Annotated in this window: 44 protein-coding genes, 2 tRNA genes and 1 pseudogene; 24 read left to right on the top strand and 23 right to left on the bottom strand. The window is 62.8% G+C overall.

Annotated features, from left to right (window positions below):
• Positions 1-750 precede the first annotated feature (750 nt).
• On the bottom strand, positions 751-1,695 hold the full coding sequence (locus AC5ZGW_RS34105) for a DUF4365 domain-containing protein (protein ID WP_165435463.1): 945 nt from the start codon (positions 1,693-1,695) through the stop codon (positions 751-753).
• Positions 1,696-1,743: 48 nt separating this feature from the next.
• Positions 1,744-1,820, bottom strand: a tRNA-Arg gene (locus AC5ZGW_RS34110).
• A 293-nt stretch (positions 1,821-2,113) separates the two neighbouring features.
• Here AC5ZGW_RS34110 and AC5ZGW_RS34115 point away from each other — a divergent pair.
• Positions 2,114-3,046 carry an LLM class flavin-dependent oxidoreductase gene (locus AC5ZGW_RS34115; protein ID WP_207231106.1) on the top strand — a complete coding sequence of 311 codons (933 nt, stop codon included), beginning with the start codon at positions 2,114-2,116 and terminating at the stop codon, positions 3,044-3,046.
• Positions 3,047-3,055: 9 nt separating this feature from the next.
• Positions 3,056-3,193, top strand: coding sequence for a hypothetical protein (locus AC5ZGW_RS34120; RefSeq protein WP_207231107.1), 138 nt, complete (start codon positions 3,056-3,058; stop codon positions 3,191-3,193).
• Between the two features lie 4 nt (positions 3,194-3,197).
• Here the strand turns inward: AC5ZGW_RS34120 and AC5ZGW_RS34125 are convergent, their stop codons facing one another.
• The 4 genes from AC5ZGW_RS34125 to AC5ZGW_RS34140 all read right to left on the bottom strand — a co-directional run bounded on the left by AC5ZGW_RS34125 (position 3,198) and on the right by AC5ZGW_RS34140 (position 9,858).
• On the bottom strand, positions 3,198-3,602 hold the full coding sequence (locus AC5ZGW_RS34125) for a YccF domain-containing protein (protein WP_028162454.1): 405 nt from the start codon (positions 3,600-3,602) through the stop codon (positions 3,198-3,200).
• Between the two features lie 103 nt (positions 3,603-3,705).
• On the bottom strand, positions 3,706-6,807 hold the full coding sequence (locus tag AC5ZGW_RS34130; protein WP_130228834.1) for a bifunctional diguanylate cyclase/phosphodiesterase: 3,102 nt from the start codon (positions 6,805-6,807) through the stop codon (positions 3,706-3,708).
• Positions 6,808-6,932: 125 nt separating this feature from the next.
• On the bottom strand, positions 6,933-8,672 hold the full coding sequence (locus AC5ZGW_RS34135; protein WP_245474974.1) for a putative bifunctional diguanylate cyclase/phosphodiesterase: 1,740 nt from the start codon (positions 8,670-8,672) through the stop codon (positions 6,933-6,935).
• A gap of 223 nt (positions 8,673-8,895) precedes the next feature.
• Positions 8,896-9,858, bottom strand: coding sequence for a sensor histidine kinase (locus AC5ZGW_RS34140; RefSeq protein WP_130228836.1), 963 nt, complete (start codon positions 9,856-9,858; stop codon positions 8,896-8,898).
• Positions 9,859-10,053: 195 nt separating this feature from the next.
• On the opposite strand from AC5ZGW_RS34140, the gene AC5ZGW_RS34145 reads away from it, so the two are divergent.
• Positions 10,054-10,896 (top strand): SDR family NAD(P)-dependent oxidoreductase, encoded by an 843-nt coding sequence (locus AC5ZGW_RS34145; RefSeq protein ID WP_130228837.1) that lies wholly within the window; start codon positions 10,054-10,056, stop codon positions 10,894-10,896.
• Between the two features lie 858 nt (positions 10,897-11,754).
• On the opposite strand, the gene AC5ZGW_RS34150 is transcribed toward AC5ZGW_RS34145, so the two are convergent.
• The 4 genes from AC5ZGW_RS34150 to AC5ZGW_RS34165 all read right to left on the bottom strand — a co-directional run bounded on the left by AC5ZGW_RS34150 (position 11,755) and on the right by AC5ZGW_RS34165 (position 15,981).
• Complete coding sequence (locus AC5ZGW_RS34150) at positions 11,755-12,627, bottom strand: NmrA family NAD(P)-binding protein (protein WP_130231149.1); 873 nt, start codon at positions 12,625-12,627, stop codon at positions 11,755-11,757.
• A gap of 182 nt (positions 12,628-12,809) precedes the next feature.
• A complete protein-coding gene (locus AC5ZGW_RS34155) occupies positions 12,810-13,499 on the bottom strand; it encodes an SDR family NAD(P)-dependent oxidoreductase (RefSeq protein ID WP_130231151.1) in 690 nt (229 codons plus the stop codon).
• Between the two features lie 110 nt (positions 13,500-13,609).
• Positions 13,610-14,533, bottom strand: a complete 924-nt coding sequence (locus AC5ZGW_RS34160) for a LysR family transcriptional regulator (RefSeq protein WP_130231153.1) — start codon at positions 14,531-14,533, stop codon at positions 13,610-13,612.
• A gap of 209 nt (positions 14,534-14,742) precedes the next feature.
• Complete coding sequence (locus AC5ZGW_RS34165) at positions 14,743-15,981, bottom strand: LLM class flavin-dependent oxidoreductase (RefSeq protein ID WP_130231155.1); 1,239 nt, start codon at positions 15,979-15,981, stop codon at positions 14,743-14,745.
• Between the two features lie 334 nt (positions 15,982-16,315).
• On the opposite strand from AC5ZGW_RS34165, the gene AC5ZGW_RS34170 reads away from it, so the two are divergent.
• Positions 16,316-17,734 carry an MFS transporter gene (locus AC5ZGW_RS34170; RefSeq protein WP_130231157.1) on the top strand — a complete coding sequence of 473 codons (1,419 nt, stop codon included), beginning with the start codon at positions 16,316-16,318 and terminating at the stop codon, positions 17,732-17,734.
• Positions 17,735-17,875: 141 nt separating this feature from the next.
• Positions 17,876-19,081 carry an extracellular catalytic domain type 1 short-chain-length polyhydroxyalkanoate depolymerase gene (locus tag AC5ZGW_RS34175; protein WP_496114028.1) on the top strand — a complete coding sequence of 402 codons (1,206 nt, stop codon included), beginning with the start codon at positions 17,876-17,878 and terminating at the stop codon, positions 19,079-19,081.
• A gap of 159 nt (positions 19,082-19,240) precedes the next feature.
• On the opposite strand, the gene AC5ZGW_RS34180 is transcribed toward AC5ZGW_RS34175, so the two are convergent.
• Positions 19,241-19,909 (bottom strand): MBL fold metallo-hydrolase, encoded by a 669-nt coding sequence (locus AC5ZGW_RS34180; protein WP_130227969.1) that lies wholly within the window; start codon positions 19,907-19,909, stop codon positions 19,241-19,243.
• A 115-nt stretch (positions 19,910-20,024) separates the two neighbouring features.
• Between AC5ZGW_RS34180 and AC5ZGW_RS34185 the strand changes: the two genes are divergently transcribed.
• Positions 20,025-20,867 (top strand): RMD1 family protein, encoded by an 843-nt coding sequence (locus AC5ZGW_RS34185; protein ID WP_165435381.1) that lies wholly within the window; start codon positions 20,025-20,027, stop codon positions 20,865-20,867.
• A 156-nt stretch (positions 20,868-21,023) separates the two neighbouring features.
• Positions 21,024-22,715 (top strand): alpha-amylase family glycosyl hydrolase, encoded by a 1,692-nt coding sequence (locus AC5ZGW_RS34190; RefSeq protein WP_130227971.1) that lies wholly within the window; start codon positions 21,024-21,026, stop codon positions 22,713-22,715.
• Here the strand turns inward: AC5ZGW_RS34190 and AC5ZGW_RS34195 are convergent.
• Positions 22,703-24,397, bottom strand: coding sequence for an alpha-amylase family protein (locus AC5ZGW_RS34195; protein ID WP_130227972.1), 1,695 nt, complete (start codon positions 24,395-24,397; stop codon positions 22,703-22,705). The genes AC5ZGW_RS34190 and AC5ZGW_RS34195 overlap by 13 nt on opposite strands.
• Positions 24,398-24,517: 120 nt before the next feature.
• Here AC5ZGW_RS34195 and AC5ZGW_RS34200 point away from each other — a divergent pair, with 120 nt between their 5' ends.
• Entirely contained in the window at positions 24,518-25,003 is a 486-nt protein-coding gene (locus AC5ZGW_RS34200) for an MmcB family DNA repair protein (RefSeq protein WP_028162441.1), read from the top strand.
• A gap of 224 nt (positions 25,004-25,227) precedes the next feature.
• Here the strand turns inward: AC5ZGW_RS34200 and AC5ZGW_RS34205 are convergent, their stop codons facing one another.
• Both AC5ZGW_RS34205 and AC5ZGW_RS34210 read right to left on the bottom strand, forming a co-directional pair.
• Entirely contained in the window at positions 25,228-25,782 is a 555-nt protein-coding gene (locus tag AC5ZGW_RS34205; protein ID WP_130227973.1) for an ActR/PrrA/RegA family redox response regulator transcription factor, read from the bottom strand.
• 104 nt (positions 25,783-25,886) lie between these two features.
• Positions 25,887-27,209, bottom strand: coding sequence for an ActS/PrrB/RegB family redox-sensitive histidine kinase (locus AC5ZGW_RS34210; protein WP_130227974.1), 1,323 nt, complete (start codon positions 27,207-27,209; stop codon positions 25,887-25,889).
• A gap of 197 nt (positions 27,210-27,406) precedes the next feature.
• Between AC5ZGW_RS34210 and AC5ZGW_RS34215 the strand changes: the two genes are divergently transcribed.
• The 4 genes from AC5ZGW_RS34215 to AC5ZGW_RS34230 all read left to right on the top strand — a co-directional run bounded on the left by AC5ZGW_RS34215 (position 27,407) and on the right by AC5ZGW_RS34230 (position 31,509).
• Positions 27,407-28,201, top strand: a complete 795-nt coding sequence (locus AC5ZGW_RS34215) for an ABC transporter ATP-binding protein (protein WP_130227975.1) — start codon at positions 27,407-27,409, stop codon at positions 28,199-28,201.
• Positions 28,198-29,016: an ABC transporter permease gene (locus AC5ZGW_RS34220; RefSeq protein WP_130227976.1), complete on the top strand. Its 819-nt coding sequence runs from the start codon at positions 28,198-28,200 to the stop codon at positions 29,014-29,016. The genes AC5ZGW_RS34215 and AC5ZGW_RS34220 overlap by 4 nt, the downstream gene beginning before the upstream one ends.
• A 126-nt stretch (positions 29,017-29,142) precedes the next feature.
• Positions 29,143-30,471, top strand: a complete 1,329-nt coding sequence (locus AC5ZGW_RS34225) for a polyhydroxyalkanoate depolymerase (RefSeq protein ID WP_130227977.1) — start codon at positions 29,143-29,145, stop codon at positions 30,469-30,471.
• Positions 30,472-30,669: 198 nt separating this feature from the next.
• Positions 30,670-31,509: a M48 family metallopeptidase gene (locus AC5ZGW_RS34230; protein ID WP_130227978.1), complete on the top strand. Its 840-nt coding sequence runs from the start codon at positions 30,670-30,672 to the stop codon at positions 31,507-31,509.
• A 256-nt stretch (positions 31,510-31,765) separates the two neighbouring features.
• On the opposite strand, the gene AC5ZGW_RS34235 is transcribed toward AC5ZGW_RS34230, so the two are convergent.
• Positions 31,766-34,009 carry a transglycosylase domain-containing protein gene (locus AC5ZGW_RS34235; protein WP_130227979.1) on the bottom strand — a complete coding sequence of 748 codons (2,244 nt, stop codon included), beginning with the start codon at positions 34,007-34,009 and terminating at the stop codon, positions 31,766-31,768.
• Positions 34,010-34,169: 160 nt separating this feature from the next.
• Here AC5ZGW_RS34235 and AC5ZGW_RS34240 point away from each other — a divergent pair, with 160 nt between their 5' ends.
• Positions 34,170-34,595 carry a DUF1330 domain-containing protein gene (locus AC5ZGW_RS34240; protein WP_130227980.1) on the top strand — a complete coding sequence of 142 codons (426 nt, stop codon included), beginning with the start codon at positions 34,170-34,172 and terminating at the stop codon, positions 34,593-34,595.
• Positions 34,596-34,903: 308 nt separating this feature from the next.
• On the opposite strand, the gene AC5ZGW_RS34245 is transcribed toward AC5ZGW_RS34240, so the two are convergent.
• Positions 34,904-36,130: an ABC transporter substrate-binding protein gene (locus AC5ZGW_RS34245; protein ID WP_165435382.1), complete on the bottom strand. Its 1,227-nt coding sequence runs from the start codon at positions 36,128-36,130 to the stop codon at positions 34,904-34,906.
• Positions 36,131-36,423: 293 nt separating this feature from the next.
• Complete coding sequence (locus tag AC5ZGW_RS34250; RefSeq protein ID WP_130227982.1) at positions 36,424-36,786, bottom strand: DUF1304 domain-containing protein; 363 nt, start codon at positions 36,784-36,786, stop codon at positions 36,424-36,426.
• Positions 36,787-36,870: 84 nt separating this feature from the next.
• Between AC5ZGW_RS34250 and AC5ZGW_RS34255 the strand changes: the two genes are divergently transcribed.
• Entirely contained in the window at positions 36,871-37,407 is a 537-nt protein-coding gene (locus AC5ZGW_RS34255; protein WP_130227983.1) for a methylated-DNA--[protein]-cysteine S-methyltransferase, read from the top strand.
• Here the strand turns inward: AC5ZGW_RS34255 and AC5ZGW_RS34260 are convergent.
• Positions 37,404-37,883, bottom strand: coding sequence for a MaoC family dehydratase (locus tag AC5ZGW_RS34260; RefSeq protein WP_028162430.1), 480 nt, complete (start codon positions 37,881-37,883; stop codon positions 37,404-37,406). The two genes, AC5ZGW_RS34255 and AC5ZGW_RS34260, sit on opposite strands and share 4 nt — an antisense overlap.
• Positions 37,884-38,096: 213 nt before the next feature.
• On the opposite strand from AC5ZGW_RS34260, the gene AC5ZGW_RS34265 reads away from it, so the two are divergent.
• Entirely contained in the window at positions 38,097-39,011 is a 915-nt protein-coding gene (locus AC5ZGW_RS34265; RefSeq protein ID WP_130227984.1) for a DMT family transporter, read from the top strand.
• A 122-nt stretch (positions 39,012-39,133) separates the two neighbouring features.
• Here the strand turns inward: AC5ZGW_RS34265 and AC5ZGW_RS34270 are convergent, their stop codons facing one another.
• The 4 genes from AC5ZGW_RS34270 to AC5ZGW_RS34285 form a co-directional block, all read right to left on the bottom strand.
• Entirely contained in the window at positions 39,134-39,730 is a 597-nt protein-coding gene (locus AC5ZGW_RS34270; RefSeq protein WP_130227985.1) for a GNAT family N-acetyltransferase, read from the bottom strand.
• 167 nt (positions 39,731-39,897) lie between these two features.
• Positions 39,898-40,170 carry a 50S ribosomal protein L27 gene (gene rpmA / locus AC5ZGW_RS34275; RefSeq protein WP_027583052.1) on the bottom strand — a complete coding sequence of 91 codons (273 nt, stop codon included), beginning with the start codon at positions 40,168-40,170 and terminating at the stop codon, positions 39,898-39,900.
• Between the two features lie 123 nt (positions 40,171-40,293).
• Positions 40,294-40,677: a 50S ribosomal protein L21 gene (gene rplU, locus AC5ZGW_RS34280; RefSeq protein ID WP_130227986.1), complete on the bottom strand. Its 384-nt coding sequence runs from the start codon at positions 40,675-40,677 to the stop codon at positions 40,294-40,296.
• A 348-nt stretch (positions 40,678-41,025) separates the two neighbouring features.
• On the bottom strand, positions 41,026-41,541 hold the full coding sequence (locus AC5ZGW_RS34285; RefSeq protein ID WP_028162425.1) for a winged helix-turn-helix transcriptional regulator: 516 nt from the start codon (positions 41,539-41,541) through the stop codon (positions 41,026-41,028).
• 192 nt (positions 41,542-41,733) lie between these two features.
• On the opposite strand from AC5ZGW_RS34285, the gene AC5ZGW_RS34290 reads away from it, so the two are divergent.
• The 6 genes from AC5ZGW_RS34290 to AC5ZGW_RS34315 all read left to right on the top strand — a co-directional run bounded on the left by AC5ZGW_RS34290 (position 41,734) and on the right by AC5ZGW_RS34315 (position 48,044).
• On the top strand, positions 41,734-42,384 hold the full coding sequence (locus AC5ZGW_RS34290; RefSeq protein WP_130227987.1) for a 2-hydroxychromene-2-carboxylate isomerase: 651 nt from the start codon (positions 41,734-41,736) through the stop codon (positions 42,382-42,384).
• Positions 42,385-42,439: 55 nt separating this feature from the next.
• Positions 42,440-43,996, top strand: coding sequence for a class I adenylate-forming enzyme family protein (locus AC5ZGW_RS34295; RefSeq protein ID WP_245474891.1), 1,557 nt, complete (start codon positions 42,440-42,442; stop codon positions 43,994-43,996).
• Positions 43,997-44,044: 48 nt separating this feature from the next.
• Positions 44,045-44,782 (top strand): SDR family oxidoreductase, encoded by a 738-nt coding sequence (locus tag AC5ZGW_RS34300; protein WP_130227988.1) that lies wholly within the window; start codon positions 44,045-44,047, stop codon positions 44,780-44,782.
• A gap of 21 nt (positions 44,783-44,803) precedes the next feature.
• Positions 44,804-45,580: an enoyl-CoA hydratase-related protein gene (locus AC5ZGW_RS34305; protein WP_130227989.1), complete on the top strand. Its 777-nt coding sequence runs from the start codon at positions 44,804-44,806 to the stop codon at positions 45,578-45,580.
• A gap of 31 nt (positions 45,581-45,611) precedes the next feature.
• Positions 45,612-46,772, top strand: coding sequence for an iron-containing alcohol dehydrogenase (locus AC5ZGW_RS34310; protein WP_130227990.1), 1,161 nt, complete (start codon positions 45,612-45,614; stop codon positions 46,770-46,772).
• 138 nt (positions 46,773-46,910) lie between these two features.
• Entirely contained in the window at positions 46,911-48,044 is a 1,134-nt protein-coding gene (locus AC5ZGW_RS34315; RefSeq protein ID WP_130227991.1) for an ROK family protein, read from the top strand.
• 274 nt (positions 48,045-48,318) lie between these two features.
• Here AC5ZGW_RS34315 and AC5ZGW_RS34320 read toward each other — a convergent pair whose 3' ends face one another.
• A complete protein-coding gene (locus AC5ZGW_RS34320; RefSeq protein WP_130227992.1) occupies positions 48,319-49,182 on the bottom strand; it encodes an alpha/beta fold hydrolase in 864 nt (287 codons plus the stop codon).
• Between the two features lie 122 nt (positions 49,183-49,304).
• On the opposite strand from AC5ZGW_RS34320, the gene AC5ZGW_RS34325 reads away from it, so the two are divergent.
• From AC5ZGW_RS34325 to AC5ZGW_RS34335, 3 genes and pseudogenes are all read left to right on the top strand, one after another.
• A tRNA-Ser gene (locus tag AC5ZGW_RS34325) sits at positions 49,305-49,394 on the top strand.
• Between the two features lie 576 nt (positions 49,395-49,970).
• Positions 49,971-50,363, top strand: a complete 393-nt coding sequence (locus tag AC5ZGW_RS34330) for a site-specific integrase (RefSeq protein ID WP_463327090.1) — start codon at positions 49,971-49,973, stop codon at positions 50,361-50,363.
• Positions 50,360-51,003: pseudogene (locus tag AC5ZGW_RS34335) on the top strand (hypothetical protein); the annotation flags it as partial. The gene AC5ZGW_RS34330 and the pseudogene AC5ZGW_RS34335, both read left to right, overlap by 4 nt.

Genomic DNA, 51,003 nt, shown 5'->3' on the forward strand with positions numbered 1-51,003 from the left:
ATTCATGGGATTTACAGGACCGGAAGTGAAGGAAGGCCTTGCGGCTCTCGTGGAAAAGAGACCGCCGGCATTTCAACTGGATTGTCCGCTCTAAGAAGACACTATCGCATTCTGGCGCTCCCCCTGAGCCTACGCCCATCTCATGAAATGCACCGGCGTCATCAAGAACGACGTCGGCGGTGGTCGAACTGCGTTGTACCTATGATTGCGCGACCCGCGGCGGCAACGCCGGGCGGACGCAAGGTCAAGGCCACCATGCATTGGCTGCCGGGCCCCAGTCGCGCCTAGCCGAAATCTATCGGCAAAACAGGCTTTTGCTGGCGGCGAATTCCATCTCGGGCCGTGGCTCAAACGGTAGGTTTCGGCCTAGGAAGGTAGAAAATGCCTTATCTTTCAAGGGGGATTGACTGACACTCTCTCCGCCGCACGGCTTCTCCATTGTTATCCATCCGTTGGAAGGAATAGCACGGCCTGAAAATGGCGCGACAACGGCTGTCGCAGTTAGTTCTGCGATGTCACCGGTAGTCACCGCGCAAACCGTAGGTTGGGAACGTGGGGTCGGAGGACGGATTTCACATTCAAGAATATGGTGCCGAAAGCTCGATGCGCTCGACGAAAGGAAAAGCCGTCGATCGGATCCCCGAACTGAATGTCGGTATCGGTAATTCCGTCTACACGATCTGACCTTGCTTTCGTCTTACTCGAGCAGACGAAATGGCACGTCAGCTTGTGATGATGTATTCGTCGCCATCATTTGAGGGCTGGAGCCGCGTCCGATTTCGAGCGTTCTCGAACGACGGTGCTCAGGGGCCCGGATCTATTCCAAATATCTTCGAAGCGATGGATGCCGTTCCGCACTGTCTTTCCGTCTGTGGAGGCATGCAACACTTCAAGCGCCTTCATAATGCCGCGCCAAGTGAGATTGGCGGAGCCAACCCAGACAACCTTTCTGTCTACAATGATCAACTTCTCATGAAGCATTCCGGACTGGCGAGCAAAGCACCTGAGCGCGAGTTGCGACCGGTCAGCGAGAATGGACGCCGCCTCAAGTGAGATTGGTGTTTCGGCCACAACACCGCGCACTGGCACCCGCGTGCTGAGGAAATCCAAAATCGCAATGAACTCAGACGAGATGTAAGGACTTACAAAAAGGAGCTCTCGCCTTGCCGAATGAAGCACGTCGGAGATCGAGGCGAAATCCGCGATGCCAGGGCGGAGAGGCTTCACGGCTCCGATCTTCACCCTCTGCTCAGCCGTAACTACTTGAGCGATCTCTTCGAGAGAGACTCGCGCCTGCTCGCCGACTCGTTGATCCCGCGGCACGCTTAGCGTCCAACCCTTGTCGGTTCGCCGAGTCGTCTCCTCGGAAACGTGCTGCCACCAAGCTTCTCTGTTCTTCGGATGGTACAAGACCACGAGTACAGGAAGCGAGTGCGCTAGGTAGTAGTCCAGATGCTTGTCGTCGCGATAGGTCCACCCGTCTACGGTTGGCTCGGTGAAATAAGATTCGCCCGCTTTGATTTGTAAGGCCAGGAGACGAGAAGTGACAAACCCGTCTCGGCAGATTTCGACTTGCGCATCTATGCCGACATCACGCTTAGAATACTCTCTGAAAATCCACCCCAGCCGGTTGAACAGCATACTAACCGCCGCCACACCTTCATCTGCCAGGGCGTCGGATTTGCTGAATCGCATCAGTCGATTTTCGGAAGGTGTGCCCCAATGCGGCACCATTCAAAGATGTGGCGCACCCGACACGATTCGAACGTGTGGCCTTCGCCTTCGGAGGGCGACGCTCTATCCAGCTGAGCTACGGGTGCCTACTGCTTACGCAGTGCTTACGCGAAATTCTTGCGAGAGTGAAGCGACGAACGTCAGTCTCGCAAGCCTTTGTATTCCAATCCTCTTTCCGCTCCCACTTCTGCAAGAACTGGCTTGACACCTGCCTTCGGAGGGCAACGCTCTATCCAGCTGAGCTACGGGTGCCTGACGGTTCATTTAGCCGATTGGTCCCCCATCGGCAACGGTCTTGAGAGCGATTGTCTGGCGAGATGCAGGCTGTAAACTGCCGGTAGAACCGCGCGAAAAGCGCCATCTGCTTGGGGAGATCGTCATGCGTCCGCTCGAATTTGGCTGGTATTTGCCGACGCATGGCGACACCACCGCCTATGGGCTGATGGAAGCCCAGGTGGCGGGCTCGCCGGAACTCTGCGAGCGGGTGGTGCAGGCCGCCGAAGCGGCGGGGTTTGAATATTTGCTGATCCCGGTTGGCTCGGTGTGCTGGGAGGCCTGGATCACGGGCGCCTTCATGGCGGCGCGGTCGTCGACGATCAAGCCGCTGATCGCGGCGCGTCCCGGCCACATCAATCCGGTGCTGCTTGCCAAGATGATCTCGACCTTCGACCAGATGTCGGGCGGGCGCATCTGTATCAACCTGATCGCGGGCCAGAACGAGAGCGAGGTCGAAGCCGAGGGTATCCGTTACGCCAAGGAAGAACGCTACGCGCTGATGGACGAGGAGGTCTCGATCCTGAAGGCGCTGTGGACCACGCGCGGGCCGGTGCATTTCAATGGCAGGTTCCACTCGCTGTCGGGCGCGCATATCTGGCCGCGGCCGCTGCAGCAGCCGTTTCCGAAATTCTATCTCGGCGGCGGCTCGCGGCAGGCGTGGGAATTATCGGCGAAACATTCCGATGTGCATCTGTTCTGGGGCGACCTGCCGGAGCGCATCGCGCAGAGCGTCGCCGAAATCAGGGCGCTGGCGCGCAGCCACGGCCGCGAGCAGGAGATCGGCTTCGGCATGCGACTGCAGGTGATCTGCCGCGAGAATGAAGCGGATGCGTGGGAGGCGGCCGACCGCCTGGTGCGTCACGCTACCGAACGGCAGAAACAGGAGATGAAGACGCTCTACAACAATTCAGCGGCCAATCAACGGGTGCAGCAGCTTGCGCGCGAGCATGGCGATTTCCTGTTGCCGCATCTGTGGACCGGCATCACCAAGGTCCGGCCCGGCGCCGGCATTGCCGTGGTCGGCAATCCCCTCTAATGCGCCGACATGCTGCAGCAATTCATCGATGCCGGCTGCCATTCCTTCTGCCTGTCCGGCTATCTGCATGACGAAGAGGCCGAGCGTTTCGGGCGGCTGATCCGCCCGATCTTTGCCCAGAACAATCGCGGCCGCTTGGCTGCGTAACGGATCAAGCGGGTACGATCGTCTTGCCGATCGGCCACAGCGCGATGCCGGCAAGCTTGAGGTGCGCCCAGGCGAAGGGCAAGCCGATGATGGTGACCGCCCAGATGATCGCCGTGACGAGGTGACCGAGCGCAAGCCACCAGCCCGCGAGCACGAACCAGATCAGGTTGCCGATCAGCCCGAGCGGGCCGGTCCCGACGTCGCTCACGCCGGTGATTTCGTCGCGGCGCGCGGCTCGCGAACCGAACGGCAACAGGGTATAGACAGCGATATTGAAGGCCGCGCGTGCCCAGGGCAGGCCGATGATCGTGATCGCCATGATGATCGCGGCGACAAGCCAGCCAAACGCCATCCACGCGCCGCCGATCAGGATCCAGAGCACATTGAGGAGGATGGAAAGAGGGGACATGGGTTCGCTCGCCATTGCCTTATGGCCAGATTGCCTCGTGGTCGGGCTCGCACCCCATATTTGTACGCCATCGCCGTCGCGCAAGATAGCCGCCCGATCGACTCTAGGCCAAAACCCGCGCCGCCATCTGGTCCATGTCGAGCAATCGCCTGATCTCCGATGCCGGCTTCGGTGCGCTGAACAGGAAGCCTTGCATCTGCGTGCAGCCCAGCTCGCGCAATAGTTTTCGCTGCTGCTCGGTTTCGACGCCTTCGGCCGCCGTGGTCATGTTGCGCGACGCAGCGATATTCACCACCGCCTGCACGATGGTTGAGGAACCGTCGACCTCGATGTCGCTGACGAAGCATCGGTCGATCTTGATCTTATCAAACGGAAACCGCTTCAGATAGCTTAAGGAGGAATAGCCGGTGCCGAAATCGTCGAGCGCGATGCGCACGCCGATGGCGCGGAGCTGATGCAGGATCGCGAGCGCGGCTTCATCGTCCCTGATCAGCACCGCCTCCGTGATCTCGATCTCCAGCCGACCGGGCGCGAGGCCGGAGGCGGTGAGCGCGCCCGTGATCCGCAACGCCAGTGTTTCGCATTTGAGCTGAACCGGCGAGACGTTGACGGCGAGCCGAATGTGGGATGGCCAGGCGGCCGCTTCCGTGCAGGCCGTGCGTAGCACCCAGTCGCCGAGCTCGTTGATCAGTCCGGTGTCTTCGGCCACCGGAATGAACTCGGCAGGAGAGATCATGCCGCGCTCCGGATGACGCCAGCGCAACAGGGCCTCGCAGCCCGCGACCTGATTGGTCCTCAAGTCCAAGAGCGGCTGGTAGTGGATTTCGAAACCGCCTTCCACCATGGCTTGCCGCAGGTCCTGCTCCATGGCGAGGCGGGCCTGGGCGCTTTCATCCATTGCCGGCTCGAAGAAGCGATGGGTCCGGCGCCCGCCCGCTTTGGCGGCATACATCGCCAGATCCGCGTGCTTGATGAGCTGGTCGAGCTCCGTGCCGTCCTGCGGCGCCAGCGCGATGCCAATGCTGGCGTCGGTGGAAAGATGATGCCCGAGGCAATCGCAAGGTTGCCGGATCGCGCCATGGATCCGCGTCACGAATTCCGCGACATCAGGCGTTGCATCAACGGCGGTCTGGATCACCGCGAATTCGTCGCCGCCAAGCCGGGCGATCAGGTCGCCGGGTTTGAGGCAGGCCTTGATCCGTGCAGCCACCGTCTTCAGCAACTCGTCGCCGACATGATGGCCGAGCGAGTCGTTGATCGCCTTGAACTCGTCGATATCGATGTAAAGCAATGCGAACCGTTCTCCGCGCATTGCCCTTTCGAGCTCGCGTGCGATCTGCGCACGGAACAGCACGCGGTTCGGCAGATCGGTCAGCGCATCGTAATGCGCAAGATAGGTGATCCTTTCGTTCGCGAGCTTGCGTTCGGTCACGTCCTCGACGACGTTGATGATATAGCGCGTCGCGCCGGCCTGATCGCGGATGCCGATACGTTTCGAGGTGATGTAGCGTTCGCCCTTGGCCTGGGTCTTCCAGAGGTGTTCGTCCCTGTAGAAGCCGTCGGTGGATCCCAGCAACCTTTCGTCGTCCGAGGTGATTATTCGCGCGGAGGCGGCCGGAAAGACATCGAATGCGGTCCTGCCGAAGATCAGCTCGCGCGAAATGCCGAACTGCTCCTCGGCAACTCGGTTGACCAGGAGATAGCGCCGGTCCTGCGCATCCTTGACGGTGATCTGCGAGGGGATGTGGTCGATGATCTCGCGCAGGAACGCGAAGTTCCGGTCACGCTCCTGCTCGAGCCTGCAGCGCTCGGTGATGTCCTCGACGGTGGTGATCCACCCGCCGTGCTGGAGCGGCGTGCTGATGGCCGAAAACCAGCGGCCGTCCGCGCAACCGATCAGCCGGCGATCAACCTGGGCTTGGGCGATATTGTCCATGACCGAGGTGCAGAATTCGTCGACATCGCCGTCGAACAATCCCTTCGCCTGGCGGTGGAGCATCAGGTCGCGGAAATGGCATCCCGGCTTCGCGACGTCGGTCGAGAGCTGGAACATGTCCAGATAGCGCCGGTTGAAGGCGACGATGCGCCCAGTGGCGTCGTACTGCACCAGCCCTTGGATCATGTTGTTAAGCGCCGTATCGAGCCGCTGCCGCTCCGCCTTCAGCCGTTGCCGCGCCTGGCGGTTTTGCTTGTTGATCTCGCGGATGATCAGGAACAGCACGCCTGCGATCACCAGGGCGCCGAGCGCCGCGGCGACGATCAGGAATTTGGTCTGCGCACGCCAGTCGGCGAGCGCTGCGTCGATGGAATTGGTTGCGACCACGACCGCCGGAAAATGGCCGAGCCGCGCCGCCGAGCCCAGCCGGTTCATTCCATCGACCGGGCTTTCGATGCGCAGGGTATGCTGGCCTCCCTTCGCCAGCACCTCTCGCATCAGCGGGGCGGAAGCGAAATTCCGTCCGATCATCTCATCGATGCGCGGATGACGGGCGAGCAAGGTCCCGTCGGCGTGAAACATGGCGATGGTGGCGCTCTCGCCTGGAGCGACGGAAGCAAAGAACTTCTCATAGTTCGCGGGATCGATGCGTCGTGTCATGATCCCGAGAAAGATTCCGTTGTGCCCGGTCAGGCGGTGGGCAATCACGGTACTGAGTTTGCCGTTGCGATAGCTGCGGACTGCTTCGGCGAGAACGGTCTCCGTGGTCGGGTTGGATTTGAAGCTCTTGAAGTAGGCGCGCTCGGATATGTCGAGCTTCGGCGCCGGCAGCGGTCCGGACCAGTTGATGATGTGCCCGTCGGTATCGAACAGCGAGACGTCGCCGAGATAGGACAGGCCCTTCGATCTCAGCACATGGTGCACTTCGGCGGTCGACATCCGTTCTTTGAACGCTTCCGACGAGGCGAGCTCCGGAATCCGCAATTGTGAGATCAGGTCGGAAGCGATCGTCGCGGAGTCTTCGAACTGCTGGTCGAAATGGCGCGTCAGCATCAGCACGGTATTTTCCAGTTCGCGCTCGCTGTTGTGCAGAGCGCGCTCACGGAATTGGCCGACCATCAGGATGGTGCCGGCAAAGATCGCGGTCACCAGCAATCCGCCGCAGAGTGTCAGCCACAGCACCGGGCCGCGGATCGTCGCGGCGAAATGGCGGCGGAATACCTTCGCGCGAAGGATGATCCTATGGATGTGCTTTGAAGGATTGCGCATTCCCGAATTCCCGGGAGGCAGGGATACAACGGAAAATTGTCACAAGCGGTTAGGAAATCCGGTTACTCAACGCTTAATTGGGATCTCGCAGTATTTCCTCGCAATGGTTGTAGGGACGCCAGTGCTCAGCGCCGATACCTGCTTGTCCGGGTGTAAGCCGGACGCGCCTCCTCCATCGCCCGGCTCGCCAGGTGCGCCCGCGCTTCGCTCGTCAGCGGCATCGACGGCTTGAGGTCGTCCAGGAAGATCGGTCTCGAGAAATAGTAACCCTGGGCGTAGCGGATCTTGGTCGCGGCCTGCAGGTAGGCCAGTTCCTCGTAGGATTCGATGCCTTCCGCGATCACGGTCATGCCGAGCGCCTCGCTCAAGGACTCGATCGCCCGCAGGATGCCCTGGCTGCGCGGGCGCTTATGGATGTCGGTGATGAATGAGCGGTCGATCTTGATCTCGTCGGCGGTGATGTCGGCGAGCGCCGACAGCGACGAATAGCCGATGCCGAAATCATCGATCGAGATCCCGACGCCGATCCGGCGCAGTATCGGCAGGATCTCCTCCTGGAAATGCGACTTGGTGACGAAGGCGTCTTCCGTCACCTCGATCATGAAGCGCTTCGGGTATCCCGTCTCCTCGAGCGCGCGGGCGAACGGGCGCATGAATTCGGGATTGGCGGCCTGCTTGGCCGCGACATTGATGCTGATGGAAGCGTCGGGACCAAAGGTGTTGTTGATCAGGTCGATCGATCTCACGATCTCCGCCAGCACCAGATGGGTCAGTTCGTCGATCAGCCCGAGCTCGACGGCGAGGTTGACGAAAGTGCCGGGCGCCTGGATCACGCCCTCATTGTCGCGCAGCCGCACCAGCGCCTCGATGCCCCTGACCTCCTGCGTCCTGAGATCGACCTTGGCCTGGAAGGCGCAACAGAAGCGCTTCTCCAGGATCGCGAGCCGCAGCGACTGCTCGATCTTCATCCGCGCCATGGCCTCGACCTCCATGCTGGCGTCGAAGAAGGCCGCGGCACCCTTGCCGCCGTGCTTGACCCGATACATCGCGATGTCGGCGTTCTGGCGCAGCTCGTCGTAGCTTCGGCCATGCTCGGGATAAAGGCTCACGCCGATCGAGGTGGAGGCAAAGATCTCCGACTGGTCGATGAAGAACGGCGCCTTCAACCGCTGCAGCATGAATTCGATGTAGTCAGCGACCTCCTGCTCGGTCTGGATCGGATTGAGCAGCAGCAGGAATTCGTCGCCGGAGATGCGCGACAGGATGTCGGTCTCGCGCAAGGACAGGCTGAGCCGCCGGGTCATCTCGACCAGCAGCGCGTCGCCGATGGCGTGGCCGTAATAGTCGTTGATGTGCTTGAAATTGTCGATGTCGAGGAAGGCGAGCGCGAAATGGCCGTCTGCATCGTCACGGCGCAACAGGCTGTTGACGCGGTGCTCGATCACCCGGCGCGTCGGCAGGCCGGTCAGTTCGTCATAATAGGCGGAGCGGAATAGCTGATCCTCGAACGCCTTCTGCTCGGTGATGTCTGCGGAGGTCGACAGCAGGAGACTGCGGTCGGCGATCCGCACCGGCCGGTGCGCGGTGAGGAACACCTGCCTGGTCGCGCCGGAAGCAACCGCTTCCTCCAGCACGGCGGAGCGGCCGTTCCGTAGCAATTCGAGACAGGTCTCGCGGCGCTCGTCGAGTTGCGAGGCCATTGCATCGCTTGCCAATTGGAAGCGCGCCGCGGCGGCATCGTTAACGACCAGGAAGTCGCCGTGCTCGTCCTGGACCGTGACGCCCGCAGGCAACAGCCTGACGACATCGCGCAGAATCCGCAATTCGGAATGGAGTTCGCTCTCATTCGTGGCCGCCGTGGCCATCTGAAAGTCGTGCTTTGTGGGACTGTGCATGCGCGCGAACTTGGCAAAGTCCCTTGTAGTTTTGGTTAAGTGGAACTGAGAAAAACCGCGACATCTGTGTCGATAGGAGATTTCAACAGGCGCTGCCTCAATCGTTATTAACAGAGCGTCAACCCGATCATCGAGTGCTTGCGGCTGTGTTTCGTTTCACCTTCGCTTCGGCGCGGAGCGCGAAAAAGCGCGCTCAAGCCGTGGGAATCCGGCACTGCATGGTGCAGTGAATACCGGTCTTGAGATAGCTGACGTCGGTCTTGCCGTCGAATGGCCTGAGCGCCGATTTCAAAAGCCTGGTGCCGAAGCCCGGCTCGCCGATCTTCTCTACGGCCGGGCCCTCGGTCTCGTCCCAGGTGATGGTGAGGCGATCGTCGGATACCGACCATGATACCTGCAGGAAGCCGCGCGCGGAGGAAAACGCGCCATACTTGCCGGCGTTGGTGGCGAGTTCATGAAAGATCAAGGCCAGGCTCACCGCCAGCTTCGCCGGCAGGAACAGGCGATCGCCGTTCAGGCTGAACCGGACGTGGCCGTAGGGACCAAGTTCGGAGATCAGGAGGTCCTGGATATCGCATCCGTTGCCGTCAACCTTCGCGATCAAATCGTCGGTCGCCGACAGCGCACGGATGCGATGATCGATGCGGCTCCAGATCTGCGGCTGGTCCTGCAGCGCCTGGTGCAGCACGGCGTGAATGGTGGAGGACTTGTTCTTCAGCCGGTGCTGCAATTCGTCGACCACGAGCTTGCGGTAGTCCTGCTCGCCGATCAGGCGTTTGGCGATCCGCTGCTGCTCGGCGACGATCGAGCGGTAGTGCTCGACGCCCCAGATCGTCAGGCCGCAGACCACCCAGAACATCAAAAGCAACGCGATCCGCGTCGGATCGGTGACCGTGCTGCCGAAATTGAGGGCGAGGCCGAGCAGGCCGCCCGCAAGCGCGGTCAGGATTCCGATGCGCAAGCCGCCGAACGCGCCGGCGAAGAACACCGCCGGAAAATACGGCGTGAAGAATACGTCGGGGCGGAGCTGGGACAGGCCCCAGCGGACCGCCGTCGCCAGCGCCAGGCAGGTGATCGCAAAGCCGATGCCGAGCGCGAGCGATGGCGGGGCATCCCCGCGCCAGCCGCACCTGAACTCGTCGATCAATCTCTTCATGGCTTTATCACTTCAGGTGATCAGCGAATCCAAAATAAGGCCGAACCGACGGGTAAGCTGCGATTTGTGGCCGGCAGAGGGCCGCAGGCCACAGCCGGCGGCGTTGTGCACCGAACAGTCCGCTTGCCTTGTTCCGCCTGTGGCAGGAATATCCCAGTTCATGGAATTCGATCGACAACTTAAGAGGGTAATGACATGGGACGGTTGGACGGCAAGGTCGCGGTGATCACGGGCGCCACGAGCGGCATCGGCCTGCGCACGGCGGAGGTTTTCGTTGCCGAGGGTGCGAAGGTCGTCATCGCCGGGCGGCGCGTCGCCGAAGGCGAAGCCTTGGCCAAGGCGCTTGGCGCCAACTGCATCTTCCGCCAGACCGACGTCACCGTGGAAGAGCAGATGAAGGCGCTGATCGGGCTGACGCTGGAAAAATTCGGTAAGGTCGACTGCCTCTTCAACAATGCCGGCGGCCCGGCGCAGACCGGCGGCATCGAGGGATTGGAGGTCGACCGTTTCGATGCCGCGATGGCGACCTTGGTGCGCAGCGTCATGCTCGGCATGAAGCATGTCGCGCCGCACATGAAGAAGCAGGGCTCCGGCAGCATCATCAACAATGGCAGCATCGCGGGACGGCTTGCCGGCTTTTCGTCCTCGGTGGTCTATGGCGCGGCAAAAGCCGCGGTGATCCATCTGACCAAATGCGTCGCGATGGAGCTCGGCGAGTCCGGCATCCGCGTCAACTCGATCTCGCCCGGCGCGATCGCGACCGGCATCTTCGGCAAGGCGTTGGGATTGTCGACTGACGCCGCCGAGAAGACGCCGGCCGTGATGCGCGAGGTCTACAAGACCGCGCAGCCGATCCCGCGCGCCGGCCTGCCCGACGACATCGCGCACGCCGCCGTATTCCTCGCCAGCGACGAATCCTCCTTCATCAACGGCCACGACCTCGTCATCGACGGCGCCATCACCGGTGGCCGCAACTGGACCCAGCAGCAGCAGGGCTACGTTGCCCTCCGCAAGGCGTTTGATCAGGGCGGGGGATAGATCTAGCGCCGGTGTCGTCCCCGCGAAGGCGGAGACCCATAACCACAGGATGTTGTTGTGGCGCGAGTAAGTGGTTGCAGAGGTGTAGGGTGGGCAAAGGCGCACTTGCGCCGTGCCCACCATCCAGCGCCGTGCTCGGGATGGTGGGCACGCTTCCGCCTTCGCTCTACGAGCTACGGCGGACAAGTCGCTTTGCCCACCCTACGGCGTCGTCGTGACTTATGATTCAAATTTCAAACAGCGTGAGGATGTGAGGTCGCGTTCTCGCGGCGCGATGCGCCCGAGCTTTGCATCACTTTCCACCCTCCTCAATCATCCGAGGGCGCAGGGAAAGCCGGGTGCTGGTTGCACCCATGGGTCCCGTGCAGCAAAAAGCACGGGGGTAGGACCACAGGTTCAACCGAAGCATTCCGGCTTTCCCTGCGCGATGGTGTTACGGCTTACTTCGTGCTCTCCCCGGTGACCGGGCTCTTTTGCCACCGTCATCTCAAGCGCGAACTTGTTCGCGCGAAAAACTTAGCGCCAGCGTCGGGGCGCCAGGACCACACGACTTCGCCGTCCGCTGATGTTGCGTTCGTCTTTCGCAACAGCCGCGTCCACCGCATCTCACCGCAACGTTCGTGACGATCGCGACCCGCCCCTCATTCGCGTGAGACGCGCGGAGTTAAATCACTGATTTGCCCGACGGGTTAAGCGGTTTATTTTTCGCGTGAGGGATAGACAGACTTTTGATTTGCCCGACGGGTTGCTATGTCGCACCGAAGGCAACCACATCGTCATTGCGAGCACCGCGAAGCAATCCATAGCGCCGCAAGCGGAGGCGTGGATTGCTTCGCTTCGCTCGCAATGACGGGTGGCTCACGCTGCGGTATTGCCGTCGACCATAGCGGCGATCACGGCGTCGATCGACACCGCGCCTTTGCGGGCATTGGCGCCTTTGTCCGCAAAGTCGATCCAGCCCTCGTTGAAGCCGTCGATCATCTGCATTCTCGGCAGCGGATTGCGCATGCCCTGCTCGCGAAAGATCGTTTCCCATTGGTCGCGCGGCACTGCCTCGGCCCGAACCGGCTTGCCGAGCGCCTTTGAGAACGCCGCTGCGATGGCCGCGGGGCTGACGCGCTCGGCGGCCTCGAGTTCGACGATGCGGGTGTCGCTCCACTGCTGCTGCAACAGATCGGCGATGGTGTTGCCGATGTCAGCGGTGGCGATCATCGGCACCGCGCGATCGAGCGGTTGCAGATAGCTTGTGATGACGCCGCGATCCCGGGCTGAGGCGAGATCGAATGCCGCGTTCTCCATGAACCAGGCGGCGCGAAGGAAGGCCACCGGCATGGCGATCGTCGAGAGCGCGCGCTCGAGCAGGCCGAGTTGGCTGAGCAGGTTCGGGCGCTGCGCATCGGCGCCGATCGTCGAGAGCGCCACCACGCGTTTCGGCGCGCCGCGTGTCAGCGCCGCGCGCAACGTAGCGATCATCGCTTTAGCTTCGCGCCAATCAGGCGAGGGATCGAACAGCGGCGGCAGCATCACAAACGCGGCCTCCGCGCCCTCGAAGGCGCGGCCCAGCGCATTGGCATCGCCGAGATCGGCTATCGCGATCTCGCATCCCTGTGCGGCCCAGCTCTCGCCCTTGGCGCGATCCCGCACGATGACGCGCGGCCGCTTGCCCTCCGCGAGCAGCGCGCGGGCTGTGGCGCCGCCGACTTTTCCCGTGGCTCCCATGAGCGTGTACATGTCTCTCTCCTTTGGCCCGATATGATCGCCGCCGATTGTGCGACCCGCGGCCCGCGTGATGCGAAGCGCAACCCGGGATGGCTGTTATGCGGCGGCACGGTTACCCGGGTAACGCGGAGCCTGTCATCGGGCGCGCGTTCGCGCGACCCGTTGGCTTCACCCGGGCTACGGGTAGAAATCGGCTACCAGGGCAGGCCGTCGCCGTGCCGGCTCATGAACTTCAGGCCGGATTTGCCGGCGCGGGCCTCAACCGCGGTCACGACAGCCGGGATGCTCTCCTCGATCGAGAGTATTGCTTGGCTGCCACCCATTTCGGTCCGCACCCATCCCGGCGCGATCAAGAGCATCGCTCGCGGATCACCGGGATGCCGCTGGCTGAAGCATTTCATCAGCATGTTGAGTGCGGCCTTGCTAGCGCTATAGAGCTCCCAGAAGCCACGATTGGCGGCGATGCTGCCGAGCTCGGATGACATCACCGCAATGATGCCGCGCGGCGGCACCTGGTCCCCGAAGGTTTCGACCACGCGCATCGGCGACAGTGCGTTGGTCACCATCATCGCGACGAAGTCGTTGACATCAGCATCGATCGGCGTGTTCTCGCGCGCGAGGCAAATGCCGGCATTGACCAGCAAGGTGTCGATGATGCGATTCCCGAGGCGCTGCTTCAGCGCCTTGACGGAGGCCGGCTCGGTCGTGTCGACAGTCTCGATCTCGAGGCTTACAGGAAAGCGCGCGGCAAGATCATCCAGCGCTTTCGACGGGGTACGCACGGTGGCGGTCACCTGGTAGTCGCGGCCGCAATATTCCTCGGCGAGCGCAAGACCAAGCCCGCGCGAGGCGCCGATGATGAGAGCGGTTTTCCTGGTTGCCATTGAGAGCGATCCTTTCCGAGATCGTTTGATCTGCTGGATGGACTCTCTCACTCAGGTACTGATGATCCCAGTGCGGATATGTCATGTGACTGGTGATCGATGGTCATCAATTACTTCGCATGCGAACGGGCTGCGCCCTGTGCCGCCTTGAGCGCGAAGTCGATGAAGGCGCGGACTTTCGCCGGCGGGTGGTGTCGCGAGGGATGCAGCGCGTAGAGCGGGAAGGTCTCGCCCGGCCAGTCCGGAAACAATTCGATCAGCCGGCCCGAGTCCAAGAGCGGCTGCACACCGATGGCCAGCAGTTGTGCGATCCCTGTGCCGGCGATGCATTCGTTGATCATGGTGCCGACGTCGGTCAGCACCAACGCACTCGAGGTCTTCACCGGCAGAACTTTCTTGCCCGCATGAAATTCCCATTCGAAGAGCTGTCCGGACAGCGGGTCGACGAACTGGATGCAGGGATGATGCTGCAGTTCGCCAGGATGCTTGGGACGGCCGTGCTTCCTGAGGTAGCCGGGCGAGGCGACGGTCAGCACGCGCGTCTCCAGCAATCTGCGCGCGATCAGCGGGCCGGCGGGAGGTTCGCCGAAGCGCATCGCAACGTCGATGCCATCGGCGACGAGATCGCCGACATGTTCGCGCGTGATCAATTCCAGCGTCAGCTCCGGATGCTGGCGCAGGAAGCCGCCGATATGGCCAGAGAGGATCATGCGCGAGAAATAGGGATCGATGTCGACGCGCAGCCGGCCGCGGACCACGCCTGATGATCCCGACGCGGTGCTCGCGGCATCCTCGATCCCGGCCAGCAGCGGCGCCACTTGTTCATAGAAGCGGCGGCCTTCGTCGGTCAGCGCCACCGAGCGCGTGGTGCGGTCGAACAGCCGCACGCCGACGCGCGCTTCGAGTCGCGCAACCGCCCGGCTGACGCCGGAGGCGGTGATGCCGAGCGTATCGGCGGCGCGGGCAAAGCTTTTGGTCTGCACCACCGCCGCCAGCACGCTGATTCCCGCCAACAGGCGGCCGTCGAAGGGCATTGCTCCACCATGACTGTGTGTCAGTAATGATGGAGCCGGAGTGTCGTTGGATCAATAGCGCAGGCGGTTGCGCTCCCTCTCCCGCTTGCGGGAGAGGGTCGGGGTGAGGGTGTCTCCGCGATTGACATTCTTTGAGTGGAGAAAGCCCTCGCCTGCTCCGCCTTTGGCGCAGCGACCTCTCCCGCGAGCGGGAGAGGTGGACCGAACCCTCACGCTTTGTGTTTCGCGGCTTCCTGCAGATCCGGCGCGTTGACGGTGGGGATCGCGACACGGCCGGGGCCGGTATGCGCGAGCGCGGCGGCGGCCTTGTCGTTCTCCATGATCTTCGCCATCACGGCCTGGCCGGCGCGTTCGAAGATCGCGCGGTTCTCGATCACGAATTTCTGCGACTTGCGCAAGGGCTCGATAAAGCCGTTGATCTCGGGGATCACATAGCGCGCCACCATGTCCCAGCTTCGCCTTGTGTTTTCCGGATTTGCCCAGTCATGGGCGAAGCCGACGATGGTGCCGACGCCGCCGGAGACCTGCACCAGGTTCTTGATCATCTTCACGAGATCGCCAGGCGTGCCGATGGTGGAGGCCGCACCCTCGACGAAAGCAGTCTTGTCGACGGCCTCGTCCGGTGAGGAGAATGCGGTCAGCCCGGGCCGCATCAAAGTGCCGACATTATATTCGTTGTGCCAGCGCATCAGCCCGGCGCCGGCCTCGCGCCGCGCCTGCTCGCGGGTCTCGGCGATGTGCCAGGACAGCAGCACCCGCCAGTTCGACCGGCTCACGGTGGTGCCGGCCTTCTTGGCGGCGTCCTCGGCGAATTGCCATTGCTGCGGCAGCGCCATCAGGCCCTGGGTCGACATCGAGCCGAGCGAGATGATGCCGATGCCGTATTTGCCGGCGAGCGTCATGCCGGAGGGTGAGATCTGCGAGGCCACCACGAACGGCATGTCTTCCTGCAGGGGCAGGATCTGCAGCGCGGCATCGTTCATCACGAACCAGTCGCTCTTTGCGGTGACGCGCTCGCCGTTGAACAGGCGGCGGATGATTGCGATCGCCTCGTCCTGGCGGTCGCGCTGAGTCATCGGGTCGATGCCGAGCGTGTGCGCGTCGGAAGCGAGCGCGCCCGGGCCGGAGCCGAAAATGGCGCGGCCGCCGGTCATGTAGTCGAGCTGCACCATGCGCTGGGCGACGTTGAAGGGATGGTGATAGGGCAGCGAGATCACGCCGGTGCCGAGCTTGATCCGCTTGGTGCGCTCGCCGGCGGCGGCCAGAAACATCTCCGGCGAAGCGATCATCTCCCAGCCCGAGGAGTGATGCTCGCCGCACCAGAACTCGTCATAGCCGAGCTCGTCGAGCTGCTGGACGAAATCGAGGTCGCGGCGGAATTGCAGCAGCGGATGTTCGCCGATCGGGTGATGCGGGGCGAGAAAGGCTCCGAATTTCAGGCGTGCCATTGGGTGTTCTCTCCAGGATTATTGTTGTCGTTGGTTGCGCCAACCCTACGGGCAGGGCAGGTCCGACGCAATGCTCCGAGCCCGCGCGCCATGCATGGTTGTTGAGCAGCCGGCGCGGTATGCCGCCGCTCGGAATTTTGGGGCACGCGATCGTAGGATGGGCAAAGGAGCGCAGCGACGTGCCCACCATCAAGCATTCCGCCCGCAATGGTGGGCACGCTTCGCTTTGCCCACCCTACGATTCCTGGTGCGAAGCTTACCTCGGAGGTAATCGCCGGAATGTGCCGAATCTGTAGCTTGCACGCACAACAGATTTTGAACGGAACGCCCTGCCATGCACCAGATCGTCACCTATGTCAGTGAGCCTATGTCAGTGGATTCCTCGCGGCGCTGGTGGGTGTTGGCGACCGTGGTCGCGGCGCAACTCATGTTCGGCGTCGATGCCTTCATCGTCAATGTCGCGATCCCGACCATCGCGGCGGAGCTGCATGCGAGCGCGGCCGAGATCGAAGCCGTGATTGCGATCTACCTGATCGCCTATGCGACGCTGGTGGTCACCGGCGGCCGGCTCGGCGACATCTACGGCACCAGGAACGTGTTCGTCGCCGGCGTTGCGGGTTTCAGCCTGGCGTCACTGTGGTGCGGGCTTGCGCAATCCGGACCTGAGCTGATCGTCGCGCGGCTGGCGCAGGGCGCGACCGCGGCGCTGATGGTGCCGCAGGTGCTGGCGACGCTGCATCTGCTGTTTGCGGATTCCGCGCGCGCCCGTGCCTTCGGCATCTACGGCATCGTGCTGGGCCTCTCCGGCGCCGCCGGCTTCCTGCTCGGCGGCGTGCTGGTGACGCTCGATCTTGCCGGGCTTGGCTGGCGCGCGGTGTTCTTCGTCAGCGTGCCCTTCGGCATCGTCATCATTGCCGCGGCCCTCAGGATCATGCCGACGGTGCCGCATCGCGCCGGCACGAGGCTCGACATTCCCGGCGCGGTGGTGCTGTTTGCGGGATTGCTGTGCCTGATCGGACCGCTGTTGTTCGGGCATGACGTGCACTGGTCGCCCTGGGTGTGGCTGGTGATGGCGGGCGGCGCTGTGATCATCGCCGCGTTCGTCCGGCTCGAACGCGTGATCGCGCGCGGCGGCGGCATGCCGCTGATCGATCTGGCGCTGCTGACTGACGCAGCCTTCATGCGCGGACTGGTTGCCGTGTTCTTTTTCTTCTTCGCCAATCTCTCATTCTATCTGATCATGACCATGTTCATGCAGAACGCGCTGCATATTCCGCCGCTTCAGGCCGGATTGGTCTTCATGCCGGCCGCGCTCACCTTCGTGGTCGCCTCGCGCCATAGCGGCGCACGGGCCAGGCATCGCGGCACGCTGGTGCTGATCGAGGGCTGCGCGCTGCAGATTGTGGGCCTTGCCGCGATTGCCGTGACAGCGGCGCTGGTTGAGGCGCCTTCCGCGCCGTCGCTTGCGCTGGTGCTGATGGTCTTCGGCTACGGGCAAGGATTGGTGATGGCGCCGCTCTCGAGTGCAGTGCTCTCGACGGTGAAACCCGCGAGCGCGGGCGCGGGTTCCGGCATCTACGGCACCACGGCGCAGATCGGAAATGCGGCCGGCGTGGCCGCAATTGGCGCCGTGTTCTTTGCGATCGAAGCAGCAGGCTCAGCACGGCTGGCGCTGCATGCGGCATGCGCCTTGTTTGGGCTGTCGATCATCATTTGCGCCGCATTCCTGTCATGGATGCGGCGCGCAGCATGATCACAAATTAATCTTGCGATCACGAATTTACCGGCCGCCTCACGATTTCGCGGGAAATGACAGTATACGGACTTTTTATTTTGCGCTGCAGCAACTATGTGATTTGTCCGAGGCTGGACGAAATCACCTCAGGAGTTGCTGTTGTCACTTGCCAAGAACATCGAGTTCCTAAGCCATCTGCCCCGGCTGAGCGGATTCAATGGGCTTGCCGCCGTCTACGGGCGAAGCCTTGCACCTGCGGTCGACAGTCCGCTGGTCGAGACCGCCGATTTCGGATCGAATCCCGGCGCGCTGAAGATGTATTCGTTCGTGCCGGAAGAGCTGCCGCGCGGTGCCGCGCTGGTGGTCGTGCTGCACGGCTGCGGCCAGACCGCGGCCGGTTACGATCTCGGTGCGGGCTGGTCGACGCTTGCGCGTCACTATGGCTTTGCGCTGCTGCTGCCGGAGCAACAGGTCGCGAACAACGCCAACACCTGCTTCAACTGGTTCAATCCGGCGGACATCAAGCGCGGCAAGGGCGAGGCTGGCTCGATCCGTCAGATGATCGCGCGCATGGTGGTCGACCACAAGCTCGATCCGCGTCGTATCTACATCACCGGACTCTCCGCCGGCGGCGCCATGACCTCGGTGATGCTCGCGGCCTATCCGGACGTGTTCGCGGCCGGCGCGATCGTTGCCGGCCTGCCGTTCGGCATCGCCACCAACCTGCGCCAAGCCCTCAATGGCATGATGCGGGCGTCGTCGCGCACCGCCACTGAATTGGGCGATCTGGTGCGCGGCGCGTGGAAGCACCACGGTCCGTGGCCGAAGGTTTCGGTCTGGCACGGCAGTGCCGATCGCACCGTCAATCCCGGCAATGCGGACGCGATCGTCCGGCAATGGCTCGACGTGCACGGCCTGCCTGAGACGCCGATGGCGACCACGATGGTCGACGGTTATCCGTGCGATGTGTGGTGGGATTCGAACGGCGAGACGGTCGTCGAATCCTACACCATCACCGGTATGGCTCACGGCACGCCGCTCGGCCCCGCTGCCAATGACGAACGCTATGGCGAGGCCGGCGCCTTCCTGATCGAGGCCGGGATTTCGTCGTCCTACCACATCGCGAATTTCTTCGGCTTGACCGAACAGGCTCGCCGACCCGCGCCGGCTCCGAAAGAAGCCGACAAGCCGGCGGTCAAGCCTGTGGCGCAGCCGGTCGCAAAGGAAACGGCAAAGCAGCCGATGCCCTTGCCGCGCGCCGCTCCCTCGCGTCAGGCTGCGCCGTCACGCAACCTCCGCGGCCGCGCCCGCGAGATCAGCGATGTGATCACCCGGGCACTGACAGCCGCTGGTTTGATGAAGTAATTCTGGCGCCGCGGTTACTAAAGCGCGATGAGATGAGGATGAATCATCATCGCGCTTTAGCTTATTGTTTGAGCATGATCTCCGCGCAAACGCTTCGCGTTTGTCGCGAGGGAAAACCGCTTCACACTTTTCCGGATCATGCTCTAGCCGCGGCGTCGCTTACAGCTCGCCGGTGATGAACGGGTTCGTCATCCGCTCCTGGCCGATGCTGGAGCCGGCGCCGTGGCCGCAGATGAAGCCGACATCGTCGCCGAGCGGCAGCAGCTTCTCCTTGATCGACCTGATCAGCGTCTCGTGGCTGCCGCCGGGCAGGTCGGTGCGGCCGACCGAGCCGTTGAACAGGACGTCGCCGACATGGGCGAAGCGCAATTCGCGGTTGAAGAACACGACGCTGCCCGGCGAATGGCCGGGGCAATGCAGGATCTCGAAGGTGAGTTCGCCGATCGTGACCTGCTCTCCCTCCTCGAGCCAGCGGTCCGGCGCGAAGTCGCGAACGCCGCTCATGCCGAAACGCGCGCCGCTCGCAACGACATTGTCGAGCAGATATTTGTCCGCGATATGCGGGCCCTCGATCGGCACCTTCAGCGCATCGCGCAGTTCGGCGGCGCCGCCGACATGGTCGATATGGCCATGGGTGATCCAGATCTTCTCGACGCTGACGCCGGTCTGTTTGATCGCCTCCTGGATCTTCGGGACGTCGCCGCCAGGATCGATCACGACCGCCTTCTTGCTCGGCTCGTGCCAGAGGATGGTGCAGTTCTGCTCAAACAGCGTCACCGGCACGATGATGGCGCCGGCCTTCGGTTTTGTTTCGGTTTTGTCATCCATGGCGGCACCTTATTCTTCCCTTGGACCCCGTCAACAAGGGTCCGGAACATCCTGCGCCCATTGGCCGGTCTGTGATAGGATTGCACAGTTCTTGAACATGTAGTGTGAAAGAGGAATGGCATCCACCGTGACGGAACATCCCGTGAGCCAGGTTTCGCGGTCGCCGCTCGGAGGCCCGCGCACCACGGCCCGCGCCTTCTTTGTGGCCGAGCGCCTGAACACGTCGGGGCTCGAGCGCAGCGATGTACTGGCGACGACGCCATTGGCGTTCCGCGTCAATGATAACGGGGTCGCGATCCTGTTCCGTTACGGTGTCGTGGTCCTGATTGGCCTGAATGCGCTGGAGGAGGAGGAGTTCCTGCGCGGGCTGCAGTCGCGCCTGGTCGCGCCGTTCGCGCGGCGCGAGGAGGAGAGCGCCACCATCGAGCTCGCCTCCGAGAAGGACGATCAAATTCCGCCGGGCGGTCCGATCTGTCTGCAGAGCCTGTCGCCGGAGCGGCTGATCCTAGTCGGCGAGGCGCTGGCGAAGAGCGTCGTGCTGGCGCGCCATGAGCGCGAGGTCGCCGCGGTGTTCGACACGACCGAGCCGTTCGCGCGCGAGCTCGCCAAGAGCGGGCAGATCCATCGCAGCCGCAGCGCGATCCTGAAGCACATCGGCAATGCCTTGTCGGTCCGCCATCGCGTCTCGGGGCCGGTCGAAGTGTCCGAGAAGCCCGACATCCTCTGGGACAAGCCGCAGCTCGAGCGGCTCTATGCCCGGCTCGAGGACGAATACGAACTGAAGGAGCGCACCGAATCGCTCAACCGCAAGCTCGCGGTCATCGCCGAGACCGCGCAGGTCCTGACCGACATCATCGATACCCGCCGCTCGCTGCGGCTCGAGATGATCATCGTCTTGCTGATCCTGTTCGAGGTGTTGATCACCATCTACCAGCTCGCGACCGGCCGCCACGTGTGATGTTCCTCTCCCCGCAAGCGGGGCGAGGTGAAGCGGAGCTCGCGGCTCGCTTCGATACGAATCATTAATACGTTATGCATCGAAATTTTCACGCAAACGCGCCACGCGTTAGCGCCTTGCCACGTTCAAGCCTGAATTGAAGGGTGACGTGACGATATGAGTGATTTGGGCGATATTGAAAAAGATTGGTGGCGGCGCGGCGTCTTCTATCAGGTGTATCCGCGCTCGTTTCAGGATTCCAACAGCGACGGCGTCGGCGATCTCAAGGGAATTTTGCGGCGATTGCCGTACTTGAGAGAACTTGGCGTCGATGCGTTCTGGCTGTCGCCGATCTATCCGTCGCCAATGGTCGATTTCGGCTACGACATTTCCGACTACACCGGCATCGATCCGCAGTTCGGCGCGATGGAGGATTTCGACGCGCTGGTCGCCGCAGCCCACGACGCGGGGCTGAAGTTGATCCTCGATCTGGTGCCGAACCATACCTCGGACCAGCATCCCTGGTTCATCGAATCGCGAAGCTCGCGCGATAACCCCAAGCGCAACTGGTACATCTGGCGCGATCCGAAGCCGGGCGGCGGACCGCCGAACAATTGGCTGTCGGAATTCGGCGGCAGCGCCTGGGAATATGACAGCGAGAGCGGGCAATATTACTACCACGCCTTCCTGGCCCAGCAGCCGGACCTGAACTGGCGCAATCCGGAGGTCCGGGCGGCGATCTATGACGTGATGCGGTTCTGGCTCGGCAAGGGCGTCGACGGCTTTCGCGTCGATGTCATCTGGCATCTGATCAAGGACGCCAAGTTTCGCGACAACCCGCCCAATCCGCATTATCACGAGGGCCGGCCGCCGCATGAGAAGTTTCTGACGCAATATTCCACCGACCAGGCGGAGGTGCACGAGGTGATCGCCGAGATGCGGCGCGTCACCGAGGAATTCGAGGCCCGGGTCTTGATCGGCGAGATCTATCTGCCACTGCATCGCCTCGTCGCCTATTACGGCAACGATCTCACCGGCGCGCAGATGCCGTTCAACTTCGCGCTGCTGTCGACCTTGTGGAGCGCGCGCTCGATCGAGCGGATCATCGAGGATTATGAGAAGGCGCTGCCACAGGGCGCATGGCCGAACTGGGTGCTCGGCAATCACGACCGGCCGCGGGTCGCGAGCCGGGTCGGGCCTGAGCAGGCGCGCGTCGCCGCCATGCTGCTGCTGACGCTGCGCGGCACGCCGACGCTCTATTACGGTGACGAGATCGGCATGCGCCAGGTTCCGATCGCGCCCAATGAAGTGCGCGATCCCTTCGAAAGGAACGTGCCGGGTATCGGCGTCGGCCGCGACGGCTGCCGCACGCCGATGCAATGGGACGCCGAGCCCAATGCCGGCTTCTCGACCGCAAAGCCCTGGTTGCCGCTCGCCCATGATGCGCTGCGCGAAAACGTCGCCAGTCTCGGTGCCGACAGGACGTCGATCCTCAACCTGTACAAGGCGCTGATCGCGCTTCGTCGGCAATGGCCACAGCTCGTGACCGGCAGCTATGAACGGGTCGCCGCGCAGGGCGACATCCTGCTCTATCGCCGGCGTGGCGAGGACGGCGCGCTGATCGTGGCGCTGAACCTGGGGGCCGAGCCGGCCGCGGTCACCTCGAGCGCGATCGCTTTCGGCAGCGAAATCCTGCTGTCGACCTTCCTCGACCGCAGGGGAGAGACGATCGAAAGCGTGCTCGATCTCCGTGGCAATGAAGGCGTCATCATCGCCCCACCGGGGCACCGAGATCGCGATGCCGCCGACCTCCACCAGCCAGAGCTGGAGCAGGGCGAATCGGCCGATATCGATGATCAGGCCGGGTGACCGCCTTTGTCGGCCTGATCGATATCGCTGCGTTTCAACAGATAATCGAGCCCGCCGACCCTGTACCAGCGGTAGCCGTAGGCCTCGAGCAGTAGCCGGTGCTGACCGCGGCCATTGGCACGGCTGTGATCTTCCGTCAGAAGGTTGATCAGGAGCTTGCCGGTATCACCGGGAAGCCCGGCCCGAAAGGCCACCTCGCGCGGCCTGTCATCGAGATTATGGACGAACAGCACCGAATTGTTGCGCCAGTCGTAGCGGATCGCGAATACGGCTGGATCATGCGTGTCGATGATGCTGAAGTCGCCCCAGCCGACCTCCGGGACTTCCTTGCGCATGCGGATGATGCGCTCGGTCCAGTTCAGCATTGAATTGGGATCGCGGCGCTGCTTGGCGACATTGACGTGCTCATAACCGTAAGGGCCGGTATCGATGACGGGCGCCGCCGGCCTGTCGCCCTTCGTGAATCCGGCATGCGGCTCCGTCGACCACTGCATCGGCGTGCGTGCACAACCGCGCTCCGGCAGATCGAGATTGTCGCCCATCGCGATCTCGTCACCGTAACGGATGACCGGCGTGCCCGGCAGCGTACACATCAGGCTGTAGGCCAGTTCGAGCCGGCGCCGGTCGCCGCCCAGCATCGGCGCGAGGCGGCGGCGGATGCCGCGATCGTAGAGCTGCATCTCCTTGTCGGGGCCGAACGCCTTGAACACGATCTTGCGCTGCGCGTCGGTCAGGCGGCCGAGATCGAGTTCGTCATGGTTGCGCAGGAACAGGCCCCACTGCGCCGTCGCCGGTCGCGGCTTTGTCGCCCAGAGCGCTTTTGCGAGCGGACGCGAGTCGGCGGAGGCGAGTGCATAGAACAGATGCTGGTTGACCTGGAAATTGAACATCATGTGCATGCGGTCGCCATCGCTGCCGAAATACTCCATGTCGGTTTTCGGCAGCACATTGGCTTCGGCCAGAATGATGGCGTCGCCCTCGCGCCATTGCAGGAATTCGCGAAAGGCGCGCAGCATGTCGTATTGCTCGACCGGCTTCTTGACGTTTGGTCCCTTGGTCGCAATCACGAAGGGCACCGCATCCATGCGGAAGCCGGAGACGCCAAGCTGAATCCAGAACCCCATGATCTTGAGGATCTCCGCCTGCACATGCGGATTCGATGTGTTGAGGTCCGGCTGAAAATCGTAGAAGCGATGGAAGTACCAGGCGCCAGATTCCCTGTCCCTGCTCCAGGTCGACTTCTGCACGCCGGGAAACACCATGCCAGTGTCGGCATTGGCCGGCTTCTTGTCGGACCAGACATACCAGTCGCGATAGCGGGATTCTTTGTTCTTGCGCGCCTCGCGAAACCAGGGATGCTGGTCGGACGTGTGGTTGACGACAAGGTCGATGATGACACGGATGCCGCGCTGCTTGCAGCCGTGGGTGAATTCGACGAAGTCTCCGAGCGTGCCATAGCGAGGATCGACGCCGTAATAGTCCGATATGTCGTAGCCGCCGTCGCGGCCCGGCGAGGGCTGGAACGGCATCAGCCAGATCGCGGTGACGCCGAGCCCGTGGAGATAATCCAGCCGGCGCAACAGCCCCTTGAAATCGCCGACACCATCGCCATTGGCATCCATATAGGTGTCGACGGAAAGACAGTAGATAACGCCGTTCTTGTACCAGAGGTCGTCGATCACAGGGCTTCCCTCACAGGTCCGCCCGGGTGATTCAGCGGCCGTCTATTAAGCGGAGAGAGCAGCTTGGGTTCCCGCCATAGCCGTGTTGGGTGGTCCGGCGGAATCGGCTAGGTTATTGATATGGAATCGTCCGCCCGCAACATCGCCCTTGTTCCGCCGCCGGACCGTCGCCAGTCGGAGACGGCGCTTGCGATCGCGCGCGGCACGGCGCGACTGTTGCGCTCGCTCGGGTTCTCCTGCATCAGCGAATTGCCGCTGCCGTCGGGCCGGCGTGCCGATCTCGTGGCGCTGAACGAGCGCGGCGAGATCTGGATCGTCGAGATCAAGTCGTCGGTGGAGGACTTGCGCGCCGACCAGAAATGGCAGGACTATCGCCTCCATTGCGACCGGCTGTTCTTTGCCTTCACGCAGGATCTGCCGTGCGAGATCTTTCCCACTGATACCGGTCTGATCATCGCCGACGCCTATGGCGCGCACATGCATTGCGAGGCGCCGGAGCATCGGCTGCCGGCGCCGACCCGCAAGCTGATGACGGTGCGCTTTGCGATCGCGGCGGCGCAGCGGTTCAACCGCTTGCTCGACCCGCAGGGCCATGCGGAGTTTTAGATTAGGGTGAGACCCCCATCCTGAGGAGCGCGGAACGCGCGTCTCGAAGGATGAGGCCACAGACGGGGCCTCATGGTTCGAGACGCCGCTGCGCGGCTCCTCACCATGAGGGGAAACAGGGGAGCCGTAGGGTGGGCAAAGCGAAGTGTGCCCACCTTCTCTTGCACCGATCGTGAATGGTGGGCACGCTGCGCTTTGCCCGCCCTACAAATTAACGCTACGAATTACCGCGGCGCGCGCTTGGCCAGGATGCGCTGCAGCGTCCGGCGGTGCATGTTGAGGCGGCGCGCGGTTTCCGAGACGTTGCGGTTACACATCTCGTAGATGCGCTGGATGTGCTCCCAGCGCACGCGGTCGGCCGACATCGGGTTGGACGGCGGTTCGGATTTCTCGGTGCCGCTCGCCAGCAATGCTGCGACGACATCGTCGGCGTCCGCGGGCTTCGAGAGATAATCGATCGCGCCCATCTTCACCGCAGTCACGGCGGTGGCGATGTTGCCATAGCCGGTGAGCACGATCGCGCGCGCATCGGGGCGCTTGCGCTTCAACGCCGAGACGACGTCGAGGCCGTTGCCGTCGCCCAAACGGAGATCGACCACCGCAAACGCAGGCGCGGCCTTTCCGATCTGCGCCAGACCATCGGACACAGTATCGCAGGATGTCACGGTGAAGCCGCGGGTCTCCATGGCGCGCGACAGGCGCTCCAGAAACGGCTTGTCGTCCTCGACGATGAGCAATGAGCGGTCGGTTTGATCGTTCAGTTCGGCGATGGCGTTCACGGTTCTGCTATCCCTTCTCCAATCCCAAACATATGGCGTGTGACTGCGGCGATGCCAAGGCCGCCCGAAATCGGCGATTAATGCGTCAAATTGTCGAATTGTGTTCAGCCCATCATGTCGTCGGCGGCATCGTTCGTCTCGAACACGTCGCGGGGCCACACGATCTGAACCACGGCGCCGTGATCGGGAAACACGCGGTTGGTGAACGTGACCTTGGCGCCGGTGCGCTCCAGCAGCGTCCGCGCGATGAAAACGCCAAGACCAAGCCCTGTGCGGCCGTTTTGCGCCTCATCCGCACTGCGGCGCCGCGACAAATAGGGCTCGCCGATCCGGTTCAGCATATCAGGGGCGATGCCGGGGCCATCATCGGAAATGACGATTTCGACGGTGTCTGTGTTCCACCAGGCATTCACCTCGACGGTCTGGTTGGCGAAATCCACTGCATTTTCCAGGATGTTGCCGACGCCATAGAGGATCGCGGGATTGCGGGCGCCGACCGGTTCCGTGGTGACTGCGACAGCAAGCCGCACCTTGATTGCAACGCCGAAATCGCGGTGCGGTGCAACAGCCTCCTCGATCAGCGTCGACAGTTTCATGCGGTCGAACGGCGCACCGGTGGAGGAGAGCTGGGTGATCTTGCCCAGGATGTCGCGGCAGCGCTGCGCCTGTTCGCGCAGCGTCTTCAGGTCGGCAGCGAGCGGGCCGTCCTTCACCGTACCTTCCAGCTCGCGCGAGATCAGGAAGATGGTTGCGAGCGGCGTGCCAAGCTCGTGCGCGGCCGCGGCCGCAAGGCCGTCGAGCTGGGTCAGATGCTGCTCGCGCGCCAATACCAGCTCGGTCGCAGCCAGCGCGTCCGAGAGCTTTCGCGTGTCCTCGGTGACCTGGAACGCGTACAGGCTGGTGACGCCGATCGCGAGCAGGATCGAGAGCCAGACGCCGAACAGATAGATCGGCGGCAACACCAGCGGATCGTCGGCGTCCCAGGGCAGCGGCAAATGAAAGAACACCAGCGCCGATGCGCAGGCGACCGCGAGACAGCCGAGCGCGATCGTCAGCCGGACCGGCAGCGCGGTGGCGGAAATCAGGACCGGCGCCAGGAACAAATATGAGAACGGATTCTGCAGGCCGCCGGTCAGGAACAATAAGCCGGCAAGCTCGACAATGTTGAGCGCGAGCAGCGCCGCGGCATAGATCGGCTCCAGCCGCTGCATCGGGTTGAACGCGATCTGCAGGGCGAGATTGAGCAGCGCCGACAGCGCGATGATGGCGATGCAGGGGATGACGGGGACGTCGAATTCCAGGCCCTGCGCGACAATGAAGATCGCGGCGAGCTGGCCGAGCGCGGCCAGCCAACGCAGCCGCAGAATTGTATCCAGGCGAACATGGCGGCGTGGTTGGCGGAAATCGGAGGCGGCAACGTCGGTCATATCCTCACTCTAGCTACACGACAGCTCGATCACAAACGCGCGTGATCTGGCTGTTGTGGCCTCCGTCATGCCCGGGCTTGTCCCGGCCATCCACGTTCTTGCCGCCGAGGGAGAGTAAGACGTGGATGCCCGGGACAAGCCCGGGCATGACGAGCTCCTTGCGCTCGGGGACGTGATGCCTCAATGAAACGGGTTGAATGAACATCGAACAGACAATTTCGCGTAAGCCGCCAGCTTCCGATCCCGTAGCTTCGGCCGCGATCGATGTCGCGCATCTGGTGAAGGTCTACAAGGCCACCCGCGCGGTCGACGATGTCTCGTTCCGGATCGCGCGCGGCAGCATCACCGGGCTGCTCGGCGGCAATGGCGCCGGCAAGACCACGACGATCGCCATGATCATGGGCCTGGTGCTGCCGACCTCCGGCCGCATCCATGTGCTGGGCTTTCCGATGCCCGAGCAGAGCGCCGAGGTGCTCGGGCGGATGAATTTCGAGAGCCCCTATGTCGACATGCCGATGCGGCTCACCGTGCGCCAGAATCTCACGATCTTCGGCCGGCTCTATGCCGTGCGGAATCTCACAGAGCGGATCGATCGGCTCGCCTCCGATCTCGATCTGCGCGACTTCATCGACCGAGCCAACGGCAAGCTGTCCGCCGGCCAGAAGACGCGCGTGGCGCTCGCCAAGGCACTGATCAACGAACCTGACCTGTTGCTCCTGGACGAGCCGACCGCCTCGCTCGATCCCGATACCGCCGATTGGGTGCGGCAGCACCTGGAGAACTACCGCAAGAGCCATAACGCGACGATCCTGCTCGCCTCGCACAACATGCTGGAGGTGGAGCGGCTGTGCGACCGCGTCATCATCATGAAGCGCGGCAAGATCGAGGATGACGACAGTCCCGATCGGATCATGGCCCGCTACAACCGCGACACACTGGAAGAGGTGTTCCTAGACGTCGCCCGCGGCCGTACCCGGGAGAGCGCGACATGAGCGAGATTGCTGTCCATCGCGGGCTGTCGCTCAACCGCATCAACGCGATGGTGCTGCGCTATTGGTACCTGTTGCTGTCGTCCTGGCCGCGACTATTGGAACTGGTCTATTGGCCGGCGCTGCAGATCATCACCTGGGGTTTCCTGCAGAACTACATTTCGCAGACCTCGGGCTTCTTTGCGCAGGCCGGCGGCACCCTGATCGGCGCGGTCATCCTGTGGGACATCCTGTTCCGCGGCCAGCTCGGATTTTCGATCTCGTTCCTTGAGGAGATGTGGGCGCGCAACCTCGGCAATCTCATGATGAGTCCGCTGAAGCCGATCGAGTTCCTGATCTCGCTGATGATCATGAGCCTGATCCGCCTCGCCATCGGCGTCATTCCGATGACGCTGCTGGCGCTGTTCTTCTTCGGGTTCAACTTCTACGCCATTGGCCTGCCGCTGATCGCCTTCTTCTGCAACCTGATCTTCATGAGCTGGTCGGTCGGCATTTTCGCCTCCGGCCTCGTGCTGCGGAACGGGCTCGGCGCAGAGAGCATCGTCTGGACGCTGATGTTCGCGCTGATGCCGCTTGCCTGCATCTATTATCCCGTCAGCGTCTTGCCGCCCTGGCTGCAGGTCGTCGCCTGGATGCTGCCGCCGACCTATGTGTTCGAGGGCATGCGGGCGCTCTTGATCGACCACGTCTTCCGCACCGAGCTGATGGTCGACGCCCTCGTCATCAACGCGGTGCTGCTTGTCGCGTCATTTTCGATCTTTCTTGCCCTTTTGCGCAGCGCCAAACGCAACGGCTCGCTGCTCAGCAGTGGCGAATAACTTTCACTTTCCCGTGGATTCCCGGTTATTTACGGCTTTTCGAGGCATAAATGGACCGATCGGTGCATTGACGCTTTATTACTCATTGGCCAGTATGCTGCGTCGCAAACAAGGATTTTGAAGCAAATGCCGATTGGTGAATTTGGCGGCGCCCCGCCGCTGGCGGCCGAAGGCAGTCCGGCGCTCACGACGCCACTGTACTGGATGTACGAGATGGCGCATTCGTCGCTGAACCCGGCGCGCGCGGTGACCGACGCCACCAAGATCCTGTTTCAGAATCCGCTCAATCCGTGGACGCATACCGAAGTCGGCAAATCCGTCGCCGCGGCTTGCGAACTGTTCGAGCGAACCACCCGCCGCTACGGCAAGCCGGACTGGGGCCTCGACGAGACCGAGGTCAACGGCGTGCGTACGGCGGTTGAAGTCCGCACGGTCTGGGAAAAGCCGTTCTGCCGGCTGCTCTATTTCGATCGCAAGCTGACCCGGCCGCTCCGCAGCCCCCAGCCGCGCGTGCTGATCGTGGCGCCGATGTCCGGCCATTACGCGACGCTGCTGCGTGGCACGGTCGAAGCCTTCTTGCCGACCCACGAGGTCTACATCACCGATTGGGCCGATGCGCGCATGGTGCCGCTGTCCGAAGGTCGCTTCGATCTCGATGACTATGTCGATTACCTCATCGAGATGCTGCATGCGCTCGGCGGCAACATGCATGTCATCGCGGTCTGCCAGCCCTCGGTGCCTGTGGTGGTCGCGGTCTCGCTCATGGAAGCGCGGCGCGATCCCTTCGTGCCGCTGTCGATGACGCTGATGGGCGGCCCGATCGACACCCGCCGCAATCCGACTGCGGTCAACAACCTCGCCGCCGAACGCGGCATCGAATGGTTCCGCAACAATGTCATCACCAAGGTGCCGTTCCCGCATCCTGGCATGATGCGCGACGTCTATCCGGGATTCCTGCAGCTCAACGGCTTCATCAGCATGAATCTCGACCGCCACATGGATGCGCACAAGGCGCTGTTCGCCAATCTGGTGAAGGGCGACGGTGATCTCGTCGACAAGCATCGCGAATTCTATGACGAATATCTCGCGGTGATGGACCTGACCGCCGAGTATTATCTGCAGACGGTCGACCTCGTCTTCGTCAAGCACGCGCTGCCGAAGGGCGAGATGACCCATCGTGGCGAGCTGGTCGTTCCCTCCAAGATCAGGCGCGTTGCGTTGATGACGGTGGAAGGCGAGAAGGACGACATCTCCGGCCTTGGCCAGACCGAAGCGACGCATGCTTTGTGCACGTCGATTCCCGATCATCGCCGCGTGCATTACGTGCAGAAGGGCGTCGGACACTATGGTGTGTTCAACGGTTCGCGTTTCCGCGCTGAAATCGTGCCGCGCATCTCCGATTTCATGGTTTCGTCGGCGAATACACGGCTTTCCTTGGTCGCAGCCGCTGAATAGCGACGTGATCGAGCCCGTTTTGGGTGGGTTTGTAAGTCGCTGAATTGATTAAAAGAATCCGGATTCGGCGATCGCTCAAGGAATGAGTTTTGACTCGTTCCTTGGGGGGTGATTTCGGGCCGGGTCGGCCCAAATTTTTCGGGTTCCGACCCCACGATGTGGGGGTCAAACCACGGGCAGCCTCTGTATATTGGGCAAATGATTTGTTTTTGCGCCGAGCGATTTCCCTGGCGGCGGATATGGCAGAATCCGGGCGAACTCTTCCTCCCCGGACTCTCAGAAATGGCTACTCGCGCGCTCCTCTATCGGCGGCCCGCCGAACCCTCGACTCTTCTCATCAAGCACGGCTCCCAATATTTCGCGATCAGGCTACGGCGGCATAGGCGCGCGCGTCGCTACACGCTTCGCATTCATCCAACTGACCGCGAAGCGATCCTCACGATGCCGCCGCGCGGCACCATCGCCGATGCGCGCGACTTTGCGCAGCTTCATGGCGGCTGGATCGCCGCGCGTCTCGGTCGTCTGCCGAAGGCGGCACCGTTCCAACCCGGCACAGTGGTGCCGCTGCGCGGCGTGCCGCATCGGCTCGTGCATCGCGCCGGCGAACGCGGGACGGTGTGGACCGAGATCCGTGACAGCGGCGAAAGGATTTTGTGCGTGGCCGGCGAGCCGGAGCACATGGACCGCCGCGTGCACGACTTCCTCAAGCGCGAAGCGCGCAAGGATCTGCAGAAGGCTTCCTTGGCCTATGCGGCGGAACTCGGTGTGCGCGTGCGCCGTGTCTCGATCCGCGATCAATCGAGCCGCTGGGGTTCCTGCACTTCGCACGGATCGCTGTCGTTCTCCTGGCGCCTGATCCTCGCGCCGCCCTACGTGCTCGACTATCTCGCCGCGCATGAAGTCTCGCATTTGGTCGAGATGAATCACTCGCTGCGGTTCTGGAAGACCGTGGGCCGGATCTGCTCGTCGGTGGATCGCGCCAAGACCTGGCTCGACACCCACGGCAACGACCTGCACCGCTACGGGATCGAGGATTAAGCCGCGCTCTCGCCACCACTCCGCCGTCGTCCCGGGCTTGACCCGGGACCCATAACCCCAGGGAGCAGTTTTGCGGACGGCGACTGCCCCGAATCCTTATCGACAGATCACGCGGTATGGGTCCCGGCCTTCGCCGGGAGGACGGAATAGCTAGACTCGTAGGATGGGTAGAGCGAAGCGAAACCCATCACCTTCGCCGCCGCGGCCCAATTGATGGGTTTCGCTTCGCTCTACCCATCCTACAAGAACTACGCGATCAGCGGCCGCCGAACAGGCGATCGACCAGCCAACCATCCAATCCCGCCGCAGCTTCCGGACGCGCACCGGGATTGGGCGGCGTGGAGGCCCGCGTCGGCGCCGGCGTTGGCGGGCGATACTGACCGGCGGATGGAACGGGTGCGGGTGGCGCGAGCGACTGCGGTGATGGCGCGCTGACCTGCGACGAGGCCTGCACCAGGTTCGACAGCGCCCAGCCGACTTGCGAATTCGGCAGGCTCGCGACCGGCACGCCCTGATGCGCCGTGCGCATGAAGCGGCTCCACACCTCCACCGGCAGTCCACCGCCGGTCGCCTTCTTGGTGGGCGAATTGTCGTCGTTGCCGAGCCAGACGCCGGTGACGAGATTGGCGGTGTAGCCGATGAACCAGGCATCGCGGAAATCCTGGCTGGTGCCGGTCTTGCCGGCCGCGGTCCAGCCCGGAATTTCGGCCTTGCGCGCGGTGCCGGAAATCAGCGTCTCCATCATCATCGCGTTCATCATCGCGACATAACGCGGCTCGACCACCCGGGCGAGCGGGTCGGCCGGGCGGACGTAGAGCAGCTTGCCTTTATCGGTGCGGATCCTCGTCACCACATGCGGCGAGACGGCGGTGCCACCATTGGCAAAGGGCGCGTAGGCGCCGACCAGCTCGATCACCGAGACCTCGGAGGTGCCGAGCGCGATCGAGGGGTTGGCGTCGAGCTTGGAGGAGATGCCGAGCCGGTGTGCGGTCCGCACCACGTTCTTCGGCCCGACCTCGAGCCCGAGCCTGACCGCGACCGTGTTCAGCGACATCGCCAGCGCCTGCGTCAGCGTCACCGAGCCGAAATATTCGTGGGTGTAGTTCTCCGGCTTCCAGCCCTTGATATCGAGCGGCGCATCGGTGCGGATCGTCTCCGGCGTCAGCCCGGCCTCGACCGCGGTGAGATAGACGAACGGCTTGAAGGCCGAGCCGGGCTGGCGCTTGGCGGTCACCGCGCGGTTGTACTGGCTCTCGGCATAGTTTCGTCCGCCCACCATGGCGCGCACCGCGCCCTCGGGCGTCATCGCCACCAGCGCGCCCTGGGTGACGTTGAACTTCACGCTCTTGGCGGCGAGCTCGTCGATGATGGCGGCTTCGGCGACGTTCTGCAGCTTCGGATCGATCGTGGTCTCGACCGTGATGTTCTGGTCGATCTGGCCGACGAGGTCGTCGAGCACTTCGCCGATCCAGTCGGCGACATAGTTCACGGTGCCGGCGCCGGCCGGCTTCACGTTGTAGGAGGGATGGCCGATCGAGGCCTGCGCCTGGGTCTCGGTGATGAACTTGGCGTCCGCCATCGCCGACAGCACGACCTGCGCGCGCTGCTCGGCGCCTTCAGGATTGCGGTTCGGCGCCAGCCGCGACGGCGATTTGACGAGGCCTGCAAGCATCGCGGCTTCCGCCAATGTCACGTTCTTGGCGGACTTGCCGAAATAGCGTTGCGCCGCGGCCTCTACGCCGTAGGCGCCGGAGCCGAAATAGACGCGGTTGAGATAGAGCTCCAAGATCTCGTTCTTGGAATGCTTGCGCTCCAGCCAGATCGCGAGCTCGGCCTCCTGCAGCTTGCGCTGCATGGTGCGCTCCTGGGTGAGGAACAGATTCTTGGCGAGCTGCTGCGTCAGCGTCGAGCCGCCCTGCGACACGCCGCGACGCAGGAGATTGGTCACCGCTGCGCGCGCGATGCCGATCGGGTCGACACCGTAATGCGAGTAGAAGCGGCGGTCCTCGATGGCGATGAAGGCTTTCGGTAGGTATGGCGGCAGGTCCTTCAGCGCGACATTGGCGCCGGCCATTTCGCCGCGCTGCGCCAGCACGCTGCCGTCCATGCCGACGATCTGGATCGTCGGCGGGCGCTTCGGGATTTCGAGCGATTGGATCGGCGGCAGATACGCGCCGACCCAGACCACGACGCCGATAACCGCAATCGCCGCCCACAGGCCGAGCACCACGCCCCAATAGAACAGGCGGCCGATCGAAAAGCCGCCGCGCGATTTCCGCCGTTTCCCGCCACTCGGGGCAGGCTTGCGCTCGCGCGGCGGTTCCGCGCCGGGGTCACTGCTGCCGCTGCTGCCGTTACTGCTGCGCTTGGCGGATTTCTTCGGTCTGTCTTCGGGATTGGGGATGCGGTCGGCCGGCGAGAGCCGCAAATCGGCGAGCGCGGCCGGAAGCCCGAATAGCGGCTCCTTGCGCCCGCCGCTCTTTTTCTTTCCCCACGCCATCCACAAACGCTGCTCACACCACGTTCCGCCGCACGCTAGCGTTCCCGGTTTAAGGCCCGGTTACGCAAAGCTTAACGCGGGATTAGGAGGTGAGGCGGCGCGTGGTAAGGATTGGGGAACCAGGCGTAGAAAACGCGCCAAACAAAGAAAGGAGCGACGCATGGGCCATATCGATCCGACCAAGGAAGTCTTCGCGCAGTTCAGGGAGAGTGATCGGCCGGGGCCGATCCACATGCTCAATCTGGTTCGCCTGCGCGAATGGGCCGCCTATCCGGACGGCCGCAAGGTGACCGGCGCCGAAGCCTATGCGGCCTATGGCCGCGAGAGCGGGCCGGTGTTCGAGCGGCTCGGCGGCCGCATCGTCTGGCAGGGCCGCTTCGAATTGATGCTGATCGGGCCCGAGGCCGAACGCTGGGATCATAGCTTCATCGCCGAATACCCAAGCGTCGCCGCCTTCGTCGAAATGATCCGCGATCCCGTCTATCGCGAAGCGGTGAAGCACCGCCAGGCCGCGGTGGAGGATTCGCGATTGATCAGGCATGCCGTGTTGCCGGTGGGCAAGACGTTCGGGGAGATTCCGAAGTAGGCTTTTTCCTGTCATTGCGAGCGGAGCGAAGCAATCCATGCCTCCGCGAGTGGAGAGATGGATTGCTTCGCTTGCGCTCGCAATGGCGGATGGGGCAGCGTGCTCCGCCCTATCCCCTGAGGAGGTCGCGAAGCGACCGTCTCGAAAGGCGAGGCCACGGGCGGGGCCTCATGGTTCTCCGAGCGATGCGCAGCGTCGTCTCGAGACGCGCTGCGCGCTCCTCGCCATGAGGGTCAAGCAGCGCAGCGACGCATAAAACAAATCGGCGGCCCGGAGGCCGCCGATCGTGTCTTCCATAAGCCGTCCCACTAACCCGCGGGGCCGGCGTCCTCGAGGATCGGACCGAACAGTTCCCAGCGCTCGCCGTTGAAGCGCATCATCTGGAGCTGCTTGTTGACGCGGTAATCGGTCGGCGAGGTGTTGGCGACGATGCCGGGCAGCGAGAGGTCGAGCTGCACGTTCTTGAGGCTGGCGGCCTGCTTCATCACGTTCTCGCGCGTGAGATTGTCGCCGCACTCCTTGAGCACATGGATCAGGAGCTGCGCGGTCGAGTAGCCGTAGGTGTTGAAGTTCGAGTCCTTATCGCCTTCCGGATAGTACTTGGCCATGAACTCGAAATACTTCTTCATGCCGGCATCATCCTTCCAGGTCGGATCGAGCGGATCCTTGCCGTAGTTGACGCTGATCACGCCCTTGGCCGCCTCGAGGCCGGCGGGCTTCATCACCGCGCCGACGGAGGTCGCGTTGATGTCGACGATCTGCACTGGCTTCCAGCCGAGTTCGGCGATCTTCTTGATCGCCTGCGCCGCCTGCTTCGGCGTGGTGGCGCTGAAGAACAAGTCCGCACCGGCGTCCTTGATCTTCAGGATCTGCGAATCCACGGTCGGATCTGAGACCTCGTAGGAGGCTTCCGTCACCACCATGCTGGCCGCCTTGTCGCCGAGGCCGGCTTTGATGCCGTTCAGGTAGTCTTTGCCGAGGTCGTCGTTCTGATAGAGGATGCCGACCTTGGCGTTCGGATGGTTCTTCAGAATGTACTGGCCGTAGATACGGCCCTCGACGAAGTAGTTCGGATTGAAGCCCATCGTCCACGGGAAATTCTTCGGGTCGGTGAACTTCGAGGCGCCGGTTGCTGCGAAAAGCTGCGGCACCTTCTTGGAGTTGAGATATTTCTGGACCGCGGCATTGGATGGCGTGCCGACGATCTGGAAGGTCAGAAGCACCTCGTCGCTTTCGACCAGCTTGCGCGCCTGCTCGACGGCCTTCGGCGGCGAGTAGGCGTCGTCGTACTGGATCAGGTTGATCTTGCGTCCGTTCACGCCGCCCTGGTCGTTGATCATCTTCATATAGGCGGCCTGGGTCTTGCCGATCGAGGCATAGGCCGATGCAGGTCCGGAGAACGGCACGGTCTGGCCGACCTTGATCTCGGTGTCGCTGGCGCCGGGGTCGTATTTCTTCTGGGCATTGGCCGCCGAAACCGACAGCGCGAATGCCAGCGCCGTCCCTGTGACCAGATGCAAAAACCCGTTCCTCATTCGCAGTTTCCTCATGTGTTGTGATTGTGCCGATGATCTTCTCCGCCGGACTTAAAGGCCCGCCGGATGCCATCGCTAGCGGCGATAGTGGAGGAACCCTTGCTGCAATGCAAGGTGGAGTCGTGCTGAAAAGCCGAGCGATATCAGTCGACCAAAGTAGGGTGTTGGCTGGAGCTTCGGTTCTGATGGAATCAGAACCGAAGCTCCAGATTCTTGTTTTGACGCGTTTTCTTCACGCGAACCGGTGTCCACCCTCGGATCAAGTCCGAGGGCATGCTTCGCTCGAAAATGCCCTAGGCAAGCCAGAGCAGAATCAGCGCGAGCGTAGCCGGCGCCGCCTGCACATAGAGGATCCGGCGGCTGACGGTTGCTGCGCCATAGACGCCGGCAACGATTACGCAGAGCAGGAAGAATGTCTTGATCTGAAGCGCGAAGCCCGGGTTGGCGTGAAGCAGGCCCCAGATCAGGCCTGCCGCGAGGAAGCCGTTATAGAGGCCCTGGTTGGCAGCCAGCACGGCCGACTCGGTAGCCTTCTCGATCGAGTTGCGAAACGTCTTCAGGCCGAGCGGCTTGGTCCAGAGAAACATCTCCAAAATCAGGAAGTAAATGTGCAGCGCGGCCACCACCGCGACCAAGAGGTTTGCGATCCAGAACATCTTGTCCCCCATCCCCGGAAACCGGGTGGACGGTAGCACGCGACGGATCGAAGATGCGACTGTTCATCGATGTCTGGAACGACAATGCCTGTTCGCGACAAACTGACGAAGCCGGCCACAACGTTTGGCCTGGATCGGCTGGAAACGCCGATCGGCGTGGCGTTGCTGGTCACCGATGACGACGGCGCGCTCCGCGCGCTGGATTGGGAGGACTATGAGGCGCGCATGAACGAGCTGCTGCGCCTGCACTATGGCGCCGTGGTCTTGAAACAGGCGCGTGCGCCGAAGGACATCCGCGCCGCGCTGTCCGAATATTTCAAGGGCGATCTCGATCGCCTCGGCGGCATCCAGTGGCGCGTCGCCGGCACGCCGTTCCAAAACAAGGTCTGGACCGCGCTGGCGAAGATCCCCGTGGGCACGACGATGAGCTATGGCGCAATGGCGGCAAAGCTCGGTGCGCCCAACGCGCAGCGCGCTGTCGGTCATGCCAACGGCTCGAACCCGATCAGCGTCGTGCTGCCCTGTCATCGCCTGATCGGTGCCAATGGCGCGCTGGTCAAATATGGCGGCGGGTTGGAGCGCAAGCGCTGGCTGCTCGCGCATGAGGGCGTTTGGGTTTAAGCCGGCCGTCGCCGGATCAAGAACTTCTGCATGCCTTCGAGCACCAATTCGCGGCGCTGGTTGAACACGGTGGAGCGCAACGTCACGACGCCGGTGGTGCGGCCGGGCACAAGCTCGGTCACTTCGAGCGCGGGATAGATGGTGTCGCCGGCATAGACCGGCTTCAAGAAGCGGCTCGACTGTTCGAGAAAGCCGATCATGGATTCCTCGACGATGAACGGAAACAGCCCGGCGCCGGGTGCGGTGTGGATCAGGGTCTGAAAGCCGTGCGCGAGCAGGTGCGGCATGCCGCGGGCGCGGCAATATTCGACGTCATAGTGGATCGGATGGGTGTCGCCGCTGGCGGTCTGGAACGCCGCGAACACCGCCTCGGTCTGGGTCCGGCTCGGGATCACAAAGCGCTCGCCGAGGGTGAAATCTTCGAACCAGCGCTGTGCTTGCACCATGCGGTGCTGGGCGGGGTCGAAGTCGGTCATATCAGGGCTTTCCTCGGCAGAATTGTTTTGTGATGTACCGGTATCGCAGCGATGTTGATGCGGCAATCGATTCCGCCTAAAGCGCGATGAGATGAGGATGAAGCATCATCGCGCTTTAGGTTATTGTTTGAGCATGATCTTTTCGGAAAACCGCCTCACACTTTTCCGGATCATGCTCTAATCCCGCCATGACGAGAAGCATCCCAGTCATCCATGACCCTGTTCGCAAAACTCTCCGCCTATGATGATCGCTCCGCCCGGCTTGCCGGCATCGGGCTGATGCTGCTGTCGATCTTCATGTTCTCGTTCGGCGATGCGATGGGGAAATTCCTCGTCGCGACCTATTCGGTCGGACAGTTGTTGTGGCTGCGCGCCTGTGCGGCACTGGTGGTGCTGCTGCCGATCATCTGGAAGCAGCGTGCGACGTTCTTCCCTATCGAGCGTCCCTGGCTGCAATTGCTGCGGGTGACGCTGTCAACGCTCGAGGTTGCCGCCTTCTTCCTTGCGACCGTCTACCTGCCGCTCGCCGACGTCATCACCTATTATCTTGCCGGCCCGATCTTCGTCACCGCGCTGTCGGGTCTGGTGCTCGGCGAGCAGATCGGCTGGCGGCGCTGGAGCGCGATCCTGGTCGGCTTCTGCGGCGTATTGATCGCGCTCCGGCCATCAGCGCAAACCGTGAGCTTGCCGGCGATGATTGCGCTCGGCGGCAGCATGTCGTTCGCGGTCCTGATGCTGATCACGCGCTCGCTGCGCGCAACACCCGATATCGTGCTGACCTCGTCGCAGTTCTGCGGCACGTTCCTGCTCGGCGCCGTGCTGTCGCCGTTCGGCTGGGTGACGCCGGATGCCGGCAGCCTTGCTCTCTTCTTCGTCGCCGGGCTGATCTCGGTCGCGGCGCTGTTCTGTGTCAATCGCTCGCTGAAGCTGGCGCCGGCAAGCGTGGTGGTGCCCTACCAATATTCGATGATCGTCTGGGCGGTGATCTTCGGCTTCGTCGTGTGGGGTGACGTGCCGTCCTGGGCCACAATCGTCGGGGCCGCGATCATCATCGCCGCCGGGCTCTACATCTTCCTGCGCGAGCAGAAGCTGGGGCGGGAAGAGCCGGTGGTGAGCCCGCCGGTGTAGCCTCAACGACGCTGCGCAGTTTCTGCTTGCTCGCGCTTCAACAACTTCCTGTGGTTATGGGTCCCCGCTTTCGCGGGGACGACGGGTGTTGTTTGCGGCGAGACCCTATGCGGTTTTCTCTGCTATCGATCCCTTCGCATCGATGAGCCCCAGCGCCTCAGCGACGACCAGACGCTGCGCGACAGGCGGAAGCAGTCGACCGGGGTGGAGGAGCCGAGCGCTTCGAAGCGGTGCAGCTCGACGCCGCTCCACTGGAAGCCGCATTTCTCCAGGATGTTGCGCGACGACGGGTTGGCGACGCGGGCGCCGGAGAACAGGTAGTCGTGACCGAACTCCTCGAAGAAGTAGTCGATCGTGGCGCGCGCGGCCTCGGTGCCAAAGCCCTGGCCCCAATGTTCGACGCCGAGCCAGTAGCCGAGCTCCGGAGTATCAGGCTCGCGCCAGTCGATGCCGACCACGCCTATCGGCGCGGAGCTGGTCTCGATCAGGAACACGGTCTCGCCGCCTCCCCCGGCAGTCGCACGCACGAATTCGACCGCATGCTCGTTCAGATAAGGATGCGGCAGGCGGCGGGTGTTCTCTGCAATGCGACGATCATTGGCGAGATGCGCAATTGCTTTTACGTCCGCGAGCGTCGGCTTGCGCAAGGTCAGCCGTTCGGTCTCGAGGACGCAACCTCTCGACTCGCGTAATATTGAGGTCGGGATATCCTGCAGCATGTCGGGCTCCTGTGATGCGATAACGGTACGCTACGCTTCGATCCTTGCGCGTGGCCTCACATGGGACACGCGCAACAGAAAAGGGGAGGCCGGTATCCCGCCTCCCCTGGAGCCTCTTAGAGCCCCGCCGGTTCAACAGGATCCGGCGGACTCATATCGTCCACCGTCTATTCGGCTGCGGCCTCGAGCACCGGAATTACCGATACGAAGGTGCGGCCATTGCCTTTGGCGCGGAACTCCACACGACCCTCGACCTTGGCGAACAGGGTATGATCGGTTCCCATGCCGACATTAAGGCCCGGATGCCAGGTGGTGCCGCGCTGACGCGCGATGATGTTACCGGGAATCACGAGCTCGCCACCGAACGCTTTGACGCCAAGGCGTTTGCCCTTGGAATCACGTCCGTTTCGCGATGAACCGCCTGCTTTTTTGTGAGCCATAGCTCGTCTCCAACTGCAGTAATTCTCTAGATCAATTCCTTGACGGAATCATTTCACTTTTTGTCACGTTTCAACTTTTGATACGTGACAATCACATTTCTCTAACGCCGCGATTTTGAAGGTTTATGCAGCATCCTCAGTGGGCGCTGCAGCAACCTTTTCCTTCTTCGGCCGCGGGCCGATCGTCGGCTTCGCGTTGTCGGTCAGGATCTCGGTGATCCGCAGCACCGTCAGCTCATCGCGATAGCCGCGCTTGCGACGGGAATTCTTGCGGCGGCGCTTCTTGAACGCGATCACCTTCGGACCGCGCTTGTGCTGCAGCACCTCGGCCGCCACCGAAGCGCCGGCCACCGTCGGCACGCCCAGAACCGGCGTTTCGCCGCCGACCACCAGAACCTCGCCAAGCTGCACGATCGTGCCGACATCGCCGGCGATCTTGCCAATCTCGAGAACATCATCCGGAACGACGCGGTACTGCCGGCCGCCGGTTTTGATGACTGCGAACATCGTTTTATTCCTTCGTGTTCGATCCCGTCCTCGGGGTATCCCCCGGGCCGGCTTCTTGTTCAGTCGCTATGGGTTACGATTTTCGCGCGGCGCGGGGACGTGCCCGGAATTCGCGCAAAAACAAACGGCGCGAGAAATCCCACGCCGGATTGAGGGCCGTTATAGCGGTCAAGCGCCAAGAGTCAAGGCAAACGGGCCGAAAACCGGCCGAAAATGAAGGATTCGGAGCGATTTTAGGCCGGTTTGAGCGAGGTTCCCGGCCCGTAGCCCGGTGGAGCGCAGCGCAACCCGGGTCATCCATCGGCCCCGGGTTACGCGTTCCGCTCCACCCGGGCTACCGCGCCCCAGTCACGTCCCGGTCTTGGTCTTCGCCTTCGGATCATCCGCCGCCATGGCGTGCACCGGCGAGGTCTGGCGGGCGCCGGGGCCCGGATGCACATGGACGGCCTTGGCCGACAGCGGCTCGCCGCATTCCGAGCAGACCATCACCGGGTCGAACATGTGTCCGCAGTTCTTGTGCTGATGCAGCATCGGTCGGCCGCGCGAGTCGACCATGTGGATGTTGCCCCAGTGCACGATCGACATGATGATCGGATAGAGGTCGAGGCCCTTCTGCGTCAGGATATATTCGTAGCGCTTCGGCGATTCCTGGTACGGGATTCGGCGCAGCACGCCGAAGCGCACCAGCTTCTTCAGCCGCTCGGCGAGCAGATGGCGGGTGATGCCGAGCGAGGACTGGAACGCCTCGAACCTCCGCTTGCGAAGAAAGCACTCGCGCAGGATCAGGAGACTCCAGCGGTCGCCGATCACGGCCACCGTGCGGGCCAGCGAGCACGGCTCCTCTTCAAGCGTATCCCATTTCATCAATGTCTCCAGTCACCTGCAGTCCGCGAAGCAGGATTCATTCTAATTCGGCACTGAGGCTCGTTCAACCGTTTGTGCGTCGACCGTTACCGCAGAGCCCAATCCGCTATTGACAGTTCTAAAATAGAACTTTAAAGCCGAGGTCGCAACCGATCGCGGCGACGGGCCGCCCTATCCGAGGAAAGGCAATCGATGGCTGCTCCGCTCAAAGTCGAGTTTCATTTCGATTTCGGCAGCCCGAACGCCTATCTCGCCGAGCTGGTCCTGCCGGGAATTGAAAAGCGCACCGGCGTGAAGTTCGACTATGTCCCGGTGCTGCTCGGCGGCGTCTACAAGGCGACCGGCAACATGTCGCCGTTCGACTCGCTGCGCGGGATCAAGAACAAGGCCGAATACAACGCACTGGAAACCGAGCGCTTCCTGCGGCGCCACCACATCACGAGATTCAAGTCGAACCCGTTCTTCCCGGTGAACACGTTGATGCTGATGCGCGGCGTGATCGCCGCGGAATTCGAGGGATTGTTCGAGCCCTATTTCCGTGCGGCCTACCACCACATGTGGGTCGAGCCAAAGAAGATGGACGATCCGCAGGTCTTCCGCGACGCGTTCCTCGCCTCCGGCGTCGATATCGACCGCGTGCTCGCGCGCATCCAGCAGGACGACGTCAAGAAGAAGCTGATCGAGAACACGCAAGCCGCGGTGGCGCGCGGCGAGTTCGGCTCGCCGACTTTCTTCGTCGGCGACGAAATGTTCTTCGGCAAGGATCGCCTGCGCGAGGTCGAGGAAGAGATCGTCGCCCAGCTCGCGGCGGCGAAAGGCTGCGCGAGACGGCCAGGAACCTAAGCAAACCAATTCACAGCAAGGCCCGGAACAAGGGTCGTGGAGGCGGGAGGTGTCGTTGACGATATTGGAGCGAGCGGCCCCGGCGGCCGAAATTCTGGCAAATCTGCCGAACCGGATCCACGAGGTGATCGACCGGCATGTCGCGGCGACGCCGGATCGCACGGCGCTGATCGATGACGGCGGCAGCCTGACCTACCGCGAACTCGATCGCGCCATTGGCGGCACCGCGGACGCGCTGCGTGCGCTCGGCATCCGCGCCGGCGACCGCATCATGATCGTCAGCGAGAACGCGATCCCGCTCGCGTGCCTTCTGTTCGCCGCGAGCCGGCTCGATGCCTGGGCGATCGTGGTCAATCCGCGGCTATCGCCGCGCGAACTGGACCAGATCCGGGATCACAGCGGCGCGCGCCGCGTCTTCCTCACCACCGACGTTTCCAAGGAAGCGGCCGCGCATGCCGCGCGTTACAGCGCACCGGTGCAGGATGTCGGCCCGCTCTATGGCATCGGCGTATCCGCGCTGAACGAGGCAACCTCGCCCGAGCCGGTCGAGGCCGACGGCGCCAGCCAGGTTGCCGTGCTGATCTACACCTCGGGCACCACGGGCACGCCGAAAGGCGTGATGCTGACGCACCGCAATCTCTTGTTCAGCGCCCAGACCACCGCGGCGCTGCGCAACATGACGTCGGACGACGTGCAATATTGCGTGCTGCCGATCTCGCACATCGTCGGCATCTCGCTACTCACGATGACGCTGATGACCGGCGCCACGGTCCGCCTGGTCGCGAAGTATGATCCGGCGGCGTTGGTGCAGGCGATGGCGGAGGAAGGCATCACGATCCTGAACGGCGTTCCCGCCACCTATCAGCGCCTGCTCGAATACAAGCGGACGTCAGGTCTTTCGAAACTGAACCGCGGCGCGCTGCGCCTGATCTCGGTCGCGGGCGCGCCGCTCGACCTCGATCTGAAATCGCGGGTCGAACAGGAACTCGGGCTGCCTTTGCTCAACGGCTACGGCATCACCGAATGCTCGCCCGGGATTTCCGGCATTCGTCCGGAGGCGCCGAGAGCCGACCATGGCGTCGGGACGCTGCTGCCCGGTCTCGAGGCCAGGATCGTCGGCAGGGATGGCAAGCTGGTCGCAAGCGGCGCGGTCGGCGAACTCCATGTCCGCGGCGCCAACGTCATGCGCGGCTATTACCGCGCGCCCGATCTTACCGCGAAGGCGATCGATCCCGATGGCTGGTTCAACACCGGCGATCTCGCGCGTTTCGAGGGCGACTGCCTCTATATCGTCGGCCGTACCAAGGAGATGATCATCCGCTCCGGCTTCAACGTCTATCCGGCGGAGATCGAGGCGGTGCTCTCGACCCACGACGCCGTGGTGCAGTGCGCCGTGGTGGGGCGGCCGGTCGAGGGCAATGAGGAAGTGGTCGCGTTCGTCCAGCTGCTGCAGGGCTCGAAGGCGACGGCGGAGGACCTGATGGCTCATGTCGCGCCGCAGCTCACCTCCTACAAGCGGCCCTCGGAGATCATCCTGCTCGACGCGCTGCCGGCGACCTCGACGGGCAAGATATTGAAGCACAAACTGGCGGAGTCGCTGCGCACGTCCTGAGCGCGCGGCGAGATCGATTTATTTCCAATCAGCAGTCGGGAGAGGCCAATGCAGAAGAGAAATGCGACGGCGGCGGTCATCGGGGCCGGCGATTATATCGGCGGCGAGATCGCCAAGAAATTTGCGTCCGAAGGGTTCACCATCTTCGCCGGACGACGCAATGGCGCCAAGCTCGAGCCGCTGGTGAAGGAGATCGAGGCGGCCGGCGGCGAGATCCATGCCCGCTCGCTCGATGCGCGGAAGGAGGATGAGATCATCTCCTTCCTGAGCGACGCCGACAAGCACGCGCCGCTCGAAGTCTGCATCTTCAACATCGGCGCCAACGTCAACTTTCCGATCCTGGAGACCACCGAGCGCGTGTTCCGCAAGGTCTGGGAGATGGCCTGCTATTCCGGCTTCCTCGCCGGACGCGAGGCGGCGCGGCTGATGCTGCCGCGCGGCCGGGGCAACATCTTCTTCACCGGCGCCACGGCATCGTTGCGCGGCGGGCCGGGCTACGCCGCCTTCGCCAGCGCCAAGTTCGGCCTGCGTGCGGTAGCGCAAGCGATGGCGCGCGAGCTCGGGCCGAAGAACATCCACGTCGCCCATCTCATCATCGACTCCGGCGTCGACACCGAATGGGTGCGGCAACGGCGCATCGAAGCGTTGGGCCCCAACGCGCTCGACAATCCCGATCTGTTGATGCCGCCGTCCTCCGTCGCTGCCTCCTATTGGCAGCTCTACCAGCAGCCGAAGAGCGCCTGGACGTTTGAGCTGGAAATCCGCCCGTTCGGCGAGAAGTGGTAATGGCGGGGTAGGGAGCAAATCATGAGCGAGCATGTCAAGACCGAGATCGTCGACGGCGTGATGACGGTGACCTTGCAGCGTCCCGAGAAGAAGAACGCGCTCACCGTGGCGATGTATGACGCCATGTCGGACGCACTCGAACGCGCCGAGACCGATGGCTTGGTCCGGGTGATCCTGTTCCAGGGCGATGGCGACAGCTTTACGGCGGGCAACGACCTCGCCGATTTCGCTAGCCAGTCCAAAGGCGACAATTCCGCCATCGAGGGCGGAGCGCATCGCTTCATCGCCACCATCGGCAAGGCCAAGAAGCCGCTGGTTGCCGCCGTGCAGGGCAATGCCGTCGGCGTCGGCACCACGATGCTGTTGCATTGCGACCTCGTTTATCTCGCCGACAATGCGCGGCTGATCACGCCGTTCGTCAATCTCGCGCTGGTGCCGGAAGCGGCCTCGAGCTTCCTGCTGCCGCTCCGGATCGGCCATGCGCGGGCCTACGCGATGTTCGCGCTCGGTGAGCCGATGGAGGCATCCGCGGCGCTGGCCTGCGGGCTCGCGAATGCAGTCGTGCCGCAGACGGAGCTGCGCAAGAAGGCGCGCGATGCAGCCATCGCGCTGACCAAGCGGCCGGCCGGTTCGCTCAGCCTCACCAAGCAGTTGATGCGCGACCATGAGCGGATCGCGGCGCGGATGGCCGAAGAAGGCAGCCTGATCAAGGAGCGCCTCAAGACGCCCGAAGCGCGCGAAGCCTTTGCAGCCTTCGCCGAGCGTAGGCCACCCGACTTCACCAAGTTCCAGGCCTGACGTCTGATACGCACCAGACACGGAGACGAACATGCATGCCGCGGGCAGCTATCAATATCCCCCAATGGACTCGGTTATCTATGGCAAGCCCGCGGCTGAGGCGCTGCGCGAGGAAGCAGAAAGGCTCGGCGCCAAACGCGTCTATCTGATCGTCAGCCGCACGCTCAACAGCACGACCGACGAGATCGAGAAGATCCGCACCGCTCTCGGCGATCGTTATGCCGCGACCTTCGACGGCATTCCGCAGCACACCACGCGCGACGTCGTGGTGCAGACCGCAAAGCAGGCCAAGGAGGCCGGCGCCGACCTCGTGGTCGCGATCGGCGGTGGTTCGGTGGTGGATGCGGCCAAGATCGTGCTGATGTGCATGGAGCACGAGATCTTCGATCCTTCCGGGCTCGACGGCTATGAGACCACGCCCGAGCGCCGCTTCGGTCCGTTCCGCACGCCGAAGGTGCGGATGATTGCGATCCCAAGCACGCTGTCCGGCGGCGAGTACAATTCCGGCACCCTGGTGACCGATACGCGCCGCAAGCTGAAGCAGATCTTCAATCACCCGATGATGATGCCGCGCACCATCATCCTCGATCCTGCCATCACGCGCTACACTCCGGAGAAGCTATGGCTTGGCTCGGGCACCCGCGCGATGGATCACGGAATCGAGGCGATCTGCTCGATCCGCGGCAATGCGCTGGTCGATGCCGTCTGCCTGCAGGGCCTGCGCTATCTCCATGACGGCCTCTTGCGCACCAAGGAGGATCCGAACGACGAAGCGGCACGCATCAATTGCCAGTTGGGCTCCTGGATGTCGGCGTTCGGGCTGCAGGGGCGGGTGCCGATGGGGGCGAGCCACGCGATCGGCCATGTGCTCGGCGGCACCTGTGATGTGCCGCATTATTTCTGCACGGCGGTGATGATGCCGAGCGTACTGCGCTACAATCGCCCCGCGACCGAGCAGGCGCAGAAGGAGATCGCGGCAGCGCTTGGCGCGCCCGAGCTCGATGCCGGCGAGGCCTTCGCCGCCTTCATCGCCAGGCTCGGCCTGCCGCGGCGGCTGGCCGATGTCGGGGTGGGCGAGGACCGCTTCGAGCTGATCGGCAAGAATGCGATGCTATCGATCTTCACCCGCTCGAATCCACAGCCGATCCGCGAGCCGGCCGACGTCGTCAAGATTTTGCGGCTGGCGGCCTGATTAGAGCATGATCCGGAAAAGTGGAATCCAGTTTTCCGAAAAGATCATGCTCAAACAAGAAGATCTAACCGCCGTCGTGGGCGCAACCAAACCCGTTCCAGGCCGTTATCCCCGGGTTCCAACCGGGGCAAGGATTTCATGGCCGACGAACTGGTATTGACAACGGGGATCGCCCACCACGGTGCGACGCGGCTGCCGTCTGTCGACGTCGACAGCTTCAACATCGAACTGAAGGACGACGAGGGTTTCCTCGGCGACCGCGCCAGCAAGAGCGCGTTCCGCAAGATCCTCGATCGCTGGCGCAAGCCGCTGCGCAAGACCGGCGAGGACCCGTTCGGCGATGAGCCGTCCGACCAGGTCAGCAAGAAGACGCTGGACGCGATGCTGATCGGCGACGACACCGAGGCCTCCGCCGTGGTCCACAGCGCGATCGAGGAGTTCGCGCTGGAGCTTGCCTATGTGACTCGGCGTTTCCTCAAGACCAAGCCCTGGGCCAAGACCGAGCGCATCGTGGTCGGTGGTGGCTTCCGTGACTCCAGGCTTGGCGAGCTCGCGATCGCGCGCACCGAGATCATCCTCAAGGACGAGAAGTTCAAGGTTGATCTTCAGCCGATCCGCCATCACCCCGACGAAGCCGGGCTGATCGGCTGCCTGCATCTGGCGCCGTCATGGATCTTCGAAGCTCATGACAGTATCCTGGCGGTCGACATCGGCGGCACCAACATCCGCTGCGGCGTGGTCGAGACGCGCTGGAAAAAGGCGCCGGACCTCTCCAAGGCCACGGTCTGGAAATCCGAGCTTTGGCGCCATGCCGACGAAGCACCGACGCGCGAAGCCGCGGTGGAGCATCTGGTCGAGATGCTGCAGGACCTGATCGCGGAAGCCGAGACCGATGGGCTGAAGCTGGCGCCCTTCATCGGGATCGCCTGTCCCGGCGTGATCAATGAGGACGGCTCGATCGAGAAGGGCGCGCAGAACCTGCCGGGCAATTGGGAGAGCAGCAAGTTCAACCTGCCGGCAAGCCTGGTCGAGGCGATCCCGCAAATCGGCGACCACGACACCGCGATCGTCATGCATAACGACGGCGTGGTGCAGGGCCTTTCCGAAGTCCCCTTCATGCAGGATGTCGAACGCTGGGGCGTCCTGACGATCGGCACCGGCCTCGGCAATGCGCGCTTCACCAACCGCCGCAAGGAGAACGGCAAGAACGCCAAGAATGGCGAGAAAGCCGAGAAGGACAACGGCGAGAAGAAAGCGAAGAAGAGCGCGTGACGCTGGGTGGATGCCTACCCTTGATTTCGTCATCTTCCCGTAAGTTTACGGGCGGTTTCCCGGAAATCCGGATGCAGTAAGGTTTAAAGGTTAGGTTAAGGCCGACATTGCGTTGGCCGTTGCGGCGCCCGTTGCTACGGTGATCGCGTCGCCTCCGCTGACCGGCGAAGCCGCACTTCCCCGGCCAGCATTTTGATGAAGCGGCACGGGACCGCCAGTTATTTTTGTCGCGTCTGGCGGTCCCACCCACTCTTTCTAACCTGATTCTCCCGCTTCAGATCCATCCGATGCGCGAAAAGAACGAGGAGATCTCGTTGCTTGCGCGATCGGGGGCTTCGCGATGCGGAAAATGTCCGACGCCTTCGAACATTTTCAAATCGAGGTCGGTGAAGGTCTCGCCGAGCCGGTCGGTCCAGGCATAGGGAAACAGCGGATCGTGCTCGGCCCAGCGGATGCAGGTCGGCGCGGTGATCGCAGGCAATGACGGCGCTTCGCCCTGCATCATCCTGACGCGCGCAGCGTGCGCGGCGCGGTAATGCGCGAAGCCGCCGGCGAGATTGCCCGCTTTCAGGAAGTTGTCGGTAAAGGCGTCCAGCACATCGTCGAACGCGTCCTGGCGGTGCGACCAGCCTTTGAGGAAATGCCCGATATAGAGGGCGCAACTCTCGCGCGTCGCGCCGACGAGTTTGGGCGCCATCTCCATCTGGTGGAATGACTGGTACCAGATGTGGTTCAGCCTATCCGGCGCCGCCATCCGCGGCCCGATGCCGGGATAGACGAAATCGAAGAAGAAAAGCCCCGCGATCCGCTCGGGCGCTTTTCGTGCCAAAGGCTGCATCACGGCGCCGCCGACATCATGGCCGACCACGCCGGCCCGCTCGATCCCGAGCGCATCCATCAGCGCTAGCATGTCGTCCGCGTGCTGTTCCGGCCCGTACGGGCCATCCGGCTTGTCGCTGTCGCCGAAGCCGCGCAGGTCGGGGGCGATCAGCGTAAAACGGTCGGAAAGTCGCGCCATGACCGGCTCCCAGGTCAGCCAGAATTCCGGCCAGCCATGCAACAAGAGCAACGGCTTGCCGGCCCCGATCCGGGCGACATGGAACGCCGCCCCATTGGCTTTCACCGTCAAATGCTCCATTTCGCCCTCCTTTGGCCGTTTCGGCGCTGCGGAAATCTTCTCCCGGCGCCTTGTCTCCCCCGGCATCCTCGCCTAGAACACGCCCCGACCGCAGAGGGTGAGGAATCACCTTTTTGGCACCGGGAGAGGTGGCAGAGTGGTTGAATGCACCGCACTCGAAATGCGGCATAGGTGCAAGCCTATCGGGGGTTCGAATCCCTCCCTCTCCGCCAAGCAGCCCTCTAAGTGCCTGATTATTCGAGTCCTTCAGTAAAATAGGGGCTTTCGTTACCAGCCGTTGGTACAAAAGGTTGGTACAACGCGATGGTCCTCAAAATGGCGCGCCCTTGGCCGCACCCAATCACCGGCATCTATTGGTTTCGCAAGGCCGTTCCGTCCAAGCTCCGGCCGATCCTCAAGAAGAGGGAGGAAGTATTCACTTCGCACTCGGGATCCGGACGAGGCGAAGTTGCGTCATGCTGTGAAGGCCGCCGAAGTAGCAAAGCGCTGGGCAGGTCTGAGGAGCGGTGTCCAGACCCTGACCTTCAAGCAGGCGAGCGCGCTTGCGGGAAAGTTCTCTCGTGAGCGGATCGCGGCGAACGATGACAATCCCGGCGTGTCAGAGCGGTGGGAAAACAAATTCAAGAATCTCAAACGGGACGGCAAGCTGATCCCCGAGAAGAGGCCCGACGCCGTTGGCCTTTGGCTACATTATCGGTGGCATGCGAAGCAGTACCTGACCGAAATGCGCATGCGCCTCGATCCGCCGAGCTTCGATCTTTTTCAAGGCGTTCGCGGAAGCGAGTCAGATGGCCGACCAGCATTTGATGCGCAATGCAAACCGCGACTACACGCCCGATCCGAAGGCTTCGCGCTTTCCCGAATGGCAGGACCACGCCAAGCCGCAGGTGAGCTCAATGGTCGCGGCGTTCAAGGCGTACGCAAAGGAAGCCGAGCTTGGTGCGAGGACCGTCAAGAAGTGGGGACCGATCATCGATCGTCTTGTCGTTCATGTCGGTCGCGACGACCTGTCAGCTGTGACCCGCGCTCTTCTCATCGATTGGAAAGACCAATTGCGAGCGGAAGGATTGACACCGAGAAGTATACGGGACGGCTATCTTGCCGCGGCGAAAGCCACTGTGTGTACCGAAAACCTTATCCGAGTTGATGATGTAATGGAATCGCCTAAGCTGGCGGAATGATCGGGCTGCTCTGTTTCGTACTGGCCGTCTTGGCTTCGCCCCTCAAGTCGAAGAGCCGACTTGAAGCAGAGAATGCGGCGCTCAGACATCAGTTGATTGTCTTGAGGCGTAAGATGCGGGGTCGCGTCCGGCTCAGCAACGATGATCGCTGGTTCTTCATTCAGCTGTATCGCTGGTTTCAATCGATCTTGCAGGTCCTCACGATCATCCGGCCCGAGACGGTCGTGCGTTGGCACCGGGCCGGCTTTCGCGGCTACTGGCGTTGGAAGTCGCGCCCGATCGGAGGGCGACCGCCCATCGACACAGAGCTGCGCGGATTGATCCGGCGGATCAGCATCGACAATCCGTTGTGGGGTGCGCCGCGCATCCACGGCGAACTGCTCAAGCTCGGGTTCGAGGTCGCGCGGTCCAGCGTCGCCAAGTACATGGTGAAGCGACGCGGGCCACCTAGCCAGGGATGGCGCACCTTCTTGTGTAATCACGCGCCGGACATTGCCGCCATGGACTTGTTCGTTGTTCCAACGATCGGTTTCGATCTGCTCTATGCTTTTGTGATCGTCCGGCTCGACCGCAGAGACCTCGTCTGGATCAACGTCACAGCAAATCCGACGGCGGAATGGGTTGCACGTCAAATCACGGA

It is taken from the genome of Bradyrhizobium sp. Crot121 (assembly GCF_059512385.1).

Excerpts from the sequence above, each read along its gene's own strand:
- AC5ZGW_RS34105 (WP_165435463.1), bottom strand. The coding sequence starts at position 1,695 with ATGCGATTCAGCAAATCCGACGCCCTGGCAGATGAAGGTGTGGCGGCG.
- AC5ZGW_RS34115 (WP_207231106.1), top strand. The coding sequence starts at position 2,114 with ATGCGTCCGCTCGAATTTGGCTGGTATTTGCCGACGCATGGCGACACC.
- AC5ZGW_RS34120 (WP_207231107.1), top strand. The coding sequence starts at position 3,056 with ATGCTGCAGCAATTCATCGATGCCGGCTGCCATTCCTTCTGCCTGTCC.
- AC5ZGW_RS34125 (WP_028162454.1), bottom strand. The coding sequence starts at position 3,602 with ATGTCCCCTCTTTCCATCCTCCTCAATGTGCTCTGGATCCTGATCGGC.
- AC5ZGW_RS34130 (WP_130228834.1), bottom strand. The coding sequence starts at position 6,807 with ATGCGCAATCCTTCAAAGCACATCCATAGGATCATCCTTCGCGCGAAG.
- AC5ZGW_RS34135 (WP_245474974.1), bottom strand. The coding sequence starts at position 8,672 with ATGGCCACGGCGGCCACGAATGAGAGCGAACTCCATTCCGAATTGCGG.
- AC5ZGW_RS34140 (WP_130228836.1), bottom strand. The coding sequence starts at position 9,858 with ATGAAGAGATTGATCGACGAGTTCAGGTGCGGCTGGCGCGGGGATGCC.
- AC5ZGW_RS34145 (WP_130228837.1), top strand. The coding sequence starts at position 10,054 with ATGGGACGGTTGGACGGCAAGGTCGCGGTGATCACGGGCGCCACGAGC.
- AC5ZGW_RS34150 (WP_130231149.1), bottom strand. The coding sequence starts at position 12,627 with ATGTACACGCTCATGGGAGCCACGGGAAAAGTCGGCGGCGCCACAGCC.
- AC5ZGW_RS34155 (WP_130231151.1), bottom strand. The coding sequence starts at position 13,499 with ATGGCAACCAGGAAAACCGCTCTCATCATCGGCGCCTCGCGCGGGCTT.
- AC5ZGW_RS34160 (WP_130231153.1), bottom strand. The coding sequence starts at position 14,533 with ATGCCCTTCGACGGCCGCCTGTTGGCGGGAATCAGCGTGCTGGCGGCG.
- AC5ZGW_RS34165 (WP_130231155.1), bottom strand. The coding sequence starts at position 15,981 with ATGGCACGCCTGAAATTCGGAGCCTTTCTCGCCCCGCATCACCCGATC.
- AC5ZGW_RS34170 (WP_130231157.1), top strand. The coding sequence starts at position 16,316 with ATGCACCAGATCGTCACCTATGTCAGTGAGCCTATGTCAGTGGATTCC.
- AC5ZGW_RS34180 (WP_130227969.1), bottom strand. The coding sequence starts at position 19,909 with ATGGATGACAAAACCGAAACAAAACCGAAGGCCGGCGCCATCATCGTG.
- AC5ZGW_RS34185 (WP_165435381.1), top strand. The coding sequence starts at position 20,025 with ATGGCATCCACCGTGACGGAACATCCCGTGAGCCAGGTTTCGCGGTCG.
- AC5ZGW_RS34190 (WP_130227971.1), top strand. The coding sequence starts at position 21,024 with ATGAGTGATTTGGGCGATATTGAAAAAGATTGGTGGCGGCGCGGCGTC.
- AC5ZGW_RS34200 (WP_028162441.1), top strand. The coding sequence starts at position 24,518 with ATGGAATCGTCCGCCCGCAACATCGCCCTTGTTCCGCCGCCGGACCGT.
- AC5ZGW_RS34210 (WP_130227974.1), bottom strand. The coding sequence starts at position 27,209 with ATGACCGACGTTGCCGCCTCCGATTTCCGCCAACCACGCCGCCATGTT.
- AC5ZGW_RS34215 (WP_130227975.1), top strand. The coding sequence starts at position 27,407 with ATGAACATCGAACAGACAATTTCGCGTAAGCCGCCAGCTTCCGATCCC.
- AC5ZGW_RS34220 (WP_130227976.1), top strand. The coding sequence starts at position 28,198 with ATGAGCGAGATTGCTGTCCATCGCGGGCTGTCGCTCAACCGCATCAAC.
- AC5ZGW_RS34225 (WP_130227977.1), top strand. The coding sequence starts at position 29,143 with ATGCCGATTGGTGAATTTGGCGGCGCCCCGCCGCTGGCGGCCGAAGGC.
- AC5ZGW_RS34230 (WP_130227978.1), top strand. The coding sequence starts at position 30,670 with ATGATTTGTTTTTGCGCCGAGCGATTTCCCTGGCGGCGGATATGGCAG.
- AC5ZGW_RS34235 (WP_130227979.1), bottom strand. The coding sequence starts at position 34,009 with ATGGCGTGGGGAAAGAAAAAGAGCGGCGGGCGCAAGGAGCCGCTATTC.
- AC5ZGW_RS34240 (WP_130227980.1), top strand. The coding sequence starts at position 34,170 with ATGGGCCATATCGATCCGACCAAGGAAGTCTTCGCGCAGTTCAGGGAG.
- AC5ZGW_RS34245 (WP_165435382.1), bottom strand. The coding sequence starts at position 36,130 with ATGAGGAACGGGTTTTTGCATCTGGTCACAGGGACGGCGCTGGCATTC.
- AC5ZGW_RS34250 (WP_130227982.1), bottom strand. The coding sequence starts at position 36,786 with ATGTTCTGGATCGCAAACCTCTTGGTCGCGGTGGTGGCCGCGCTGCAC.
- AC5ZGW_RS34255 (WP_130227983.1), top strand. The coding sequence starts at position 36,871 with ATGCCTGTTCGCGACAAACTGACGAAGCCGGCCACAACGTTTGGCCTG.
- AC5ZGW_RS34260 (WP_028162430.1), bottom strand. The coding sequence starts at position 37,883 with ATGACCGACTTCGACCCCGCCCAGCACCGCATGGTGCAAGCACAGCGC.
- AC5ZGW_RS34265 (WP_130227984.1), top strand. The coding sequence starts at position 38,097 with ATGACCCTGTTCGCAAAACTCTCCGCCTATGATGATCGCTCCGCCCGG.
- AC5ZGW_RS34270 (WP_130227985.1), bottom strand. The coding sequence starts at position 39,730 with ATGCTGCAGGATATCCCGACCTCAATATTACGCGAGTCGAGAGGTTGC.
- rpmA (WP_027583052.1), bottom strand. The coding sequence starts at position 40,170 with ATGGCTCACAAAAAAGCAGGCGGTTCATCGCGAAACGGACGTGATTCC.
- rplU (WP_130227986.1), bottom strand. The coding sequence starts at position 40,677 with ATGTTCGCAGTCATCAAAACCGGCGGCCGGCAGTACCGCGTCGTTCCG.
- AC5ZGW_RS34285 (WP_028162425.1), bottom strand. The coding sequence starts at position 41,541 with ATGAAATGGGATACGCTTGAAGAGGAGCCGTGCTCGCTGGCCCGCACG.
- AC5ZGW_RS34290 (WP_130227987.1), top strand. The coding sequence starts at position 41,734 with ATGGCTGCTCCGCTCAAAGTCGAGTTTCATTTCGATTTCGGCAGCCCG.
- AC5ZGW_RS34300 (WP_130227988.1), top strand. The coding sequence starts at position 44,045 with ATGCAGAAGAGAAATGCGACGGCGGCGGTCATCGGGGCCGGCGATTAT.
- AC5ZGW_RS34305 (WP_130227989.1), top strand. The coding sequence starts at position 44,804 with ATGAGCGAGCATGTCAAGACCGAGATCGTCGACGGCGTGATGACGGTG.
- AC5ZGW_RS34310 (WP_130227990.1), top strand. The coding sequence starts at position 45,612 with ATGCATGCCGCGGGCAGCTATCAATATCCCCCAATGGACTCGGTTATC.
- AC5ZGW_RS34315 (WP_130227991.1), top strand. The coding sequence starts at position 46,911 with ATGGCCGACGAACTGGTATTGACAACGGGGATCGCCCACCACGGTGCG.
- AC5ZGW_RS34320 (WP_130227992.1), bottom strand. The coding sequence starts at position 49,182 with ATGGAGCATTTGACGGTGAAAGCCAATGGGGCGGCGTTCCATGTCGCC.
- AC5ZGW_RS34330 (WP_463327090.1), top strand. The coding sequence starts at position 49,971 with ATGGCCGACCAGCATTTGATGCGCAATGCAAACCGCGACTACACGCCC.